44 protein-coding genes (2 of these 44 cut by a window edge) are annotated in these 57,671 nt (G+C 54.0%); 36 read left to right on the top strand and 8 right to left on the bottom strand.

Going from position 1 to position 57,671, the window contains the following annotated elements; all coding sequences use genetic code 11:
- The 5 genes in view from FE784_RS07285 to FE784_RS07265 are tightly spaced (at most 54 nt apart) and all read left to right on the top strand, a layout consistent with a single transcriptional unit that may run on beyond the window.
- Positions 1-749, top strand: the 3' portion of a protein-coding gene (locus tag FE784_RS07285) for a hydroxypyruvate isomerase family protein (RefSeq protein ID WP_139601481.1). 40 nt of this gene lie to the left of the window's left edge; only the last 749 of its 789 coding nucleotides appear in the window; the start codon falls outside the window, past its left edge; the stop codon is at positions 747-749.
- A gap of 46 nt (positions 750-795) precedes the next feature.
- Positions 796-1,533 carry a sugar phosphate isomerase/epimerase family protein gene (locus FE784_RS07280; RefSeq protein WP_139601480.1) on the top strand — a complete coding sequence of 246 codons (738 nt, stop codon included), beginning with the start codon at positions 796-798 and terminating at the stop codon, positions 1,531-1,533.
- 35 nt (positions 1,534-1,568) lie between these two features.
- Positions 1,569-2,921 carry an LLM class flavin-dependent oxidoreductase gene (locus FE784_RS07275; RefSeq protein WP_139601479.1) on the top strand — a complete coding sequence of 451 codons (1,353 nt, stop codon included), beginning with the start codon at positions 1,569-1,571 and terminating at the stop codon, positions 2,919-2,921.
- Between the two features lie 54 nt (positions 2,922-2,975).
- The gene (locus FE784_RS07270; RefSeq protein ID WP_139601478.1) at positions 2,976-4,007 is read left to right on the top strand and encodes a Gfo/Idh/MocA family protein; all 1,032 of its coding nucleotides are present in this window, start codon (positions 2,976-2,978) and stop codon (positions 4,005-4,007) included.
- 24 nt (positions 4,008-4,031) lie between these two features.
- Positions 4,032-5,060, top strand: a complete 1,029-nt coding sequence (locus FE784_RS07265) for a Gfo/Idh/MocA family protein (protein ID WP_139601477.1) — start codon at positions 4,032-4,034, stop codon at positions 5,058-5,060.
- 213 nt (positions 5,061-5,273) lie between these two features.
- Here the strand turns inward: FE784_RS07265 and FE784_RS07260 are convergent, their stop codons facing one another.
- Together FE784_RS07260 and FE784_RS40700 are read right to left on the bottom strand one after the other, a co-directional pair.
- Positions 5,274-5,882, bottom strand: a complete 609-nt coding sequence (locus tag FE784_RS07260; RefSeq protein WP_139601476.1) for a TetR/AcrR family transcriptional regulator — start codon at positions 5,880-5,882, stop codon at positions 5,274-5,276.
- 41 nt (positions 5,883-5,923) lie between these two features.
- The gene (locus FE784_RS40700; protein WP_176706019.1) at positions 5,924-7,402 is read right to left on the bottom strand and encodes an NAD(P)/FAD-dependent oxidoreductase; all 1,479 of its coding nucleotides are present in this window, start codon (positions 7,400-7,402) and stop codon (positions 5,924-5,926) included.
- A 473-nt stretch (positions 7,403-7,875) separates the two neighbouring features.
- On the opposite strand from FE784_RS40700, the gene ggt reads away from it, so the two are divergent.
- The 3 genes from ggt (at position 7,876) to FE784_RS07240 (ending at position 12,642) form a co-directional block, all read left to right on the top strand.
- Positions 7,876-9,468 (top strand): gamma-glutamyltransferase, encoded by a 1,593-nt coding sequence (gene ggt, locus FE784_RS07250; protein WP_176706018.1) that lies wholly within the window; start codon positions 7,876-7,878, stop codon positions 9,466-9,468.
- 296 nt (positions 9,469-9,764) lie between these two features.
- The gene (locus FE784_RS07245; RefSeq protein WP_139601474.1) at positions 9,765-11,618 is read left to right on the top strand and encodes a cache domain-containing sensor histidine kinase; all 1,854 of its coding nucleotides are present in this window, start codon (positions 9,765-9,767) and stop codon (positions 11,616-11,618) included.
- Positions 11,590-12,642, top strand: a complete 1,053-nt coding sequence (locus FE784_RS07240; protein ID WP_176706017.1) for a response regulator — start codon at positions 11,590-11,592, stop codon at positions 12,640-12,642. Before FE784_RS07245 ends, FE784_RS07240 begins: the two co-directional genes overlap by 29 nt.
- Here FE784_RS07240 and FE784_RS07235 read toward each other — a convergent pair.
- Entirely contained in the window at positions 12,635-12,943 is a 309-nt protein-coding gene (locus tag FE784_RS07235; RefSeq protein ID WP_139601472.1) for a hypothetical protein, read from the bottom strand. The two genes, FE784_RS07240 and FE784_RS07235, sit on opposite strands and share 8 nt — an antisense overlap.
- An 82-nt stretch (positions 12,944-13,025) precedes the next feature.
- Here FE784_RS07235 and FE784_RS07230 point away from each other — a divergent pair, with 82 nt between their 5' ends.
- The 19 genes from FE784_RS07230 to FE784_RS07140 all read left to right on the top strand — a co-directional run bounded on the left by FE784_RS07230 (position 13,026) and on the right by FE784_RS07140 (position 37,661).
- Positions 13,026-14,606, top strand: coding sequence for an extracellular solute-binding protein (locus tag FE784_RS07230; RefSeq protein ID WP_176706016.1), 1,581 nt, complete (start codon positions 13,026-13,028; stop codon positions 14,604-14,606).
- Between the two features lie 87 nt (positions 14,607-14,693).
- The gene (locus tag FE784_RS07225; protein ID WP_139601470.1) at positions 14,694-15,593 is read left to right on the top strand and encodes an ABC transporter permease; all 900 of its coding nucleotides are present in this window, start codon (positions 14,694-14,696) and stop codon (positions 15,591-15,593) included.
- 104 nt (positions 15,594-15,697) lie between these two features.
- Positions 15,698-16,561 carry a carbohydrate ABC transporter permease gene (locus FE784_RS07220; protein WP_139601469.1) on the top strand — a complete coding sequence of 288 codons (864 nt, stop codon included), beginning with the start codon at positions 15,698-15,700 and terminating at the stop codon, positions 16,559-16,561.
- Between the two features lie 138 nt (positions 16,562-16,699).
- Positions 16,700-17,533 carry a hypothetical protein gene (locus FE784_RS07215; RefSeq protein WP_139601468.1) on the top strand — a complete coding sequence of 278 codons (834 nt, stop codon included), beginning with the start codon at positions 16,700-16,702 and terminating at the stop codon, positions 17,531-17,533.
- Positions 17,451-18,905, top strand: a complete 1,455-nt coding sequence (locus FE784_RS07210; RefSeq protein ID WP_139601467.1) for a sulfatase family protein — start codon at positions 17,451-17,453, stop codon at positions 18,903-18,905. Before FE784_RS07215 ends, FE784_RS07210 begins: the two co-directional genes overlap by 83 nt.
- Before the next feature lie 30 nt (positions 18,906-18,935).
- On the top strand, positions 18,936-20,246 hold the full coding sequence (locus FE784_RS07205; protein ID WP_139601466.1) for an ABC transporter substrate-binding protein: 1,311 nt from the start codon (positions 18,936-18,938) through the stop codon (positions 20,244-20,246).
- A gap of 62 nt (positions 20,247-20,308) precedes the next feature.
- The gene (locus tag FE784_RS07200) at positions 20,309-24,124 is read left to right on the top strand and encodes a hypothetical protein (protein ID WP_139601465.1); all 3,816 of its coding nucleotides are present in this window, start codon (positions 20,309-20,311) and stop codon (positions 24,122-24,124) included.
- 46 nt (positions 24,125-24,170) lie between these two features.
- Positions 24,171-25,259, top strand: coding sequence for a Gfo/Idh/MocA family protein (locus tag FE784_RS07195; protein WP_176706015.1), 1,089 nt, complete (start codon positions 24,171-24,173; stop codon positions 25,257-25,259).
- Positions 25,260-25,517: 258 nt separating this feature from the next.
- Positions 25,518-26,972: a CoA-acylating methylmalonate-semialdehyde dehydrogenase gene (locus FE784_RS07190; protein WP_139601464.1), complete on the top strand. Its 1,455-nt coding sequence runs from the start codon at positions 25,518-25,520 to the stop codon at positions 26,970-26,972.
- 47 nt (positions 26,973-27,019) lie between these two features.
- The gene (locus FE784_RS07185; RefSeq protein ID WP_139601463.1) at positions 27,020-28,084 is read left to right on the top strand and encodes an LLM class flavin-dependent oxidoreductase; all 1,065 of its coding nucleotides are present in this window, start codon (positions 27,020-27,022) and stop codon (positions 28,082-28,084) included.
- Between the two features lie 307 nt (positions 28,085-28,391).
- A complete protein-coding gene (locus tag FE784_RS07180; RefSeq protein WP_176706014.1) occupies positions 28,392-28,883 on the top strand; it encodes a MarR family winged helix-turn-helix transcriptional regulator in 492 nt (163 codons plus the stop codon).
- 181 nt (positions 28,884-29,064) lie between these two features.
- On the top strand, positions 29,065-30,048 hold the full coding sequence (locus FE784_RS07175) for an MBL fold metallo-hydrolase (protein ID WP_139601461.1): 984 nt from the start codon (positions 29,065-29,067) through the stop codon (positions 30,046-30,048).
- A gap of 24 nt (positions 30,049-30,072) precedes the next feature.
- The gene (locus tag FE784_RS07170) at positions 30,073-31,713 is read left to right on the top strand and encodes an ABC transporter substrate-binding protein (protein ID WP_139601460.1); all 1,641 of its coding nucleotides are present in this window, start codon (positions 30,073-30,075) and stop codon (positions 31,711-31,713) included.
- A gap of 22 nt (positions 31,714-31,735) precedes the next feature.
- The gene (locus FE784_RS07165; protein WP_139601459.1) at positions 31,736-33,055 is read left to right on the top strand and encodes an LLM class flavin-dependent oxidoreductase; all 1,320 of its coding nucleotides are present in this window, start codon (positions 31,736-31,738) and stop codon (positions 33,053-33,055) included.
- 38 nt (positions 33,056-33,093) lie between these two features.
- On the top strand, positions 33,094-33,714 hold the full coding sequence (locus tag FE784_RS07160; protein ID WP_139601458.1) for a thioredoxin family protein: 621 nt from the start codon (positions 33,094-33,096) through the stop codon (positions 33,712-33,714).
- A gap of 6 nt (positions 33,715-33,720) precedes the next feature.
- Positions 33,721-34,722, top strand: a complete 1,002-nt coding sequence (locus FE784_RS07155) for an ABC transporter ATP-binding protein (protein WP_139601457.1) — start codon at positions 33,721-33,723, stop codon at positions 34,720-34,722.
- Positions 34,719-35,708 carry an ABC transporter ATP-binding protein gene (locus tag FE784_RS07150; protein WP_139601456.1) on the top strand — a complete coding sequence of 330 codons (990 nt, stop codon included), beginning with the start codon at positions 34,719-34,721 and terminating at the stop codon, positions 35,706-35,708. Before FE784_RS07155 ends, FE784_RS07150 begins: the two co-directional genes overlap by 4 nt.
- Positions 35,709-35,726: 18 nt before the next feature.
- Complete coding sequence (locus tag FE784_RS07145) at positions 35,727-36,677, top strand: ABC transporter permease (RefSeq protein WP_176706013.1); 951 nt, start codon at positions 35,727-35,729, stop codon at positions 36,675-36,677.
- Positions 36,678-36,689: 12 nt separating this feature from the next.
- On the top strand, positions 36,690-37,661 hold the full coding sequence (locus FE784_RS07140; protein ID WP_139601455.1) for an ABC transporter permease: 972 nt from the start codon (positions 36,690-36,692) through the stop codon (positions 37,659-37,661).
- Positions 37,662-38,098: 437 nt separating this feature from the next.
- On the opposite strand, the gene FE784_RS07135 is transcribed toward FE784_RS07140, so the two are convergent.
- From FE784_RS07135 to FE784_RS07125, 3 genes are all read right to left on the bottom strand, one after another.
- Complete coding sequence (locus tag FE784_RS07135) at positions 38,099-39,442, bottom strand: LLM class flavin-dependent oxidoreductase (protein WP_139601454.1); 1,344 nt, start codon at positions 39,440-39,442, stop codon at positions 38,099-38,101.
- A 33-nt stretch (positions 39,443-39,475) separates the two neighbouring features.
- Entirely contained in the window at positions 39,476-40,825 is a 1,350-nt protein-coding gene (locus tag FE784_RS07130; protein ID WP_246131935.1) for an ABC transporter substrate-binding protein, read from the bottom strand.
- 295 nt (positions 40,826-41,120) lie between these two features.
- Positions 41,121-42,431 carry an LLM class flavin-dependent oxidoreductase gene (locus FE784_RS07125; protein WP_139601452.1) on the bottom strand — a complete coding sequence of 437 codons (1,311 nt, stop codon included), beginning with the start codon at positions 42,429-42,431 and terminating at the stop codon, positions 41,121-41,123.
- A 374-nt stretch (positions 42,432-42,805) separates the two neighbouring features.
- Here FE784_RS07125 and FE784_RS07120 point away from each other — a divergent pair, with 374 nt between their 5' ends.
- The 5 genes from FE784_RS07120 to FE784_RS07100 all read left to right on the top strand — a co-directional run bounded on the left by FE784_RS07120 (position 42,806) and on the right by FE784_RS07100 (position 48,182).
- The gene (locus FE784_RS07120) at positions 42,806-43,711 is read left to right on the top strand and encodes an amidohydrolase family protein (RefSeq protein WP_139601451.1); all 906 of its coding nucleotides are present in this window, start codon (positions 42,806-42,808) and stop codon (positions 43,709-43,711) included.
- 69 nt (positions 43,712-43,780) lie between these two features.
- The gene (locus tag FE784_RS07115; protein ID WP_139601450.1) at positions 43,781-44,746 is read left to right on the top strand and encodes an ABC transporter permease; all 966 of its coding nucleotides are present in this window, start codon (positions 43,781-43,783) and stop codon (positions 44,744-44,746) included.
- Positions 44,747-44,763: 17 nt separating this feature from the next.
- Positions 44,764-45,648 carry a carbohydrate ABC transporter permease gene (locus tag FE784_RS07110; RefSeq protein ID WP_246131934.1) on the top strand — a complete coding sequence of 295 codons (885 nt, stop codon included), beginning with the start codon at positions 44,764-44,766 and terminating at the stop codon, positions 45,646-45,648.
- Between the two features lie 26 nt (positions 45,649-45,674).
- Positions 45,675-47,306: an extracellular solute-binding protein gene (locus FE784_RS07105; protein ID WP_139601448.1), complete on the top strand. Its 1,632-nt coding sequence runs from the start codon at positions 45,675-45,677 to the stop codon at positions 47,304-47,306.
- Between the two features lie 42 nt (positions 47,307-47,348).
- Positions 47,349-48,182, top strand: coding sequence for a sulfurtransferase (locus FE784_RS07100; protein ID WP_139601447.1), 834 nt, complete (start codon positions 47,349-47,351; stop codon positions 48,180-48,182).
- A 1,217-nt stretch (positions 48,183-49,399) separates the two neighbouring features.
- Here the strand turns inward: FE784_RS07100 and FE784_RS07095 are convergent.
- Positions 49,400-50,959 carry a response regulator gene (locus FE784_RS07095; protein WP_139601446.1) on the bottom strand — a complete coding sequence of 520 codons (1,560 nt, stop codon included), beginning with the start codon at positions 50,957-50,959 and terminating at the stop codon, positions 49,400-49,402.
- Entirely contained in the window at positions 50,940-52,700 is a 1,761-nt protein-coding gene (locus FE784_RS07090; RefSeq protein ID WP_139601445.1) for a sensor histidine kinase, read from the bottom strand. The genes FE784_RS07095 and FE784_RS07090 overlap by 20 nt, the downstream gene beginning before the upstream one ends.
- A gap of 176 nt (positions 52,701-52,876) precedes the next feature.
- Here FE784_RS07090 and FE784_RS07085 point away from each other — a divergent pair, with 176 nt between their 5' ends.
- The 4 genes from FE784_RS07085 to FE784_RS07070 form a co-directional block, all read left to right on the top strand.
- Positions 52,877-54,214, top strand: a complete 1,338-nt coding sequence (locus FE784_RS07085) for an extracellular solute-binding protein (RefSeq protein WP_139601444.1) — start codon at positions 52,877-52,879, stop codon at positions 54,212-54,214.
- 83 nt (positions 54,215-54,297) lie between these two features.
- The gene (locus tag FE784_RS07080; protein ID WP_176706012.1) at positions 54,298-55,173 is read left to right on the top strand and encodes a carbohydrate ABC transporter permease; all 876 of its coding nucleotides are present in this window, start codon (positions 54,298-54,300) and stop codon (positions 55,171-55,173) included.
- Positions 55,173-57,005: a hypothetical protein gene (locus FE784_RS07075; RefSeq protein WP_139601442.1), complete on the top strand. Its 1,833-nt coding sequence runs from the start codon at positions 55,173-55,175 to the stop codon at positions 57,003-57,005. Before FE784_RS07080 ends, FE784_RS07075 begins: the two co-directional genes overlap by 1 nt.
- Before the next feature lie 26 nt (positions 57,006-57,031).
- Positions 57,032-57,671, top strand: partial view of a carbohydrate ABC transporter permease gene (locus tag FE784_RS07070; RefSeq protein ID WP_139601441.1) — the 5' portion only. 188 nt of this gene lie beyond the right edge of the window; the window shows 640 of its 828 coding nt (coding positions 1-640); it begins with the start codon at positions 57,032-57,034; its stop codon lies beyond the right edge, outside the window.

The raw sequence follows: 57,671 nt of genomic DNA, 5'->3' as shown, positions 1-57,671 counted from the left end.
AGGGCGTTTCCTTCGGCGAACGCTGGAAAGCCGCGAAGCGCGGCGGCTTCCGGGGCTGCGAATTCGTATGGAGAAATGCGGATCTGTCCGAAGCCGTCGAGCTGCAAAAAACGGCTCCGCTCGCGGTGAGCTGCCTGGGTGGAACGACCGGAGGCGTCGCCGGCGCGCGTCCGGTGCTGGTTCTTCCCGAAGATCGGGAGCGGCTGGCCAAAGATGCGGAGGCGGCGGTCGCCTATGCCGGGACGCTGTCCTGCAGCAACTTGATCATGGTGGCGGGGAGCAGCATCCCCGGCTGGAGCCTCGAGAAGCATAGGCAGGAGGCGGTCGCTTCGCTGCGATATATCGCGCCGATTTTGGAGGCGGCCGGAGTAACCGCCCTGATCGAGCCGCTAAACAGCAAAGTCGACCATAAAGGCGCCTACTGCGATACGGCCGCGGAAGGGCTTCGGATCGTACAGCTTGCGGAAAGCCCGAATGTGAAGCTGCTGTACGATGCTTACCATATGCAAATCATGGGCGAGGACCACAGCGGGGTCATCCGCGCCAACCATGCGCTGATCGGTTATTACCATCTGGCGAAAGTGCCGGGAAGAACCGAACCGATCGGCGGGGAAATCGATTATGACGCTTTGCTGGAAGTAATCGGAGAGACGGGGTACGACGGATTTATCGGTCTGGAGTATAAGCCTTCGGGAGAGTACTCGACAGCTTTCGAACGACTCGGGAGCACGTATCCCGCCTACATGTAGCCGGCATTTGGAGAAGAGCAACGAAAAAGGAGCGCAGCAAACAACCATGACAACGCCGCAAATCGCCATTCAGGCCAGAATATGGGGATTGGCCAACCTCCATCAAACGTATCCGGATATTTTCACTAAAGCGTTGCAATGCGGCTATGCGGGAGTAGAGAGCCGGTGGTCGCTACTCGACGATATGGAGGGGCTGCGGACGTACATGTCGACCGTGCCGCTGAAGCTTGTCGGGCTGCACGCCAATCTGAAAGATTTCGATCCGCTTGCGGATAAGCGCATCGGGTTGCAGGAACTGCTCGACAAAATGAACGTACTCGGCACGTCCTACTTGCTTGTCAGCTTCGGCAAGCAGAAGGAGTACGGTCGTTGGTTCGAGCTTGCCGGCAAGCTCGCGGAGACGTGCGCCGCAAGCCAAGTAACCTTTTGCTACCACAACCATGCTGGCGAATTCGAGTACCCCTCGTTTTTCGACGAGTTGACCGGACAATACGGGGTTCCTCTTGCCGCCGATTTGGCCTGGGTATGGAGAGCCGGACGCGATCCCGTCGAGTTTATCGACCGTTACGCTCCGTATATTCGCTATGTGCACGTCAAAGATTCGACGTCAGGCGGGGCATGGAAGGAGCTCGGACAAGGGGATATCGATCTGCCGCAAGCGCTTCGGCGCGTGTCGGCCTTGAATTTGCCATGGTGGACGGTGGAGCAGGACGATACCGACAAAGACCCTACCGAGAGCGCGACCATCAGCAGAGCTTATTTGCGCAATCATTTCGGCTTCTGATTTACTGCCGGATCGTTGCCCAGGGGAGGTAAACCATGAGTCACGCGAGTCCAGATCGTACGCGACGGCTTCATCTTGGCGTTTTTCTCGACGGCGCGGGTCACTACTCGAGCGCTTGGCGTCATCCCGCGTCGCCCACCGACCGTTTTTTTCAGTTGGACTACTACAAGCAATTGGCAAGTACGGCCGAACGCGGAAAATTCGATATGGTGTTTTTTTCGGACCGGTACGGCATTCCTGACCGATACGGCGACCACTTTCGCGCAACCGTACGATCGCTGCACTCGGCGCATCTCGATCCCTTTACGCTGATCGCCGCTTTGGCCGGCGTGACGGAAAAGGTGGGCTTGGCCGCCACCGTGTCGACAAGCTTCAGCGAACCGTTTCATGTGGCGCGCCAGTTCGCTTCGTTGGATTGGCTGAGCGGCGGTCGGACGGCCTGGAACATCGTAACGTCGACAAGCGACAACGAGGCGCGCAATTTTGGCGAAGATCACATACCGGATCACGATGTCCGTTACGAACGAGCGAAGGAATATGTCACAGTCGCGAACGGGCTATGGGACAGTTGGGAAGCGGATGCTTTCGTATTCGATAAAGAAGCAGGTATATACGCGAATGCGGATAAAATCCGGTACCTGCATCATCGCGGCCGTCACTTCGCGGTACGCGGACCGTTGGACGTACCCCGTTCGCCGCAAGGGAGGCCGGTTCTCGTGCAAGCCGGATCGTCGGACACGGGGCGGGATTTTGCCGCGCACGCAGCCGAGGTCATCTTTACCGCCCAACCCTCGTTGGAAGGGGCCCGCACGTTTTATGCGGATATGAAAACCCGTGCAGCCGCTTACGACCGCTCCGCCGATTCGATCAAGGTGATGCCGGGACTAATGCCGATCGTCGGTGAGACCGAAGCCGAGGCCCGGGACACGGAAGCGCTTCTCGCGGAATATGCCGACCCGATTGCCGGCCTCGCCATTTTGTCCGACCAAATCAATTACGATCTGTCCGTACATCCGCTGGACGGCCCGGTTCCCGAGCTTCACGACGTGACGGGCATGCAGAGCCGGCTTAAACTGATCGCCAAGCTGGTAAAGTCGGATGCGCTCACCCTCAGACAGCTGGGCAAATTTTACGGAGGAAGCCGTCTGCATCGAAAAGTCGTCGGATCGCCGACGCAAATTGCCGACTTTATGCAGGATTGGTTTGCGGCGGGGGCTTGCGACGGATTTAACCTCATGCCGCCATACTTGCCGGACGGTCTGGACAAATTTGTCGAGCTCGTCGTGCCCGAGCTGCAAAACCGGGGGCTGATCCGAACGGAATACGAAGGCTGTACATTGCGGGAACATCTGGGTTTGCCATGGCCTGCCGGGCGGCCACGCTTTTGAGCGTGCAGGCCGGTTCGACAATAACAAGATTCATCCATCGGGAGGTGCCATCGAGTGACGGTACGGTATGGCCTTATCGGATATGGCGCATGGGGCAGCCATCATGCAAGGACGATTCAATCGACGCCGTCGGCGCGACTAGTCGCTGTCGCGGCTTCATCGGAAGCATCGGCGAATAAAGCAAAGGCCGAGCTAGGGACGGACGTCTATACGAATTATACGAAGCTGCTGGAGCGGGACGATATCGATGTCGTCGACATCGCGGTGCCGAATTACAAGCACCACGAAATCGCGCTGGCGACGCTGAAGGCCGGGAAGCACATTTTGCTCGAGAAGCCGATGGCGTTGACGGTAGAGGAATGTCAAGATTTGATCGACGAGGCGGCCAAACGGGGACGGATGATCCAAATTGGCTTCGAGCAACGCTTCTCCCCGTTGTGGGGACGAGTAAAAGCCCTTATCGGGGAGGGGAAAATCGGCACGCTGAAAACGGCCCATGTGCATTTGTCCCGTTTTCCTTACCGGAACGGCTCCGAAGGATGGCGCATGGATGCGAGCCGGGTCGGAAACTGGATTTTGGAGGAGCCGGTTCATTTTTACGATTTGGTCCGCTGGTATTTCGCTGACCGGGAACACCCGGTTACCCTGTACGCGCTTGGCAATTCCCGGGATGCGGGCACGGAAGCCGATCAATTGTACGAAAATATCGCCACCGGCATCGCGTTTTCAAAAGGCGGATTTGCCACGGTAAACCAAACGTTGGCCGCATACGGCCACTACTTGACGGGCGAGTTTATCGGAACGGAAGGCGTGTTGAAAGCGAAATGGCTGGGCTCGTCCGACCGAATTCGCGACCCGCAGTTCCAGCTTGAATACTACGACGGAGAGCGGCGTCACGAGCTGGAAGTTTCCGAAATGCCGGGCGAATTGTTCGAGCTGGAATACCAGATCGCCAACTTCACGGAAATTGTCGGAAAAGGCGAGAAACCGAGCGTCAGCGGGGAAGACGGTCTTTGGGCCGTCAAGCTGAGCTTGGCTGCTCAGCAGTCTATCATAGGCAAAAAGGTCGTTTATGTTGGACCCTAATCCGGAGGCATTGGAGGGAAAGGTATGAGTAAAATTTGGAAGGTTGCCGTTATCGGCACGGGAGATATGGGGAAGCAGCATATCAAAGGCTGGCAATTGGCCGGGCACGAGGTTGTATCCGTTACGGATATCGATCTGCAGCGGGCCCGGGAGTTGGCCACGCAGTTCAATGTGAAGCAAGTGTACCAGGACTATAAGGAGGCGATCGTCGATCGTGACGTAGAGATCGTATCGGTTTGCCTGCCGCTCGCGCTTCACGCGCCGGTCACAATCTTTGCCGCCGAACAAGGCAAGCATATATTTTGCGAAAAGCCTTTGGCCCGAAATTTTCGGGAAGTCGCCGATATGGAAGAGGCCGTACGCAAGGCCGGCGTTCAGTTTGGACTCGGCCTCCAGCGGAATTTGTCCGTTGGAGTCCAGACGGCCAGGCAATACGTGCAGGAAGGCAGATTGGGAAGGCCCGTCATTTTTCACAACGATTCGCTTGCGCAAATACGCCCGAAGCGGGTGATGCACGATGCCGACGGCAACGGCGGGCCACTTATGGACCTGGGCTGTCACTATTACATCATGTGGCAAACCGTGTTCGCTTCCCGACCGAAAACGGTGTACGCCCGCGGCCAACTATTGGCGAAAGACCGCGAAGAACTCGCCCACATCGCGAAGCTCGCCTATGATACGGCTCAAGTGACGATCGAGTACGAAACAGGCGATGTCGGAATATTTACCGTTTCATGGGGATTGCCTCCCGGGGTCAAATTGAAAGCTCATGTCGACCGTCTGTACGGACCAAAGGGAGGGCTGGAGGGAGGCTTCAATAACAACGCCGCCAAGCTGACGTTTTACGACGGAGACCAGGTTTCCGAATTGCATCTGGAGTCGTACGCCTCCCTACATAACGAGCAGTTCCGGCTGTTCGTCGACGCGCTGAACGAAGGAAAGCCCGCTCCTGTCGGCTTCGAGGCGGGCAAAGATGTGCTGGCGCTCACGCTAGCCATCTTCCGGTCGATCGAAACGGGGGAAGTGATAGATTTCGGATCAACCATCGAATGAAATTCCAGCATTTCTTCGCTAATATGAAATAAGACGAGGCTGCCAAATCGATTTGGCGGCCTTATTTGGTATCGGCAGCCATGGGCAAAAAACTGGTAAGTACCGTTTTTTCTTACTCTAAGCCCAATCGTCCAGGTGGTATAGCCCGGACGACAAGAAAATACCTTTGAGAACGGTGTTAAAGGTGTGTCCTCTCTCTCTGTAGCGTTCCGATTAGCGATCTTGGAAGCGCGGACCCGCTACAATCCGCATGAGCATATCCGCATCCGGCAGTTGATGATCGTCATCGATTGGCATGTTGAGTGTGATCAATGCGGACAACATGGTCAAAAAAGCGGAGATGAGCTTGCGGGCATTGCCTTGTGCAAAATCCCCAATCTGCTGCCCTTCCTCGAACAAAGGAAGCAACTGCTCAATATAGCGCTTCACGGAAAAATGTTGCAGCAGTTGTTTAGCTTCATCCGGCACATCTTCAGCATTATTCGCGTGCTGAATCAGCTTGAAGGGATATTGCGCGCTTTCCTCCTTCAAAATGCTTGCGGTAAAGCTGCGAAGTTTGTCAAAAGGGGAACCAGGGAGATCGTTGATCCTCTCCATCGTAGTTTCCTTGGCAACTTGCCGGATCAGGGTGATGAACAGCTCTTCCTTCGATTCGAAAAAGCGGTAGAGCTGGCCCGCACTCAATTCGGCTTCTTCGGCGATCATGCTCATCTTGGCTCCATGTAAGCCGCGGACGGCAAATACCTTTAAGGCTGCCTCTACGATTCGCTGTCTTTGAGTTTCTCGCCGTTTAATCAACTGTTCTTCAGATAATGGCGACACCGGTTAGGCACTCCTTTCTAATAGTTATTTGCGAAATATAATCATGATGTTGACATAAGTTGATCCATGGTTGCGAAGGTTGCTCCCTTAAATGAAGGGATCGTTTCTGACAGTCGTTCATCCAGCGGGCGATCCGACTCCTCAATCCATCGGTCTAACCATTGCTTAGCTTCGCCGGAACCGCCTGCAGCCAGCAAGGATGTAACCATATTCGCACTAAACAAATCTCGCGGGGATAAGAACAAGGAGTTAACAAGCCAATATAATCCGAATATGTCGTAATTGGCATGTTCCGTAGACCATTTGAGGACATGATCGAAATAGTTCTGCGCAAACGTCAAGCCTTGAATCGGCTGTTTACCGATATGCTCCACGCCTCGCCACCGCAGATCAGATACAACATTTAACCACCAGGCCGTCTCGATGCTCTCCTGCATCCGCTGAAGGACATCGAGCTCGAATTGAGGTTTGGGGTGTTTCAACTGATGGTGAAAGCATGCTTCAAGGATTTCCGCCTCAATCGCCGCGAGTGTCATTCCTTGACCATAAACAGGATCAAGTTGGCAGAAGGCGTCTCCCATGACCAGTAGACCGGACGGCCATCGCTGCATCTGTTCGAAATGCTGCCTGAACAGTTCCGATACCCGAAAACCACGCGGTTGCCCGATCGGTTCCAGTCCTTTCAGTGCTTCATTCAATAATGGGTTCCCTAATTGGCGAATTTCTTGTTCGTATAACGCCGGATCGGTGGAGGGATACCGACCATTTAAGTTCCAGAGTACCATTTCTGCTATATCGTTTTCAATGATTGAAAACGCGCCTGCGTGTGTCGTTGCGAGAGGATCTCCTTCCATGCGAATCACATCCAACTCTTTCTTGCGCCCAGCAGGGATGTGATAACGTCGAGTGCTGTAACCCAGAGATATCTTTAATCGCTCAGGCTGCGGCACTTCGTAACCGAGCTCGGAGAGCCATTGAACGGTTTTGGAGAATCGGCCGCTGGTGTCGATGATAAGGTCTGCCGTCATCGTGAATTGCTGACGTTCACCTGAAATACGCTCCCTGATTACAACGCCGGTTACCCGCGAACGATCCTCGGACGTTTGAAGGTGAGTCACTTCATTTAATCCAAGCAAACGAACATTTTCTATACCCCTTATATAGCTGCGCATGACCCATTCGAACAAGGCTCTGCTGAACGAAGCATCGTGTTTTTGTTCGACTGCAATCATTCGGCCGTAAGGGTTGGAGAGATGTGTGGTTTTCCCACGAGTGGGGTGAGCTCCGTTTTTGATTAACTCATCAATAATTCCAGGGAATAAACGGTTTAGAATCAAACTGCTGCGAGGCGTAAAACGGTGAGGCTGGAAGGCCTGAGGTGTTCCGGGACGGTTTTCAGGCTCCTGAGGAAAAGCGTCTCGGTCCACGATCACAACCTCACCATAAAATCCAGAAAGCACCTTCGCTGCAAGCAGTCCGGCGATACCCCCGCCAATAATAATAGCGCGTTCCATGTTCATAAAGTTATTCCTCCTTAATTTAATTACGGCTCGTATTTCTAAGTTCCAAAAACGTTAAGAATGAACCATTCATTCATAAGATAATCCATTTATTTCGTACTGTCAATCCTTTTGAAAATTTCTGGCCACGGGGAGTAGTCCCGAGGTGCAATAGCTCCTTCCTCGTTCAATGAACTGCCGTTGCATGCCGTAATCGCCCTTTAGGATCGAAAGGAATAATAATTTTGTTGACACGATTATGTGCGAAGTGGTAGTATCCTTTTAAATCCAAGTAATTCAATATGATAAGTCGATGTCAACTAGATAACTAGAGACAAGACGGACTTCGGTTCGTTTTGTCTTTTTTTGTTTTTTTAAATTCAGGGAACATAAGCGAAACACGTACCGAACGACCAGTAATAAAATAATGCGCGGTCAGCGTTGACAGCCGAAGAGCCGACTTACCGGCTGCGTTGAAAAAAGGAGAGTCTGAATTGACTATTGCATCTGTTTCATACGGGATCGTTGCATCGCCCCACCCGCTCGCAGCCGATGCGGGGCTTGCCGTATTGGAAGCCGGCGGTTCCGCCATTGACGCCGCCGTTGCCGCCGCTTTTGCCCATACCGTGGTAACCCCGAGCAGTTGTGGGATCGCGGGCTATGCCGGCACTATGATTTTTTATTGCGCCGAACGAAACCAAGTGTTGGCGGTCGACTTCAACAGCCGCGCACCTGCCGCCGCCCGGGAAAATATGTTTGCGGTGGAGCAAGATGCGGATGGCCGTACCCGAGTGCCGGGCCAGGCCAACTCGCGAGGCGCTTTATCCGTCGACATACCGGGCACGGTGTCCGGGCTGGTACTGGCTCAGGAAAAGTTTGGCTCCTTGCCGTTGAACGCGGTTCTGCAGCCGGCGATTCGGGCTGCCCGGGAAGGCTTCCCTGTTAGCTCGGCATTGGCCAATACGGTTACCGGCTTGCTTGCCGCAAAGGTTGATGATTTTCCCGAGATCTATCGGCTCTACTCCATAGACGGACGACCTCCTCGGGAAGGGGAGATTCTCCGTTGTCCGGAGTTAGCTGATACCTTGGAGCGAATCGCCGAAGCCGGAGCTTCCGCATTTTATGAAGGCGAAATAGCACGGCGCATTGTCGATACTGTCCAAAGTCACGGCGGGATCGTTACCCTTGACGACTTGGCAGCTTATCGAGCCAAGGTGGTACAGCCGATACATACCGGGTATCGGGATTACGAGGTGTTCACACCGCCGCTAGGGGCCGGGGGGCTGACGGTGCTTCAAGCGCTGCGCGTATTGGAAGGGTTCGATGTAGCCGGGACCCAGGGCGGGGCAAAGCTGCTTCACTTGCTGACCGAGACGGCCAAGGCGGTTTTCCGGGAACGGCTGACAAAGTATGGCGACCCCGAAATAACCGGCAGTCTGACGGAATATGAGTTGGGAGAAGAGCTGATCCAAAAGCTGCGGAACGAAGTGGCGGAAGGGTTGAAAAAGCCCTCGAAGGGTCGGATTATCGCTCCGCATCCGTCAGGCGGCACTATACACCTCGTAACCGCAGACCGGCATAGAAACGTCGTTTCCTTGACTCTCACTCACGGGGAAGCATTCGGCTCTTTATTGGCGGTTCCGGGTACCGGCATCGTTTTGCCCCATGGGATGTCCCGCTTCGATCCGCGACCTGGCTGGCCCAACTCTGTCGGTCCGTCCAAGCAGCCCTTGCACAATATGTCGCCCGTACTTGCCATGAAAAATGGGCATCCGGCGCTGGCGCTCGGAGCCGCGGGAGGCCGGACGATCGTCAATTCGGTCTATACCGTGCTAACACGGGTGATCGACTTGGGCTTGAGCTTGCCGGATGCATTGAAGGAACCTCGGTTTCATGTGGAAACGAGGGAGCCGGTCTGGGTAGAAGAGGGCGATGAGGAATTGGCGGCAGCGCTTACCCGGTTGGGACACGAAGTGGAAATCAAGCCGTCAATCGGCATTTTACAGGGCATCGAGTTTAACCTGGAGACCGGATCGGCGCACGGGGCAAGCGATACACGCAGTCCCGGGAAGGTAGCATGGCGATAACGGCATAGGACTGAAGTTGACGGCCTCATAAGTGAGAAACCGAGATCATATGGAAGAGTCGAACGTTCTCCAAGGAGGGGGAGGATAGGCTTATTCTCTAAAAACGGTATTGCAAATTTTGTTGACGGCCCAGGCGCCTATACCATGATGGATAGACGAGAGGGAAAGTTGGAAATCCCTCTCGTTTTGCATTTTCTAGGAGTAGCGGACCGTTAGCATGCGATCCGGAATCGTCTTTTGTTACTTGTTCCGCGCCAAAGAAATGCAAGTATAAGAACCCGGGCGGTGTAACGACAATGGACAGCAATAAGAAGCCTGAACGAGACAGTGGGCGTCAAGGCAAATCATACTCGATTTACAAGCGAATGATTGTGCTGATCGTTTGCTTTTTCTGCATTCCGTTCCTTATTTCCGGCGTGTATTGGTACAATCAAGCGAGCCGCATGATCGAAACGAAAGCGGTGGAGCACGGCCGGCAGCTCGTCGATTTCATGAACGGGCATCTGGCCTCCTACTTCGAGCAGTTGGAGGTTACCACATCTTCGGTGCTGTCTTCGCAACTGCTCAAAACGTACTTGTCGAAACAGACGTACGACGAATACGACCAATACGATTTTACGCAACGCGCCTCGAACGATATTTTTTTGCATCTCCTGTCCAATCGGGCCGATATCTTCAATGTTTCCATCGTGGGGAACAACGGGCTCGTGGCGAGCAGCTTCAGCTATAAAAGCGCGCTGGAGGCGTATAACCGATACTCGAAAAGCAATGAGATCGGGGCCAAATTTTCGATCAAAGGGATTCGTTGGATCGACGGAACGCCGGTTTTGACGATTGTCCGCAATCTCATCAACAACGCGAGCTACCGTTCGGAAGGCATGCTCATCGTCGATATCAAGTACGGGATCATAGCCGATCTGATTCAACGAATGTCACTGGGCCAATCGGGGCAGCTGTGGGTGTACGACGATGAAGGAGAAATCATTTATAGCGCCGATCCGGATACGTGGGGCAAGCCGATGGAAGAAAATTTTCCTTCGATACCGCTTATTTCCGGCCGGGATTCGCGAATCGACCAGTCCGCGGACGGTAAAACGTTAACGGTATACAACAGGCTGGACGTCGCCGACTGGGAAGTTGCCAACCGGGTATCGGTGGACGAGCTGGTAGGCAACCTGAACAATTTGAGCACGATGACCGTTCTAATCGGCGCTCTCCTGGTCTTACTGGCGTTGGCCGTCATGTGTACCATTTTGTTCGTCCTGACCCGTTCCATCCGATCGTTGCAATTTCTTATGAAAAAAGCCGAGAGCGGCGACTTGGAAGTCCGCGCTCCGGTCCATCATCCCACTCTGGAAATCGCGAATCTATACCGCAGCTTCAACAGTATGGTCGACGAGATCAATCGGCTCGTCCGAGTCGTCCATTTGGCCAAACTGAAGGAGAAGGAGATGGAGCTCAGACAGATGGAGTCACGGCTTATGCTGATGCAGTCCCAAATCAATCCCCATTTTTTGTACAATACGCTGGAAGTGGTTAACTCCTACGCTATAGAGGCGGGGGTCGATCAGGTCAGCCGGATGATCGTCGCCATTTCCAAAATGTTCCGCTACAACCTGCACGATCTGAAAAGCAAAGTGTCGCTTGCGGAAGAGCTGGAGCATTTGGAAACGTATTTGAGCATACAACGGGAGCGGTTCCCCGGACTCGTTGTCGAAACACAATTCGACGGGCAAACGGTCGATAAAGTGCCGGCAGTTCGTCTCGTGCTGCAGCCGATCGTCGAGAACTGCTTCAAACACGGCTTCGAAAACAGGGAGAGCAATACGATGTGGATTCGGATCGAGGGCCATGCGGAGGAAAACCGTTATCAATTAAAAGTAATCGATCGCGGCGCAGGAATAGACCCGCAAACGGCGGAATGGCTGAACGCCCGCTTTGCCGCTGACGATAAGGGATTGCCGGAAAACTCGCTCCGTCACGGGGAAGAACCTCATATCGGCATGTGGAATGTGCATAGCCGGATCCGTTTGGCTTTCGGGCCTTCATACGGGCTGCGCGTCGCCTGCCCGGACGGAGCCGGTACCGAAATCGAACTCACTCTTCCATTGGAGGAAACCGATGATGAACATCCTGATCGTAGACGATGAAGCTCCGATTAAACGCAGTCTTATGAAAATCATCGAGAAAGAGCTTCGACAGCTCCGGGTCGTGAGCATGGCCGACAACGGATTGGAAGCGCTTGGAAAGATCGAAGAGTTGATGCCGGATCTGGTCATTACCGACGTCCGCATGCCCGTCATGGACGGAATGCAATTATCCCGGGCAATTCGCGCACGCGGTTATCAGACGGAAATCGTCATGGTATCGGGATATTATGATTACGCCTATCTTCGGGAAGCGCTGCAGCAAGGGGTTACCGATTATTTGCTGAAGCCTGTCGACCCCCATGAAGTGGCGCTTACTTTGCGACGCGTCTATCAGAAGCACGAGAATAAGCTGAAAGAGAGGGTGGAGATGCAAACGTGGCTGGCCGACCGCAAATCGTCGATTCGAAAGCTGGCCGAGTCCGTTTGGTTTTTGCATGAGGATCACGTATGGGAGCATGTGGACGCTTTGGAAGATTCGCTCGGCCGGGAGCCGGATACCGCGAGGTCGTCCGAGTATGCGATGCAGTGGCTGACGCTCGTCAATGCCGAATTTAAACAATTAAGCGACGGGAAGCTCGGCATGGAGCAATACCCCGAATTCCAGGAGATGGCCAAATCGGCAAACTTCGGTCAGCATATTCGCAAGCTTCTGAGCGAATCGATGGAAGATATTAGAAAAGTGCGCAACTGGGGCTCTCATCGTTCGATTCGCAACGCACTCGACTATATTCAGGACCATTATGGAAACGAAACGCTTTCGTTGGGCGAAATCGCCGACGCCGTCGGGATGTCCGCAACTTACTTCAGCAAATGCTTCCGTCAAGAAATGGGGATAAGCTGCATCCAATACATCACGCGCCTTCGGATGGAAAAGACGGTGGAGCTGCTGGCAAACCCTTCATTTAAAGTATACGAGGTCGCCCATGCAACCGGCTTCAGCGAATACGCCCACTTCGCCAAAGTATTCAAAAAGACGTTCGGCTTTTCCCCCAGCGAGTACCGGAGCAACCTGGGAATTACGTAAAGCGTGCAAAAGTCGGTTCGCTTCGCATGTCGGAATTATCCATAATCTTATTAATAAAACCATACCGGCCCGCCGCAAAAGGTAGTATGAAATGGAATGAACTCCGAAGGGCGGTTGGTTCTTTTTGAAAATGGCAAAAATCGGCGTGCTGTTCGACCGAAAAGCGGCCGAAGCAAAATGGAAGTCTGGATAACACGAAGCTATCCGCATGGTTATAGCTGTACGGCGAGAGCTCCCGGTCGATAGCCCGGAGCTCTTTTTGATGGAGCAAAAAATGAAATAATATTGCAAAATCGGCCATATTTATCGTTCCTGCGATTCGTTACGATGAAGACGAGTAGATGAATAGAAACGCTTAAAACCCGATGAGAGGGGGAATTGCAATGCGATCGAAAAAGCATGGCTGGGTACCCGCAGTCCTGGTAGGCGCAGCCGCTATCATGACGGCATGCGGGGATAGCGGGAACGCCAAAGCGGGCGATGCCCCGACGGATTCGGGCGAATCCGCCTCGTTCACGATCCTCAACAACGATGGCGGCGAGTCTTATGCGAAACAGGCGATGAAGGATGACATCTTCTACAAGGAAATGTCCAGATTGTTCAGCGAGCATAGCGGCAAACCTACGCAAATCGCTTACGAGTTTTTGCCGGCGGCCGATTTTTCACAGCAGGTAACCGTCCGGTTCGCCTCCAAAGCCGTGACGGAAGTAATCGCGACGACGTCCATTACCGACAAAGGGCATCCGACGGCGGTGGAAAACGGCGTTTTTACGGATTTGACCGCCCTGATCGATCAATACGGTCCGAATTTGAAAAAGAACATTCCCGAGTACATATGGAAAAATCCGCGGGTCAGCAAGGACGGCAAAATTTACGGCATACCGAAAATGCTTACACCGCTCGACCCTCGCGCCTTCCTCGTGCGCAAAGACTGGCTGGACAAACTGGGCATGAAGCAGCCGGAAACGCTGGACGATTATTTGGCTTTCTTCGAGAGGGTCAAGCGCGAGGATGTGAACGGTAACGGCGACCCTAACGACGAGGTAGGCTTTATCGCCCGTTCCGATTTAGGCCAGAGCCAAATCTTTTTCGCGGCCTTCGATCTGTTTCCCGGCGTTTGGCATGTCGTCAACGGCCAATTCATTCCGGACATTATCAATCCGAAGATGAAGGACGCGATCCGATTTTACAAGCTGCTTTACGACAAAGGGTATATGAACAAGGACTGGATTACGACCAAGCAGGCGGATTGGTCAAACGAAATATTGAATGACAAAGTGGCGACTTGGCAAACCGACTTGCGCCAACTGGCGGGGTTCAGCAAAGACAGCTTCGCGAGCAAAAAAGGCGTCGTCGACGTGCTTCCCGGTTTCCGGGACGAATCGGGCACATTCAACCTTGGTTACAGAGGGCTGGGCATCGCAAAAGTGCACGTGGTCTTGTCCACGACGAAGCATCCCGAGCGATTCGTGCAGTTTATGGACTGGACGTACTCGAACGATCAGAAGAAAACCGACTTTTTCGCGTTCGGAATCAAAGGGCGCAACTACACGGAAGAGAATGGCGCAATCAACTGGGAAGGCAACAATGAAATGAACAAAAAAGAGAAGACGTTCGTGGAAACGATGATCAACCCGTCCGGAGACTCCCGGATGGACATCCGGGTGATCGAAAAAGCCGGAATCGTCGATCCGAGCGTGCTCAAGCGGGGAACCGATTATACGGCGAAAAACATGTACGACGACCCGAGCATCAACATGGAACTGCCCGAGGTGTTGCAAACGAAGCCGGAGCTCGGTTATGCCGGAGGAAGCCTGTTCATGGACATGTTCTCCAGAGTCGTTACCGGCAAAGAACAACCGGACGCCGCGTTCGACAAGTTTGTCGCCGATTGGAAAAAACGCGGCGGTGACGAAGCCGTCAAGCAAGCGACGGAATGGTACAACAAGAACGGCAAGAAATAAGCGCAATAGTCGGGGCTCCTGAAGTGAATCGCTTAATTGGCACAAACGGATGCATTGGGGTTCCCAGGTGCGGCAGAGGTGGTTCCCATGCTGAAAAAATGGATGTCCGACCCGCGAACGGCACTCCTGATCATAGCGCTTCCGGGCATTTTGCACTTTCTGGTTTTCAAATATATCCCGCTGCTGGGAAACGTGATCGTCTTCCAGGACTACGACATGTTCCGGGGCATATCCGGCAGCCGGTGGGTCGGCTTCAAACATTTCGTCACGATGTTCGAGTACGAGGATTTCGCGAACATTTTATGGAATACGGTCGTTCTCAGCTTATACCGTCTCTTGTTCGGATTTCCCGCTCCGCTCGTTCTCGCCCTTCTACTGAACGAAATACGTCACGCCGTTTTCAAGCGGTCGGTGCAAACCGTCCTGTATTTCCCGCATTTTTTGTCGTGGGTCATCGTCGGCGGCATTTTCATCAGACTGCTCGACACGGAAGGCATTTTGAACGACATCTTAACCTGGTTCGGCGTCGAACGGATTCCGTTTCTCGAGGAATCCGTCTATTTTCGCAGCGTCATCGTCTGGTCGGCCATCTGGAAAGAAGTCGGTTGGGGAATGATCATATATTTGGCCGCCATGGCCGGCATCAACCCGAACTTGTACGAGGCCGCCGTGATGGACGGGGCGAACCGATGGAGACAAATAGCGCATATTACGCTGCCCGCCTTGGTGCCGGCCATCGTGGTGCTGTTTCTGCTGCGGATCGGAAACTTGCTCGACACCGGAGTCGAAGAAGTGCTCATGTTCCTGAACCCGCTCGTCCGGGACGTCGGAGAAGTGATCGATACATACGTATACCGGGTCGGGCTGCTGGAGTCGCATTTCAGCTATACGACCGCAATCGGCTTTTTCAAATCGATCGTCGGCTTGATTCTCGTTGTCGGCTTGAACCGATTGTCGAAAAAGATGACCGGCGAAAGCATTTACTGAAGACCAAGCAAAGGGAAGGCATGCTTCGATTCGGCTTGCGGGGGCGCGAAGGTTAACCCATTTAGTAAAGTCCGGATTCAACCGTACGATCGGGGTGAAAGGCAATGCCCATCTACAAATCGGAACGAATATTTCACGTCATTAACAATTTGTTTTTTATCGCGACCGGCGCTCTGATGCTGGCTCCCATGATCCACGTACTGGCACTGTCGCTCAGCGGTACGGAATTCGTGAATGCGAATCGGGTGTATTTATGGCCGAAAGGCTGGAATTTGAACGTATATAAAGAAATTTTCGGCCAAGCGAGCCTTTGGCGCGCGATGGGCGTTAGCGTCTACATTACGGTGACGGGGACCTTATTCTCGCTGTTTTTCACGTCCACCATGGCGTACGCGCTCTCCCGGCCCAACATGCCCGGACGCCGTCTCATTTTGAAGGTCGTCGTCGTCACCTTCATCTTTTCCGCGCCGCTCATTCCGCATTTCATGATCGTCGACTTCCTGCGCATGACGGACACGTTGTGGGCGCTCATCATTCCCGGAGCGATCGGGGCGTTCGGCGTCATTATCATGAAGACATTTTTTCAAGGCATCTCTTCGGAACTATTCGACGCCGGGTCCATCGACGGCTGCAGCGAATTCGGCATATACGGCAAAATCGCCGTCCCGCTGTCGCTGCCGGTATTTGCAACGATCGGTCTGTTTCATGCCGTCGGCCAGTGGAACGCGTATTTCGGGGCGCTCATCTTCATCCGCTCCAAAGAGCTGTATCCGATCCAGATCGTGCTGCGGGGTCTCATCGTTCGCGAAGATTCGGCGGAGTTCAGCCATATGAACGAGCTGAACATTACGCCCGAGACGATGAAGGCGGGCATCATCGTTTTCGCGACGCTGCCGATCGTCCTCTTGTATCCGTTTTTGCAAAAATATTTCGTCAAGGGCGCCATGGTCGGGTCGTTAAAAGAATAGCGCATCGAAGGGGGGATTCGCCCGCGACCCGCGGAAGCCTCTTGAAAGGAACGATCATGATGAAGGAGGGAAACGACCTATGTCGGCAATTGTTTACAAGAAGATGTTCTGGTTACCGCTTTATCGGCCGTTATTCTCATGATTTCGCTCGCGGGCGGCGCCAATGCGGCTCCGAACGAAACGGGCGCCGCCCTTGAAAGGGAGAAGGATTTTACCCTCGAAGTCCATTCGCTGCGTGAAGGTCATCGTTCGAAGCTGTATATCGCCGTCGAGCCCGCGAACGATCGGGTGACTGCGCCGAGCGTATTGAAAAAAGTTCAAGTGAAGCTGTTCGGCAAGGACGGACAGTTACAGACCGTGACCAACTACAATGATGTACCCGCGCCAGGCGGCAAGGCGTTTATCGAGCTCGGAGACATACCGCTGCCAACCGGCGTTCACGTACAAGTGCTCGTTCAGACCGCGCAAAGCGTCAGCACGGGAGTGCTCGAGGGAGAAACCGCAGTAACCGAGTTTGCGGTAAAACCGGACGAAACGGCGGTGTCCGACTTCCAAGGATACGGAAATCAGTTCAACATGCATCTGTATACCGCGCTGAACGACCCGGCAAGGGGATTTACCGGCAACGAGCCTCCGAAAGAAGCGGCGAACGTCGAAGCGAAAGTTAAAGCGCTGAAGCCGGGGCTGAGCCGCATCTTTTTATCTCCGGTCAACTTTGACCCGGGCAACGAAAACCGGATGGGATCGTTTATCAAGACAGTCGAGCTCGCCCAGCAAGCAGGCGCCATCGTTAACGTCACATGGTGGTTTATCGAACGCGCTCCCGGCGACGATCCGGTCAAGCAAAAGGTCCTGAAAGCGGACCGGGAGGAGAAGGGAGACGGGCACGATGCAGCAAACGGACAAACCGAATCTGATTCTCATTATGACGGATCAGCAGCGGGCGGACACGATACGGGCTCACGGCTATAGCCATATGCATACGCCCAACCTGGACCGTTTGGCGGAGCGCGCAATCAGCTTCACGCGCTCCTTCTGCTCCGGCGTTACCTGCGTCGCGTCGCGCTCGGCGCTGTTTACGGGCATGTACGCGCACAATACCGGGGTATACGGCTTTAATGACTGGTCCCATCAGCGATCGTGGGTGCACGATTTGGCCGATGCGGGTTATCACTGCGTCAATATCGGCAAAATGCATGTTTGCCCTCGCGACGAACGATTGGGATTTCACGAACGGGTTATCGTGGAAAATCCGACCTCTAGGTTCGCGGAACTCGGAAAAAGCGACGACGAGTGGGGGCGCCATCTTTCCTTGAACAAGCAGAACAGGCCGCAGGACAGACATTTGACCGATCCGGACTGGCATGCCAAACATCAAGGTGTGCCTTGGCATTTGGACGAACATTTGCATTCCGACGTATTTATCGGCAATTCCGCGCTAGCCTGGATTCAAAGGCATCGGCCGAAGCAGCCCGTGTTTTTGCAAATCGGCTTTACCGGGCCCCACGAGCCGTATGATCCGTTGCCCCGGCACTACGAGCTGTACAAAAATCGGAACGTTCCGACCGCGGTTTGGAAAGATGGGGAATTGGACGGAAAGCCGCCGCAGCATCTGGCGCATCAAGGGCTGCATTACCGGATCAAGCACGAAAGCACGATCGACATGGCCGGAGCTTCCGATGACGAGATGACGGAGATGAGGCGGCACTATTATGCCAAAGTGACGACCATCGACGAAAAGATCGGCGAGATCATGAACGCCTTGGAGGAGAACGGATATTTGCAGCATGCGATCGTCATTTTCACTTCCGATCACGGCGATATGCTCGGAGATCACCGTCTGCCGTACAAGTGGCTGATGTACGATTCGGTCGTCAACGTGCCACTTATCGTCTGGGATAGCTCCTCACAGGATGGGACCCGAGTCGACGATCTCGTTTCCTTAATGGATATCGGCCCGACTTTGCTGGAGGCGGCGGGCGTGCCGGTTCCCCCGTATATGGAAGGAAAGTCGTTGCTCGGGTATACGCAAGGCAGGCCGCCTGAACCGGAGCGTTACGTGTTCTGCGAAGACAATTACTTGACGATGGTGCGAAGCAGCCGATACAAGCTCGTCCATTATACCGGCCAGGAGGAGAACGGGGAGCTGTACGATTTGCAGCACGACCCGCATGAATTGAACAACTTATTTCATCGAAGCGAGTTCGTCGCCGTCAAGCAAGAGTTGAAGGAAGCGCTGCTCCGCTGGATTTTGCGAAGCACGTATCGGACGACGGGATACAAAACGAAAAGCATGCGAGGCCCGAGATGGTGGCCGATCCAGCCTCCTTACCGGCTGCATTAACGAAAAAACGATCGATTTGGAGATGACACGATGAATACGAACAAAAAATGGATACCTTTGCTGCTCGGATCGATCATCCTGACGAGCGCAGGCTGCAGCGCCGACGGCGGCGACAAAGCGCCGTCAACTTCGGCCGCCGCGACGGAAACCAAGCCGGAGCCGGTCACCGTTTCGGTGTTTCAGCAAGGCGCCAACATTACCGACGAGGAGTTTCAAGCTATCGTTGCCGAGCCGGTCAAGAAGAAATACCCCCATATTACGGTAGAGCTCGTTCGCGCCGACAAAGACAAAACGCCGCAAAATTTGGTGGCGAGCGGCGCATTGCCGGACCTTGTGTTTACGGAATCGCTCGGTTTGAACACGTTCAAAGATTTGAAGGCGATTCAAGATTTGACGAGCCTCCTGAAGGAGAACAACTTCGATTTGAACCGTCTGGAACCGTTCGCGGTCGAAACGATCAAAGCATTCGGCGAAAAAGGCGAATTTTATGCGATTCCGCTATCGGTCAACTTTTCCGCGACGTTTTACAACAAAGACCTGTTCGACAAATTCGGCGTACCTTACCCGAAGGACGGCCAAACATGGGAAGAAATGACGGAATTGGGCAAAAGGTTGACCCGGGTCGAAAACGGACAACAATATTACGGCTTTTACCCGGGCGGCTTAAACCTGATGGCCGGCGAGGCGTCATTGCCGTATTACGACCCGAAAACGCAAAAAGCGACTTTGACGGGGGACGGATGGGCGCGGGTATTTCAAACGTATAAAGCCGTTTGGGATATTCCGGGCAATCAGGTGACGGGCAACAACATTACGACGTTCAATCGGGACCGGACAATCGCGATGATGGCCGACTTCGGGGCCCGGTTAGGCGAATTGGAGACGCTGCATAATCAAGGAAATCCGATGAATTGGGATTTGACCACCTTCCCGGTATTCAAGGATAACCCGAAAACGGTCGCGGAAACGCAGCTGCACATGCTGTTGCTCTCGTCCGCCAGCAAAAACAAAAATGCGGCCATGAAAGTTTTGGAGGTCGTCACCTCCGACGAAACGCAATTGGAGATGAACAAGCGCGGACGGAAGACGGTTTTGAAAGATCCGAAGATGAAAGAAAGCTTCGGCGCCAACCTGAACTCGTTGAAGGGCAAAAACGTAAACGCCATTTTTTACGGCACACCGGCCGTTCTTCGCTATACCGACAAGTACGCGGTTATCGCCCGCGGTCAGCTTCTTCCGTCCATTACGAAAATCACCCAAGAGGGGCGGGACATCAACACCGTGCTGCGTGAAACGGAGGAGCTGGCGAACAAAAAAATCGAAGAGGCGCTGCGGCAATAAAGGCGAGGACATATGCGAATTCGGATCGTCGCAAGCAAGTAAAGGAAGGGGCGGAGACAAGTATGCATACCGGACAGGAAAAGAAGGCGCCGCGGACAAACGGGCATTTGTATCCGGTCTATTTGGCTCACGAGAAGGACAGCGGACGGCATGCACAGCCCTCCGCTCCTTTTTTGGAGGCGGACGTGCAGTTCCGTAAAAAAAAGACGGCGCTCGAACCGACGAACCACCGGATCGGCTTTATCGCCTATACGGAACGGGACGATTTGGTCGTCCGCGTGGAATACGAGCCGATGGCCGCCGGCGGCGGCGGACAAGGCGAAGTCATCTTGTATTTCGACCGGGGAAGCACGCGCCGCAAGCGGCACAATCTATTCGGGCTTCGCGTGAAGCCGGACGGGAGTCTCGTTTACGAGGAGCATAATTACGAAATCGAAACGTTGGAGCTCCCTCCGGCGATCCGCTATCGGCTCGGCTCGGACGGTAAGCTGCAGCATGCGGAATTCCGGTTCTCGTTATCCCATCTTCGCATCCGCTCGGAGGATGATCGCGTCATCGGCTTCAACGTCGTCCGCATCTTGAATGGGCCCGATTCGGCCAATAATTTGAGCGGCGAATTCGTTTCGTGGTCGGGCATTCCCGGCGACCGGCCGGCGGGAGGGGTCGGAAACGGGGATTTGCTTCTGACGCGGGGACTGGACGACGAACAGATCATCGACTGGAAGGAAAAGGTTCAAGCATACGGCAGCACGCATTTCCTGCAATGGGAGAAACGGGATATTCCGGATGAAATATACGAGCTGACGGCACGCAAACGGCGGGGGTTTACCGGAAGACTCAGTCGCGACGACGTCGCGAACGCTCGAATGAAAGCCGATTCGACCGAATGGGGACGCGCCATGAAGCGGGAAATCGTCGAAATCGCCGATTTTTGGGCGGCCAAAAACGACGACGAGCTGTTCGATCTCGTTCCGGTCGGCAACCCGCGCGCCTTGTCCGTCGGACAGTTTTTCGGCGATCCGCTGCACGGAGGCAAGCGTACCGCTTACCAGGTATGCTTGGAGAGGCCGTATCACTATTACAGTCCGGTTACGAAGACGTGGTGGCATAACGGAATGACATTGACGAACCCGACGACCGGCGAACGAATCGTGCTGGAAGACGACGGAGGCGGCTTCGTCGCGCCGGAAGGATTTCCGAATCCGGGGGTGCGGTATATGTTCACCGCCTCTTACCGGCTGTTCCTGATCTCGATGCTTCTCGGAAAGCCGTATTGCTCCGTGCTCGAGGACAAAACCGTTTGGCCGGAAACGACCGGCGAGAAGTACGCGGCCGCCATCCCGAATCTGGCGTTCGCTTACCAGCTGACGCAAAACCGGAATTATGCGTACAAGGCGCTGCTGCTGGCCGGTCGTCTGGCCGAGCTCGTCCCGTACATGAACGGCAATTACGGCTCCGGGTACTACGACACGGTTCAGATCGCGGAACCGACGACGACCGAGTGTCACTGGCTGGCGGCTTATTTCGACGCGCTGGATCTGCTGTTCGATGCGATCGCGGACGTGGACGGCGATTTGAAGACGCTTTTCGCGGGAAAGCCCGACGCCGAAGGAAAGACGCGGACGAAGCCGTTTTGCGTAAAGACGGCCGTAGACGACATGATCCCGTTCGTACTGTACAGCTGCGAAATCGAGCGGACACGCAATGCGGACTGGTCGCTTCGATATATCAATCTGGAGCTGCTGCTGGCGGGCTATATGGAAAGCGGCAAACTGATGCGCCGCGTGCTGAATGAAGGGCCGTACAGCTTGAAAGCGAAAGTGCGCAACAATTTTTTCCGAGACGGCCGCTACAGCTACGATTCGTTCGGTTATATCGTGCAAATATGCGACCAAGTGACGATGATGGCGAACAACAATTACGGGTTCCGCGACGATGTTTATTTTCCCGAAGCCATCGATATGTTCGAAAATCCGGAATACGGCATCAGCCAAGTTGTCCGGTATTATTCGCGGCTGTACTGCGGCAATTTGACGCCGATGTTCGGCGATACGATAGCCGACAACAAAGAACCGATATCGGACGACCGACGCAAAGGAAAGCTCGTGTACAGTCAGGCCTTCGAAATCGCCTTCGCCCGGATGAAGTCGCTGCGGGGCGTGCTCGGACCGGTCCTGGCGCAATACGATGCGGAGGAGCTGCTGTCGTACCGGGTGCGCAGCCTGTTCCGGACGAACGTGAAACATTCGATGCTCGTGCTGGCGCTGGCGGCCGAATGGGACGAATACCAAGCGTACAAGGGCGGAGGGTCGAACATTCAGCCGTCCTTCTTGGTCGAAGATTCCGAGACGAGCGTCCTGCGGGCGGGTACCGACGCGCGGAACTGCAAACATGTCGTGCTGTACGGACAGCCTTCGGCGGGACATAAACACGGAGATAAACTCGGGTTATGGATCGGCGCTTACGGCTATCATCTGATGTCGGCGGTCGGCGGCTACCCGTTCACATGGCTCAGTCCGAAGTTCGACGCCTGGGAAATTCATTCGGCGGCTTGCACGGTCGCGCTGATCGACGGCAAAAACCAGGAGCCGTCTTATTCGAAGCTGCGTTGCCATTACGAAGGGGAATGGCTGCAAGTATCGGGAATGGAAAACTCGACCGCCTACCCGGGGTCCCATTACGAGCGGTGGTGCATGCTCGTTCAAGCCCCCGACCTCGAAAACGCCTATGTCGTCGACCTTGTCTATTTGTCGGGCGGCGGTTCGTTCGACTACAATACGATGGGTTTGGACACGTCCCTCGATCAAGTGCGCTTCGAGGGAATCGCGGATGCGGATTGGATTCCGATGAAAGGGACATTGGCCGGCGAGGACGTGCCTCTATACGGCGAGCCGGGATACGGCTGGATGAAGGCGCTGCGCAAAGCGAGAACCGACCGTCCCGTCTCGTGGACGTACCGTTATGCGGGAGCGGGATTGAAAGTCCGCACCGTACCGGACGGGGAGGCAAGGGAAATCATTTGCTGTCTCGGCGAACGGGGCGGAGAGGAGATGGGCAAATCCCGTTGGGAACCGTTCGTCCTGTGGAGGGATGCCGGGGAGGAAGCGGACCGGAGGTCGGTGTTTGCCGCCGTACTCGAGCCTTTCGAGCGAAAGGGCGGAGGCGCGGGAGGCAAAGACGGGGACGGCGAATTTCTCGCCTCCGTTCGACCGTTGACGCTTCGCGGCCATGAGTCCCGATCGGCGCGCTACAAGCCGGTAGGGATGGAAATCCGATATCGGGACGGACGGCATAAGGACATCGTAATCGCCGTGCACGAAGAGGGAGGCAAAGCGGCTTTCGTCGACTCCGACGGCTCCGAATACACGACGGACGCCAAAGCTCTGCTTGTCCGCTATCGGGATGGAGTTCCGATAGCGCTGGAAGCGGTCGGATGCTCTGTCGTCGCGGGCGATACGTTCGACATCGCCCGCAACGGGCAAACGGTATACGGCACCGTCGTGGCCACAGACCTTGATCGACGCGAGATCCAGGTGGAGCTGTCCGGATCATTGGAAGAAGAATGCATGCGCTGGCTTCCGGGACAAGTGGCGTTGATCGATTCGCCGGACTACGACAAACCGTCGTCCTATGTCCTGCGGGATGTCAGCAGACAAGGCAACCGGCTGACGTTCCGTTCGGGCATATCGTTGATCAACTTGGACTCCGATTGGAAGCAGCCATACAAACGGATGGGTCTCGGCACGAAGCGGTCGGTGTCATATGAAGGCAAGCCGGTTGTGGTCGACGTGAAACCCGGGGATTCGTTCCGCGTTTGGAATTCGCTGCGCCAGACGTTCCGAAGCCATGATGGACTTGGAGAGGAAGGCTCCGAATGAATCCCGATACGTTAGGAGAGAGGGGCCGGTACGAGGAGGCGAATCCATGAAAATCGGAATCATCGGCTGTGGAAACATTAGCGGCGTTTATTTGAAAAACTTGCCGGCCTTTCCGAACTTAAAAGTGGCCGCTTGCGCGGATCTGGATCTGGAACGCGCCGTGAAGAAGGCGGACCAATTCGGCGTGCCGAAGGCGTGCTCCGTACAAGAGCTGCTCGCCGATCCGGAGGTCGGGATCGTGCTCAATTTGACGATTCCGAAGGCGCACGCGGAAGTAAGCTTGGCAGCTCTGGGGGCCGGTAAGCACGTATACGCGGAAAAACCTCTTGCCGTCACGCCGGAGGATGGCGCACGCGTACTGGAACTGGCTAATCGGAAGGGACTTCGCGTCGGCTGTGCGCCGGATACGTTTCTCGGCGCGGGTATCCAAACGTGCCGCAAGTTGATCGACGACGGTGCGATCGGAACCCCGGTCGCCGCCACCGCTTTCATGATGGGAGCGGGACCGGAGCGGTGGCACCCGGATCCGGCGTTCTTCTTCGAGGAAGGCGCCGGTCCTCTGTTCGATATGGGGCCGTACTATTTGAGCGCGTACATCCATTTATTGGGCCCGATTCGCAGAGTGACGGGATCGGCAGCCGTCAGCTTCCCGGAGCGGACCGTAACGAGCGCGCCCAAGTACGGCACCGTCATCCGGGTGCGGACGCCGACGCATATTGCGGGCGTATTGGACTTCCGGAGCGGGGCCGTCGGTACGCTGATCACCAGCTTCGACATCAAGGGAGGCTCCGATCTCCCGCGTATCGAAATATACGGGAGCGAAGGAACGCTTCGGGTGCCGGACCCGAACCGATTCGGAGGTCCGGTGCTTTTGCGAAAACCGGGCGCTGACGAATGGGAGGAAATGCCGCTGACGCACGATCACGCCGACAACGGGAGGGGGTTGGGGCTCGCCGATATGGTCGACGCGATAAGCGGCGGCACGATGCACCGGGCGAGCGGAGAACTCGGTTACCACGTACTGGAAGCGATGCACGGCATCCTTGAGGCTTCCTCGACAGGCGCCCACCATGAGATGCGCAGCGACTGCCCGAACGTAAAGCCTTTGCCCGCCTGCAAAAGCCCCTGGAAATAAGGGGTTTTTGCTGCGGGATATATGACTATCCGCCCGGTTAACCGTATGTCCGAGTGCGATGATAGTAGAACATATGGCTATTTCTTCTATTTTTCGCGGAGCTCATATTAGAACAAAAAATGATATATTTGTGCTGAATCGGCCATAGTTATCGTTTCCGGGATTCGTTATTCTTAGAAAGAATGCCTTGTCACGGATGGTTTGTCGACAATCGTCGATGGCGACAAATCTTATGGAAACCGAAGGGAATGATTTTGTATGGCGATCGAAGCGGACCTCTTGCATAATTGGATCGGCGGAACGTGGCAACCCGCCTCGTCGGAGAACGTGCAGGCGGTGGAAAACCCGGCGACCGGCGAGACGATCGCTTACGTACCTATCTCCGAAAAATATGACGTCGACCGCGCAGTACGAGCGGCAAGCGAAGCCTATTCGGAGTGGCGCAGCGTTCCGGTGCCGAAGCGAGCCCGGTTCATGTTCCGTTACCAGCAGCTGCTGGTTGAAAACTGGGAGGAACTGGCGCGGCTGATCACCCGGGAAAACGGAAAAAGTTATGCGGAAGCGTACGGCGAAGTGCAGCGGGGGATCGAATGCGTCGAATTCGCCTCGGGCGCGCCTACGCATATGATGGGAAGCGTCCTTCCGGACATTGCGTCGGGACTGGAATCGGCCATGTACCGGTATCCGCTTGGCGTAGTCGCAGGGATTACGCCGTTCAACTTTCCGATGATGGTACCGTGCTGGATGTTCCCGCTCGCTCTCGTATGCGGCAATACGTTCGTGCTCAAACCTTCGGAACGGACGCCGTTGCTCGCTTGCCGGTTGGCGGAACTTTTGCAGCAGGCCGGCGTGCCCGACGGCGTATTCAATATCGTACATGGCGGGGCGGATGCCGTGAACGCGCTTCTGGAAAACGCCGGCGTAAAGGCCGTTTCGTTCGTCGGTTCCCAGCCCGTTGCCGAATACGTATACCGAACCGCGGCTGCGCACGGGAAACGCGTCCAAGCGCTCGGCGGCGCCAAAAACCACTCTATCGTTTTGCCGGATGCGGATATGGAGCTCGCCATTAAAGAAATTACGAACGCCGCGTTCGGATCGGCCGGCGAAAGATGCATGGCGTGCTCGGTCGTCATCGCGGTCGGAGATTCGGCCGATGCGCTGGTCGAACGGTTGACGTCGACGGCGAAGCGTCTGTCCGTCGGAAACGGGGCAGATCCTTCCACGTTTCTGGGACCCGTCATACGCGACTCGCATAAACAACGAACCGTCGATTATATAGCCGAAGGGAAACTGGAAGGGGCCGAGCTGCTGCTGGACGGCCGCGACCATCCTGCCGCGCGATCGGAAGGGCATTTTCTCGGGCCTACAATCTTCGATCATGTAAAGCCGGGACAAAAAATAGGGAATGAAGAACTGTTTGCGCCCGTATTGTCCGTCGTGCGTGCCAACGATCTGAACGAGGCGATCGGCATCGCCAACCGTTCGGAATTTGCCAACGGGGCATGTCTGTATACGAACAGCGCAAAAGCGATTCGGGAGTTTCGGGAAACGATCGATGCCGGCATGATCGGCATTAATGTCGGGGTACCGGCGCCGATGGCCTTTTTTCCGTTTTCGGGATACAAAAAATCGTTTTACGGCGACTTGCATGCAAACGGAAAAGACGGAATCGAATTTTATACGCGCAAGAAAATGATCGTCGCTCGGTATTGAGTTCCAGGCGGAAAGTTGCGTTTATCCCAATTAAGGAGGAATCAACGATGGATGTCCATTTTTCCTGGTTTACGCCCACTAATGGCGACGGCTCGTTTATCGGTCTTAAGAAGCCGGAGCGAGAGCCGAATCTCGACTATTTGATCCGCATCGCCCAAACGGCCGAAAAAGCCGGATTCTGCGGCATACTCGTGCCGGTCGGCACGCCCTATCTCGATTCGTGGATGGTCGGATCGGCGCTCATTCATCATACGAAGCATATACGTCCCTTGATCGCGATTCGACCCGGCTTTATCGCTCCTTCCTTGTCCGCCAAAATGGCATCGACGCTCGACCAGTTCAGCGACGGCCGAATCGACATCAATATCGTGACCGGAGGATCGCCGCATGAGCTCGGGCAAGACGGCGATTTCATTCCGCACGACGAGCGGTATGAACGGGCGCGAGACTTTTTGCAAGTGATGAACAAGCTTTGGGAGCAACGCGGCATCGACTACGAAGGCACCCATTACTCGATCAAGGACGGTACGCTCGTGCCGCCGAACCGGCAAAGCAAAATACCGATTTATTTCGGAGGATCTTCGGATGCCGCGAAAGACATCACGGCCCGGTTCGGCAACGTATATTTGCAATGGGGGGAACCGATCGAGCAGGTACGCGCCCAAATCGAGGATGTGCGCCGCCGGGCCGCCTCCTACGGACGGACGCTCGAATTCGGGATCCGCATCCATGTTATCGTTCGCGATACGGAACACGAAGCATGGGAAGCCGCGGAAAAGCTCGTATCCATGATCGATCCGGAAGTGGAGTCGCGCATGAAGAACTACTACCGGGAAACCGACTCCGAGGCGCAAAGAAGGATGAACGGGCTGCTGCACGGCGACTTCCGATTCGGCAAATACAAATGGGCTGGCATCGGGAGAGTTCGCAAAGGAGCGGGAACGGCAGTTGTCGGTACCCCGGAGCAAGTGAAACAAGGTCTGGAGGAATATATGGACGCGGGCGTCAATCATTTCATCCTTTCGGGATTTCCACATCTGGAGGAGGCTGAACGGGTCGGAGAGCTTTTGCTGCCATTGTTCCGTATAGATATGCCTCGAGCTTCCATCTAGGATCATTTCCTAGACTACGTGGAGAGAAGGGACGGAGCATTTTTTTCTTTTCGCGAAATATCCGCGGGGGTCACGATTAAAGCGTCTGCACTATAAGCGGAATTCAGGAATTATACAGCGATAGAGCGAAGTGAATCTATTGCAGTAGCCGCCCGATGGAAAGGGCAACTGGTCAAATAGCATCGTCCCGGTCCGACCACTTTCATTGACCGTGGCATCAGAGGCGCGAACGTACAAACAATTCGTGCTTTTAGTGCCATCTGTCGCTATAATGAGAGAAGCTTTTGGAAGAAAGGATGGGAGATTTGTGCGAAGAGACGTATTGCCCGGGCGGTTTCCTTGGGAAGAGGAAGAAGATTCAGCGCTCCTGATCAAGCTGGCCAACAAATCGATCCGCAGGGAAATCGAGGTAAACTTGCGGCCGCTGCAGATGACGCCGCAACAGGCACAGGCGCTGCGGGCGTTGTCGGTTCAGGAGGGACTAACCAATTCCGAATTGGAGCTGCAGTTATTTATTGACAAGTCGAGCGTAACCAGCCTAATCAACGGCATGGTCGCGCGGGAATGGGTAATTCGACGAGAAGATCGGACCGATGGGCGCCGCAAACGAATTTTTTTAACGGATTTGGGACGGACGCTTGTATCGTGCTCTGCCGAAATCGCCGATCAGGTGAAACGCCGCGCCAGCCAAAATTTGAACGAGAAGGAGTCCGTATTATTAAGAGAACTGCTTCGGAAGGTCATTCAAGTTTACGAACCGGCAAGCGGGGGGCTTGACAAGAAAGAAAAACCGGAGTAATATCTCAATATCCACTATATCCTTCTTAATCTATCGGAATTAACGGTGATGGATTGAAACGACCCAATCAAATCGAAATAACCGGAGCAAAACGACTCCCGCACATCATGCGGTTGGCGATCATTCGGTTATGTTTTTACACTCAATTAGTTGGAATTCAAACTAAATAGGAGGTGGCGCAATGACTTTATGGACGGAGTATCCGGATGGCATTATTCAGGTCCGCCTTCCGTTGGGACAACCGCTGCCCTGGATCAACAGCTATTTGATCCAGGGCAAAGAAGGGCTTACCGTAATCGATCCCGGCCCCCGTTCGGAAGCGGCCATTGCCATTTGGCATCAGGTATGCGAACGGTTTGGCTATCAGTATACGGATATTGGTCAAATTGTGCTGACGCATCATCATCCCGATCATTATGGACTTGCGGGGTGGCTGCAGCAGCATTCTGGAGCACCGGTACGTATGACCCGCGCCGGCAACGAACAGGCGGACGGATTGTGGGGACCGGGCCGCCCGCTGGCCGCCCGTATCGCGGCGCTGTTCGGCGAGCACGGTTTGCCGCAATCGCGACTGCATGAGGTGCTGGACCATTTTGCAGCGGGTACTGCAGGCGTCGAGCCGCGACCGACGGTTACCGAACTGTCGCTCGGCGAGCGACTGCGGATCGGTGACCGTTCTTTCGAAGCAATAGACACACCGGGGCATGCGGCCGGACATGTCAGTTTGTACGGAGAGGAGTCGGGGGTATTGTTGTGCGGCGACCTGGTGCTGCCGGAATCGTTGCCCAACGTCAGCTATGTGCCAGGATACGATGTTGATCCGATCGCCAGTTTCACGGCTAGTTTGGAGCAGGTGGAAAGTTTGCCGGTACGGCTCGCCTTGCCTGGCCATCAAAATCCGTTCAGCGCATTTTCCGAGAGATTGGTCGCACTGCGTAAGCTCCATAGCGAGCGGCAGGAGAAGATCGAGCAGTCGCTCGGCACCGAGGCAGTCGATGCATACGAGTTGTCCCAGCGCGTATTCGGACAGGCGGTCTCTGTGCTGCAGCTGCGGTTTTACTTGGGCGAGACGATCGCCAGATTGCATCACGCCGTACAGAGAGGGAAGGTAAAGTCGATTCGAAGCGAAGGCGGAACGGGATACGTCCGCATATATCCCAATTAGACATCAGGAGGCGAAAGAAAAGGCATGAAACGAGCTTATGCATGGTGGAGGTTGGCCGCGGCGCTGCTGGCGCTGCTGGTTCTTGGGGCTTGCGGAGGGAACGAATCGCCAACCGGTTCGGCGGAAGCGCCGGCAGACTCGGGAGCCGCGTCGGGCGGCACGAAGGACAAAGTCCTTTTTATCGGTACGGTCAGCGAGCCAGGCACGGTCAACCCGATCAATCCGATCGGCGGCAATGTCGCTTATGTGATCAACGGCATTTTTAACGATGCGCTGTTCGACATGGATGACAGCTATTCGTTTTCGCCCAAGCTGGCTGAGTCGATGGAGACGACGGACAATCAGACGTTCGTGTTCAAGCTGAATCCGAAGGCGGCCTGGAATGACGGAACTCCGTTTACGACCGAGGATGTTGCATTCACGCTGCAAACGGCATTGCACGCGAAGGTGGATACATACCACAACTTCAATTTTTTAGAGGGCGTCAACCAGGCAGGCAAGCTAGAGGAGGGACAGACGGAAATAAGCGGGTTGAAGATCATTGACGCCCGCACGTTCTCGATCCGCACGAAGCAGCCGATAAACCGAATCGTGATCCAGGACCGGTTCGCCGCCAGGCTGCACTTTATTCCGAAGCATGTGCTGAAAGATGTCGCGCCGGAGCAAATGAATGTCCATCCTTACTTTCAGAACCCGAATGTGACGACTGGCGCCTTCCGATTCGTGGCGTTCAAAAAAGGGGCTTACCTGGAATTTGCGCGCAATGAGCATTATTACCGCGGCATCCCCAAGGTGGACAAGGTGTTTGTGAAAATCGTGCCTGCGGCCAATCTGGTCGGTCAACTGGAAACCGGCGAACTGCATATGAATTCAAATGGGGGCGTCATTCCGATCGCCGACTTTGACCGGCTGAAAAGCTTGAACGGCCTAGCGGTGGACGTCGGGGAGCCGTCGAATGCCAATCAGCTCATTTTTAACGTCAAGGCGGTGCCGTTGAAAGTCAGACAGGCGATTCCTTACGCGCTTAACAGGAAAATGATTGTGGACAAGCTGTTCCAGGGCCAGGCGGAAATCGTCGACGGAGTCGTACCTTCCAACCACCCCAACTACAACAGCTCGCAACCGACATTCGAATACAATCCGGAGAAAGCGAAACAGCTGCTGGCAGAGTCGGGTTGGGATATGAACCGGCCGTTGTCGTTTTACGTGCCGACCAATGACAAGGGGCGCGAGCTAGCCGCCGAAATCGTAGCCCAAAACTTGCAGGCGGTCGGTCTGAAAGTCAACCTGCAGAAGTTCGACTTCGCCACCATGCTGCAAAAGATCAAAAAAGTGGACTATGAGATGGCGATATTCAGCCGTTCCACGACAGTCGATCCCAGCTTTTATTTCTCTAACTGGTACAACACCGGGGGAGGCAACAACTGGTTCAACTATTCGAATCCGGAGATGGACCAACTGATCGCCGAAGGAGAACGGGAGGTCGATCCGATCAAGCAAAAAGCGATTTACAACAAGGTGCAGGAACTGCTGCTGCGGGATTTGCCGACGCTGGGCGTATATTCGGCCAAAGATTTCATGCCCGTATCCAAGAAAGTAAAGGTAGGAAAGCCTAAATCGTTTGGCATGTACAACAATATCTACGAATGGGATTTGTCGAACTGATCAGCACGGGAGGGACACATCGATGAGCAAGCAGCGAAAACTTCGACTTGGCGCTCGGGTGTTTGGAGTCGGCCATTATCGTACGGCATGGAGGCAGCCTGAAGTCGCTCCGGACGGCAATATTGACTTGCCGAACCATGTTCGGCAAGTACAACTGGCGGAAGCTGCCAAATTTGATTTTGTGTTTTTCGCCGACGGCGTCTATGTAAACGAAAAATCGACGCCGAAAGCGCTGAATTCCTTTGAACCGCTGACGCTGCTTTCCGCTCTGGCTGCCGTTACGAAACGGATCGGTCTGGTCGGCACGATCTCAACCTCGTACACAGAGCCGTACAACGTCGCCCGGCAGTTGGCTTCGCTCGACCTGCTGAGCGGCGGACGCGCCGGCTGGAACGTCGTTACGACCGGACAGGAAGGGGCATCGCAAAACTTCGGCAGGGAAAGCCATTACGAGCATGCGGTGCGCTACCGCAGAGCGCGGGAGCATCTGGAGGTCGTGCAGGGATTGTGGAGCTCATGGGAAGAAGACGCCTTTGTGTACGATAAGGAGCGCGGCGTGTTTTTTGATCCGCGGAAGCTGCATGAGCTGAACTATCGCGGCGAGTTTTTCTCTGTGAAAGGACCATTGAACATTTCCCGTTCCAAGCAGGGGGAGCCGGTTATTTTCCAAGCGGGCGGGTCCGAGACGGGCAAAGCGTTTGCTGCGGAGAGTGCCGATGCGGTCTACACGACGCCGGAATCCCTGGAGGAAGCCCGATTGTTTTATCGCGATTTGAAAGGGCGTATGGCCGCGTATGGCCGCGAACCCGATCAATTGTTGATTTTCCCTGGACTGCACCCGTTTGTCGGTAGGACCGAGGAAGAGGCATGGCAAAAATATGAACAGGTCGTCTCCTATATCTCTTTGGCCGATGCGCTGCAGGAACTGAAACTGTTCTTCCCAGCCATCGATTTTACGCAGTATGACCCGGACGGCCCGTTCCCGGAGTTGGGCGATGAAGGCGGCAATCGCTACCGGTATATGTCCGACCGGATCAAGCGGGTGGCGCGCGAGGAAAAGCTGACTTTGCGCCAGACGGCTTTCCGGTACGGAGCGCCCAGCAAAGAGTTTGTCGGCACCGGAGAGCAGTTGGCCGACCGGATAGAAGCGTGGCTGGAAGGGGAAGGCGCCGACGGATTTTTTATTTGGCCGCCGTATCCGACCGGATTGGACGATTTTATCGAGCATGTGGTGCCGGTGCTGCAGCGGCGCGGACTATACCGGGAGGAATACGAGGCCGACACGCTGCGCGGGCAGTTGGGGCTTGACATACCCGCAAGCCGTCACTTTGTGAGGCAGTAACGAGAGCAAGATAGACTGATAGGAGAGGAAGATGGCCAATGAGCTCCGTGCATCAGCCGGCAATCAGCAAGGAACGCCGTGAACGCGCCTTCCGCGAAGGCGTCGATTTTCACACATTTGTGGAGCGTGCGGAATTGAATCGGGATTTGTTGCACTCCAACTATAACGGCTATACGCTTACGGAGGAGGAAAAAGCGTTTTTTGGTTCCCTGAAACAGCCGATTGATGTTCTTGTGCTCGCGCAGGACTGGTGCGGGGATGCCGTATCCAATCTGCCGCTTTTCGGGAAAATCGCCGACGAGACGGGCAATCTGAGGCTGCATATCGTCAATCGGGACCCGGACAATCTGGATATCGCTGCAGCTTATCCGCATGCGGACGGAAAAAGCCGCATTCCGACTTATATTTTCTTTGCCGATTCCGGCGACCAGTTGGGTGTATTCATCGAACGGCCGGAAGTCATTACATCCTACAATCGCAAATGGTCGGAGCAGTTTTGGGACGAGCATCCGGAGTACGAAGGCCGCGGGATTCCCCCTCAGCAGTTGGATACCCCCGTACGCAAAGCTTACTTTGCCTATCTGAAGCATCAGCGCCCGTCCACGCTGGATGAAGAGAAGGCAGGGATTCTGGACATTCTGCGAGCCTTTCTTCGTTAAGGCGACATGGGAGCGATTTTGGAGGTTCGCGAACTTCAGACCGTATTCGGATCGGGCAAGCGCGAGGTTGTGGCGGTCGACCGGATTTCGCTGGATTTGGCGCAGGGGGAAATTGTCGCTCTGGTCGGGGAATCCGGCTGCGGCAAAAGCGCGGCCAGCCTGTCCATCATGCAGTTGCTCAGCGGCAGTGGCCGGATTCGCCAAGGCGAGGTGCGGCTCGGGGGAACCGATCTGACCAAGCTCCCCGAGCGGGAGCTGCGCAAACGGCGCGGGAACGAGCTAGCAATGGTGTTTCAGGAGCCGCTGCATGCGCTGAATCCGGTGCTCAGCATCGGGGCCCAGTTTACGGAAGGTTTGCGTCGGCACCTGGGGCAGGGACGCAAGGAGGCGGCGCGTTATGCGGAGGAACTGCTGAAACGGGTCAACATCGCCCGCGCCCGTGAGATCATGCGCTCGTATCCGCATATGCTGTCTGGCGGAATGAGGCAGCGGGTCATGATTGCGATGGCTATGGCTTGCGAGCCGCAGGTGCTGATCGCCGACGAGCCGACAACCGCGCTGGATGTGACGATACAGGAACAAATATTGCTGCTGTTGCGCGAGCTGCAGCACAAGGGTACGGCGATTATGCTCATTACCCATGATTTGGGCGTCGTCGCCGATATGGCGGACCGGGTGCTAGTTATGTACGCCGGCCAAATCGTGGAACAGGCCGATGTGTTCGAGTTGTTTCGAGCGCCTCTGCATCCGTATACGCAAGGATTGCTGCGATCCGTCCCCGAGGTGATCCCGGGGCGTGATTCCAGCCAACTCGAGGCGATTCCGGGAGCGGTTCCGGCGTTGAGCCATCTGCCGACCGGCTGCCGGTTCCATCCCCGTTGCCCATTGGCCAGCGAACGGTGCCGTATCGAGGAGCCGGAGCTGCAGCGGGGGACGGACGGTCACGCCGTGCGCTGCCATGCGGTCGATATGGCAGGGTATGCCGCATTGAAGGGGGAGCAACGATGAGCGAGTCGGAAGCCGCGGTCGAACCGCTGCTGAAGCTGGAGCAGATTACCGCCGCATACCCGGTAAAGGGCAAAAGGCTGCTTGGCAAAAAAACGTTGCTGCGGGCGGTCGACCGCGTCAGCCTGAATGTCTATACCGGCGAGACGCTCGGTTTGGTGGGGGAGTCCGGCTGCGGGAAGTCGACGCTGGGCCGGACCATCGTACGTCTGGAGCGTCCGCATACCGGCCGATTGATCTTCGAGGGTCGGGACATTACGACGTTGGGGCAACGCGAAATGAGGCCGTTTCGCACCCGATTGCAAATGATTTTCCAAGATCCTTATACATCGCTTAATCCGCGCCGAACGGTACTGGATACGTTGGCGGAGCCATACGTGGTTCACCGGCTTGCGCCGAGGACGGACATCCCCGGAAAAGTCGCGAAGCTGCTCGATATGGTCGGCCTCCCCAGAGCAAGTATGCAGCGATTGCCGCACGAGTTTTCCGGCGGACAGCGGCAGCGGCTGGGCATCGCGCGGGCAATCGCCTTTGAGCCGAAGCTAATCGTGTGCGATGAGCCGGTATCCGCGCTCGACGTGTCGATTCAGGCTCAGGTGCTGAATTTGATGGCCGATTTGCAGCGGGAACTGAAGCTGACTTACCTGTTCATTTCGCACGGCATCGGCGCGGTCAACTATATCAGCACGCGAGTGGCGGTGATGTACTTGGGCCGGCTGGTGGAGGTCGGCGACCGCAAGGAACTATTCCTTCGTCCCAAACATCCGTATACTCGTATTTTGCTGCGGGCGCATCCGCCCGCCGATCCGCTGCTGCGCGAACGTCCCCGTACGCCGATTGCCGGAGAAGTCCCCAATTTGCTGAATCCGCCGTCGGGGTGCCGGTTTCACACCCGCTGCCCGTTCGCTCAGGAACGATGCCGCGCGGAAGAACCGCAACTGCCGGAAGGGCAGCCGCACGCAGCGGCATGCCATTATCCGCTTGCCTGATTCGAGAGGATGATCGACTTGGTCCGTTATTCGCTCCGCCGGCTTGGCATCGCCCTTGCGGTCCTGTTGGGCGTGACGATTTTGAATTTTGCCATTATGCATCTTGCCCCCGGCAATCCGGTCGATATGCTCGTTGATCCATCCGCTCCCCAGGAAACGGTGGAGTACAAGAAGGAACAGCTTGGCTTAAACGACCCGGCTCCGGTCCAGTACGCCAAATGGCTATCCGGTCTCCTGCAGGGGGAGCTCGGCTATTCGCTGAGCACGAGCGCACCTGTCTCGGAAATGATTGCCGAACGGTTAAAGCCTACTTTGCTGCTGTCGGGCCTGTCGCTTCTGTTGGGCTTGCTGCTCGCCATCCCGGCGGGAATCTGGTGCGCGCTTCGTCCCGGCAGCCGGCTGGATCATGTCTTGACCGGACTCGCTTTTGCCAACACTTCGATTCCCCGTTTTTTTCTGGCGCTCGCCTTGATCTATCTGTTTGCCAACGTGCTGGACTGGCTTCCGAGCGGCGGCATGTATTCCCTTGGCGGCGACCGCGGTTGGACAGACAGTCTGAAGCATCTTATCCTTCCGGTCGTCGTGCTAGGGACGTTGATTGCGGGCAAACTACTGCTGTATATCCGCTCCGCCGTTTTGGATGTGCTCGCCCAGGACTATATGCGCACCGCTCGTTCGAAAGGGCTGCATCCCTGGAGGGTGCTGAACTGGTATTTGCTGCGTAATGCGCTGATCCCGCTTATTACGGTTGTGAGCGCGGAGGTTCCTCATCTGCTCGGAGGCAGCATCATTATCGAACAAATTTTTCAATGGCCGGGCGTCGGTCAACTGACGATACAGGCGCTTATGGCGCGCGACTATCCGACGTTGATGGGGCTAAATCTGGTTGCCGCCGCCATTGTGCTGGCCGCCAATCTGCTTGCCGATCTGGCATATACGGCGGCTGACCCCAGAATTAAATTGGAATAAAGGAGCGATACCATGTTGGGGAATAAGCCGAATGGACTTGGTGGCGAGGCATTCGAAGCCGCCCCGCAAGAGCGGCTCGCGCCGGAAAATCCGGCAACGTCCGAGACCGGCGCGCCTCCGTCTACGGCCGAACAGGTCGACGAGCATGCCGGTTCCGTGCCGCTGTGGCGCAAGCTGCTGCAGCGGCGGCTTGCCGTTGCTGGTCTGGCAACAGTCGCGTTATTGATCGCAATCGCGCTGTTGGCTCCATGGCTCGCTCCGTACAGTCCCGAGGAGATGACGGGGAGCTTCAACGCTGCGCCCGACGGAGAGCATTGGCTCGGGACCGATCAACTGGGAAGAGATGTGCTGAGTCGGATTATTTACGCAGCCCGGGTGTCGTTGGCGGTCGGGTTTGTCACCATGGCGATTTCGGTTGTTCTCGGTACGCTGATCGGTTTGGTGAGCGCCTATTACGGGGGCTGGCTGGATATGCTGATGATGCGTGTGACCGATGTGTTCATTGCGTTTCCTACGCTTCTCGTTGTGCTCGTGGTCATTGCGACGATGGGCTCCGGCTTGACGACCGTCATTTTAGTGTTGGCGTTTTTTTCCTGGCCCGATCTGGCGCGGCTCGTTCGCGGGCAAGTGCTGGTGATCAAGCAGCAGGAATATATGAAGGCCGGTGTTGTGCTTGGCTTGTCCGCGCCTAGATTGTTGTTTGTGCACGCGCTGCCCAATGCGATCGGCCCGATTGTCGTCAACGCGACTTACGGCGTATCCGCCGCCATACTCAGTGAGGCGAGCCTCAGCTTTCTGGGCATGGGCATCGGGCCCCCACATGTCAGTTGGGGAGGCATGCTGTCGGATGCGCAGTCATTGTCCGTACTGACGGAACGGCCCTGGCTCTGGTTGCCGCCCGGTATCGTCATTATGGTGACCGTGCTTGCGATCAACTATATCGGCAGCGGTCTGCGCGACTCGCTGGCCCGCCATAACGGGTAGGAAACGGAAAGGGACCACCCGGGAGCTCGGATGCTGCCCGGACCTGTCCAATGACACCAAATCGAATGGAAAGCTTGTTCCGAAAAAGCTTGAGGAATCAGGCTTTTTTATTGATTCAGAAATTTCATCGTTGTCGTGGAGTAACAAAAGATACACTCCACTTCATCGCTTTAGCGGTGGCAAGTATTATTAGAAAGTAGTCAAGGATAAACACTACTTCGACTTAGATAAGACCAAAAAAAGCCCCGGGAGGGGCACGGATTGTTGAGAAAATCAAAAGAGAACAGAACCGATTAAAAGGAGTGGGGGGAAATTTACGTTTACTTTCTCAACAGTCTATGAGCAATCTCGAGGAGACAATAAGACAGAATGACCGAGTTTTTCTGGATCCGCTGCTGCGAATATATTGCGAGAACAAGCAGGATCGAAAGCAAGCTTTATACGACGGCGGGACCGGAACGGGAAGCAGTGGCGACTCGCGCGTTGACTGGTCTTGCCAGCCCGAGATTTTCGCGTAAAGTCGTTCCTTCGTAACGTTCGCGGAACAGGCCTCTGTTTTGCAGCTCCGGAACCACTTTCTCGACGAACGCTTGCAGGCCGCTCGGATACAGTTGCGGCATCAGATTGAACCCGTCCGCTCCGTGGCTGGCGATCCACCGTTCGATCAGGTCGGCCAATTGCAGGGGCGTCCCCGTAAATGTCACATGCCCGCGTGCCCCGGCCAGCCTTCGGGTAATTTGACGTATCGTCAAGCTTTCCCTTTGAGCCAAGTCGACGACGAGCTGGTAACGCCCTTTACGGCCATTGACCGCATCGATGCCGGGTAACTTGTCATACGGGATCGGGCCATCCGGATCGTAATCGGTCAGATCGACGCCCAGTCTTCCGGACAGGCTACTGATCGCCCGCTTCTCGTTGATCAGCCCATTCAGCTCCTCTTCGATGTCTCTCGCTTCGGCTTCGGTATCCGCAAGGATCGGGCTGAGGCCGGGCAATATGAGCAGATGCTCGCTGTTTCTCCCGTACTTGGGCAGTCTGGACTTTACATCGGCATAGAAGCTTTGCGATTCTTGAATCGTCTGATGAGCCGTAAAGACAACCTCGGCGGTTTTGGCCGCCAGCTCCCGACCGCTTTCCGACGATCCGGCCTGCACCAGTACCGGGTAGCCCTGCGGCGGCCTCGGGATGTTTAGAGGCCCTTGAATCGAATAGGTGCTGCCTTTGAAATGAATCTCAACGACTTTCTCGGGGATGATGCTGACACCCGAGCTTTTGTCGTAAATGGCCGCGTCGTCTTCCCAACTGTCCCATAATTGTTTCGCCGCTTCGACGAATTCCTCGGCGATTTCGTAGCGAAGCCGATGCTCGGGATGCTTGACGTAGCCGAAATTGCCGGCCGTTTCTTCCGTTCCGGTCGTCACGATATTCCATCCGGCCCGTCCCGCGCTGATATAATCGAGCGAAGCGAATTTGCGGGCGATATGGAACGGATCGTTGTAGGTTGTACCGACGGTGGCGATCAAGCCGATATGTTCCGTCACCATGGCCAGAGCCGACAGCAATGTAAACGGCTCCAGCTTGTTGGCGGTGCGTCCGTAATAGCCGTCGGCCAGAAACAGCGAGTCGAACAGCCCTTTCTCTGCCAATTGGGCGAGCTTCTTGTAATAGCGGACGTCAAGACCGAGCCGAGGCTCGGAATCCGGATGTCTCCACGACGCTTCGTGGTGGCCGGTGGCCGAAATAAACGCATTAATATGGACCTGGCGCTGTTGCTTGGACATTGTTTGTTCACCGTTCCTTTTTCGGATTTTACATTAATTGAGGTTTTTAAGCGTTTCCACAGCTTTATCGACTTTTTCCGATGCTTTGCGGAGCGCGGAACGGACATCGGCGCCGTTCAGAGCGATATCGTCCGACGCTTCCGTCAAAATGGAGGTCACCTTGTCCTCGTATTCGTGAATGCGATGGTTTTTCAACTGCTGGCCGACGAAAGTGTCTTCAATCCGTTTTCCTTTCAGGACCGGTATTTCCGCACCGAATTGCTTCTCCAGATCCGGGTTGAGGACGGCCGGAACTCTGGCGTTGCGGGACAGAAGCAGTTGCACCTCGTCGGTCAATATTTCCTTGATGCCGAGAAACGCTTCTTCCTTGTGCTTGCTCGTCTTCGTAATGACAAAGGAATGTACCTGAGCCTCGCGCGCTTTCGGAAGCTGGTCCGCGAAATTCGGGCTTGGCGCGATATCCCAGTTGAATTCGACGCCTCCCTGCCGCAGCTCCTCCAGCGGACCGACCATGTTGGCCAGATTCGCGACGCGCAGCGCGACCCTTTGGTCCTTCATGAAGGCATCCCGGCCGTGGTTGTATACCCGGTTGGCGCCGATAAAGCCGGGAGTTTCGTACACCTTTTGCAGAAATTCGTATATTTTCGTCCATTCGGGACGTTCCAGCAGCAAAGATTTTCCCGTATCCGGTTCCAGCAGCGGGAGCTGCAGCAGTCGCATCAGATCGGAAGCGCCATTCGGCTCGAAGCCAATATAGTTCGTGCCGCCGACCGTCCGGGTCAGCTTGCGGCCCAGCTCCAGCAGCTGCTCGTAGGAAAGCTGCTTGCCTGCAGGAGGGTATTCGATGCCGAATTTATCGAAGATATCCTTGTTGTAGTATAGGACGGCCTGATTCGAATTGAACGGAATGGCGACAATTTCCCCATTTTTGCTGAATTCTTTAATATGATCGTACAAAATCGGCTTCAGCCGGCTTTCGTCAAAGCCGTATTTTTGAATATACGGCCGCAAATCCTCGGCGGCATTCAGCCGGATGAGCGGATGTGGGTTAATGATCAGCGACAAATCGGGCGTCGTTGTTGTAAAGACGTCCTCGATCGTAACTCCCGCCTTGGGCTGGATGCGCTCGAGCGTAATGTGCGGATACTTTTTGTTGATCGGCCCGGCTATGAGCAGGTTGAATTCCGTATCGGTCAGCGTAGGGCCATTCACGTAAAAATAAAGCTTGACCGGCTCGCGGGGAACGGACGGATTCCCGGCGGCATTCGGCGAAGCGGATGCGCCAGCGGCAGACGGGATTTCCCCGGATTTTGCCGAGCAGGCCGACAGCAGCAGGGTTAAGCACACAAGAAGAAGCAGGACGGGTAATAGGCGGAGCTTCACGGACATTCCTCCCTGAACAATTAAAAGTTTTGAAGTCGACTGCGGATTTGCTTCACAGCCACGCGGCTGGAAGGAAAAAAAGAAGATATGACCGAATGCGAGTTCGGTCATATCTTTTCCGGCTGTCCGGTCAAAACTGTTGCTGCCCGGGTTAAATAATAGTAATCCAATGAGATAACTTGGATAAAACGTTATGGTTAATGCTATCACGATATTGAGCTGTTGTCAACGGGACAAGACGAAGAATGGGACAAGACGAAGAAGCAAGAGCATGCAAGAGGAGCAAGCAAGGACTTCAAATGGGTTCCAAGCCGAGATTCTCACGCAGCGTCTGTCCGGTATAGGTTTCGGGGAACAGGCCTCTTCGCTGGAGCTCGGGGACGACAAGGTCCAGAAACAGGTCCGTGTCCCCGAAGGTCAGCTGTGGCATGACATTGAAGCCATCGGCGGCGCTATTTCGGAACCAGTATTCCATGACATCTGCGACCTGTTCGGGTGTACCCGCTATATTGAGTTCTCCGGTTCCGACCCAGTATTTCTCCAGAACCTCACGGATGGTTACCGGCTGGCGATCCACAACCGCTTTGATCATTCTGTGAAAGGTTTGATAGGCATTGGCTTCGCCCGGTTCGGGCAGCTGGGGGAACGGGGCGTCCAGCGGGAAGGCGGAGAAATCGATGCCGAGCATATTGGACATCGACATGAGCGAGCGCTCAACGGATGTGAGCTCGCGCAATTGGTCCGCCTTCTTCTTCGCCTCTTCTTCCGTAGCTCCGACGATGACATGCAGTCCGGGAAGTACTTTGAGGCTGTCCGGCGACCGGCCTGCCTGTACCGTTCTGGACTTGATATCGTCGTAGAATTGCCTGCCCTCCTCGAACGTCCTCTGAATCGTAAAGATCAATTCCGCATATTGCGCGGCCAAAGCTTTGCCTTCCTCCGAGGAGCCGGCCTGAACTAGCAGTGGCCGTCCCTGCGGAGAGCGCATAATATTCAGAGCGCCGCGTACGGAGAAGTATTTTCCTTCGTGGCGAATGTCGTGAACTTTATCCGCATCGGCGTAGACGCCGGAAGCACGGTCCTGTACGAGCGAGTCCTTCTCCCAACTGTTCCACAATTTCAGCACGACCTCGGCGAATTCGCGGGCTTTCTCGTACCGTTCGGTATGAGAAGGCAGATGCTCCAGTCCGAAGTTGGCGGCCGTGCGATCTACCCCGGTCGTTACCATATTCCATCCAGCGCGTCCTCCGCTGATATGATCGAGAGAAGCGAAGCTCCGGGCCAGGTTGTATGGCTCGGTGAAGCTGGTGGAGACGGTGGCGATCAAGCCGATCCTCTCGGTTACGGCGGCAATGGAGGAAAGCAGAGTCAGAGGCTCGAAGCCGAAGATCGGTCCGTGCTGGACAGCCTTGACTTCGATCGACAAACCGTCCGCAATAAACAGAGAGTCCAGTCGGGCTGCTTCTGCCTTGCGGGCCAGACGCAGGAAATGCTTCAGATCATGAATGCAGTCCAATTCGGTATCCGGATGGCGCCAGGCTCCTCGGTGAGAGCCCGCGTTGCTTAAAACTAGATTCAATATCATTCTTCGGTTCGCTTCGCTCATCGTCATCACCTTTACATACGATCTTGTCTTCGCGACAGACCGGGCAACCGGTCCCTGCCGCATTTTGTATATTGTAATGACTAATCGGAATTTTGTAAACTGTTCATATTGGATTAGTGGGAATTGAAAAACGTGATTGACAGCAATTCGAACCAGGTGTAAGATCGTAAAAACAAAGTAAAACAATTGGATTACAAGGTAATGGATTGTCGGATAAACCGGACTACCGGACACGGACTTTTCTGACATTGGACCTGTTGATACAGGTGCAGTGACTTGAAGTTGGTGTCTTTTTATTTGGGAATTCATACGTCGGTGAAACGGCCATCGGAACGGGAGCGACAATTCAGAGACAGGACAGGAGGATATTCCCTATGTTCACCAGCGGCTTTAAAGTGTTTGATATTCATGGTCATTTGCCATATGCGCAGCCGTTCTTGTCGACAAACGAGATTCATGTGAAGAAGAACAGGGAACGCGCGGAAACCATGAGATTGACCTGGGATTTTCCCAAGGAAGGCTCCGACCCCGAGGGCGAGGGCAAGCCGCTCATGGAACGCTGGATCGAGACGCTGGATCGCCACAATATCGGAGGAATTAACTTTTTGACTGCCGCGAACAATGACGATCTGGCATCAAAAATTTCGGCTAATCCGGACCGATTTACCGGCTTCGCCCATCATTCCATAGAAGCTCCGAATGCGAGAGAGGAACTGGAGCGCGCGGTGGATGTGCTTGGTCTGAGAGGATATAAGCTGTTCGGCCCAATGGTGCAAATCCCGTTTCACGATCGCTCGCTCAAGCCGGTCTGGGAGTTTTTGGCCGAAAGACAGCTGCCGGTATTAATCCATTTCGGCTTGTTGGGGCACACGGGCGGTATTGTGCAGCATTTGAACATAAACCCGCTGTCGATCTTCAATGTGGCATCCGAATACCCAACCATTCCATTCCTCATTCCTCACTTCGGCGCGGGATATTTCCAGGAGCTGCTGCATCTGTGCTGGGGGTGCCCGAATATTTATGTGGATACGTCAGGCTCCAACCAATGGGTCCGGTGGACCCTTTACGAATTGACGCTGGAGCAGTTGTTCCGCAAAACCTACGAGTTGATCGGACCGGAACGGATAGTGTTCGGGACGGATTCGAACGGCTTCCCGCGCGGTTTTATCAATCGTTATTTGCAAGACCAAGTTCGGATCGCCAGGGAACTGCGTTTCAGAGAGGAAGAGATCGAGGGCATATTCGGAAATAACGCTCGCAAGCTGTTGAAATTGCAGTAGGGAACGGACTCGCTGCAAAGCATCGGAAGGGCTTCTTCGGCCAATTCACTATCAGTAAGGGGTTAATGTATGCAAAGCTCGACGGGGGAAATACGGTTGCGCGCAAAAAAGACCGGTAAATCTTATGTGCGGTCCAAGTTATGGAGAAGCATAAAAGCGAACTGGGATTTATATGCAATGATTTTGCCGGTTATCGTCTACTTTATCGTATTCGAATATACGCCCATGTATGGCGTGCTGATCGCTTTTAAAGATTTTGTGGCCAACAAGGGAATATGGGGAAGTCCCTGGGTCGGCTTCCAGCATTTCGAACGCTTTTTGAAAGGCTATTATTTCGGGAGGCTGCTTAAAAATACGCTTGGCATAAGCTTCTATCAGCTCGTGGTCGGCTTTCCGGTCCCGATCATTCTGGCACTTTGCATCAACGAGGTAAAAAACAAGTATTTCAAAAGCTTTGTGCAAACCGTGACATACGCCCCACACTTCTTGTCCACGGTCGTCCTCGTCGGGATGATTATGATCTTCCTGTCGCCCCAAAACGGGGTGGTCAATATTTTACTGCAATATGTGGGAGTCGGTCCGATTTCGTTCATGACCGAATCTGCCTGGTTTAAAACGATATACGTCTTCTCGGGCGTATGGCAGAACATGGGATGGAGTTCCATTATTTATTTGGCTGCCCTGGCCGGAATCGATCCTCAGCTCCATGAAGCCGCCCGAATAGACGGAGCGACCCGTCTGCAGCGCATCCGGCATGTCAATTTGCCGGGAATTATGCCGACCATTGTCGTCCTGCTGATGCTGCAAATCGGCACGATTATGGGCATCGGGTTCGAGAAGGCCTTTCTGATGCAAAATCCATTGAATATGGAAGCGTCTGATATCATTTCTACTTATGTATACAGGACCGGCATTGTGGAAGGGCAATTCAGCTTTTCAACCGCCGTCGGGTTGTTCAATTCCTTCATTAACTTGTTTCTGCTGGTTGTTGCCAATTCGGCTGTAAGAAGACTGAATCATACGGGTTTATGGTAAGAAAGGGAGGATATACTTTGTACGGCATCTGGCGAGAAGACAAGCTTTTCAACCTGTCCATTACGATCGTACTCAGTTTTGTTGCATTGATCGTGTTATACCCTTTGTTTTTTATCATCATCGCTTCCATAAGCAACCCGCAGTCCGTAGTGACGGGAGAGGTATTGCTGATGCCCAAGGGCGTCCATTTTGCAGGCTATGAAAAGATATTGAAAAATACGGAACTGCAGCGGGGCTTTATCAATACGGTCTTCTATACCGTAACCGGTACCGCGATCAACTTGGTGTTAACCATATGCGCGGCTTATCCGTTGTCGCGAAAAGATTTCAAGGGTCGGCAGACCATAACCGCATTCCTGTTGTTCACCATGTTTTTTAGCGGAGGCATGATTCCGACTTATTTGCTGATCCGGGATCTCGGCATGATTAATACGATCTGGGCGATGCTTCTCCCTAACGCCGTTTCGGTTGTCAATGTGATCATTATGAGAACTTATTTTCAAACAACCATACCCGCCGAGGTGCAGGAAGCCGCTTCCATTGACGGGTGCAGCAATCTCAAGCTGCTGTGGAGAGTCGTACTGCCTCTGTCCATGCCCATTGTTGCCGTCATGATTCTTTTTTACAGCGTAGCGCATTGGAATGCTTATTTTAATGCGATGCTTTATTTGAATAACCGCACGATGTATCCTTTGCAGCTTTTATTGAGGGAAATACTGGTTCAAAACGATTTGCAGGATATGGTGTCGCTTGGGGACGATTCCTTGATGAAGCAACTTCTGAACGCGGAATCGGTCAAATACGCCGCAGTCATCGCTGCCAATTTGCCTGTGCTCCTTTTATACCCCTTTTTGCAAAAATATTTCGTTAAAGGGATTTTTATAGGCGCTATAAAGGGATAACTACAACATCTGGAGGTAAGTCACTTATGAAAAAAAGGAAAATGTTCACCGGTATGCTGTCCTTGACTTTGGCGACCGGTCTTGTCGGCTGCAATGCGACTCCGAACAATAAGAGCGGACAGAACGAGCAACCGAAAACGACGGATACTCCCGTTCAGAATCTGAATGCGACCGGTTTTCCGATTACGAAGGAACCGATTTCGTTGAAAATTTTTGCCGGAAAATCGGCTGCAACCGCGCCCAACTGGAATGAAGTCATGCTATGGAAAGAATACGCGAAGATGACCGACATCCAGGTAAGCTTTGAAATGGTTCCGTTCGAGATTGTCGCGGAGAAACGTAATCTCGTCCTCACCAGCAACCAATTGCCGGATGCCTTTCATACGGCACAGTTTCCTTCCACGGATCTATTGAAATACGGAGGTCAGGGCGTATTTATTAAGCTTAACGATTTAATTGACAAGCATGCGCCGAATTTCAAAAAACTATTGGAGAAATATCCTGAAATCAAAAGAGCGGTTACCATGACGGATGGCAATATTTACTCGTTCCCGACTTCGGTCGATCCTGATTTCACGACGGCCATCACCAACAACAAAATGTGGCTGAATAAAGAGTGGCTGGACAAATTGAAGCTGCCCGAGCCCAAAACGACGGACGAGTTTTACCAATATTTGAAGGCCGTCAAGACGACCGATCTGAACGGCAATGGCAAACTGGATGAAGTTCCTTTCGGCAGCGCCGGAATCACTCCTATTGTGCAGTATTTGAGAGGATCGTGGGGACTTGGCAACAGGGGAGCCGCTCATAACCTCGTGGATGTGGATACAAAAACGAATAACATCCGGTTTATCCCGACGGACCCCCGGTATAAAGAATTGCTGCAATTTATCCATAAGCTTTATCAGGAAGGCTTGATCGATAAGGACATCTTCACGATCAAGAGCACCGAATTTGTTTCGAAAGGCTCGCAAGGACTTTATGGAGCCATAATCACCACCAATCCGCAAACCGTGATGAATCAAAACTCGTATATCGGAGGCCTGGCGTATACGGGGCCTCACGGGGATCATTTATTCTCGTTGACCAGACCGCGAGTGTCTTATCCCGGTTCGTTCGTAATAACCAACCAAAACAAGCATCCGGAAGCGACGGTCCGCTGGATCGACCACTTCTATGGCGAAGAAGGCATCAAGATGTTCCTGATGGGTTTCAAGGACGTCACCTATAAAGAACTGCCGGACGGTTCCGTGGATTATGTCGATGAGATCAAAAACAATCCGAAGGGACTAACGTTGGAACAGGCGTTGATTCAATATTTGACATGGCCTGGAGGTCGGTATCCTTCGCTTGTCATGCAAAAGTTTTTTAAAGGCGCAGAGAGCCTGCCGTCGGCAACCGCAGCTACCGATAAAGTGAAAGCGGACATTTTGAAGGAAGTTTGGCCTGTCTTTAACTATACGCCTGAGGAAAATACAAGAATACAAGTGCTGGATAAAGATCTGAACACCTACGTGACCGAAATGGAAGCCAAATTTATTTTTGGGGATCTTCCTTTCTCGGAGTGGGACAAATTTATCGACAACTTCAAAAAGTTAGGCTTGGACGAATATATGAAATTGTACAACTCGGCTTATCAACGCAATTTGAAAAGCTGAATCCATTTCCGAAATTCCAGACGAAAAAGGAGCAACGCAAAGATGGTTGAATCGCAAAACGCTTACCCGAACTACGAACTGCTTGCCGACATCGAATGGTTGGAGGAGCGCCTCCAGCAACCGGATTTGCTGCTGCTCGATGTTCGCAATGAAGGCTATGAACAGGAGCATATCCCCGGAGCGCGTCATCTGCAGTCCGATTTGCTGAAACATCCCGGTGCGATCGAGATCGTACCGCTTGAGACGGCCCGTGTTGCGTTGGAACGTGTCGGGCTGCGTGGAGACAGCACGGTTGTCCTCTATGACGACGGTAAAAGTGCACTTGCCGCCCGCGTATTCTACGATCTGGAATATTATGGACTGCGTGACCGAGTTAAGCTGTTGGATGGCGGCTTCACCGCTTGGAAGGCGGCGGGAAAACAGGTAACCGAAGAAGTGCCGCCCGCGAAACGCGGCGACTGGAGTGAAGCAGTCGCGCATCCCGCACGAATTACGACGAAGCAGAACATTCAGGAGGGACTGACGAACAGTCTGCTTCTGGATGTACGGTCCGCCGAGGAGTATTCGGGCGCGAACAAGTGGAACAATCGCAAAGGTGGCCATATTCCGGGAGCGGCTTGGCTAGAATGGAAATCGGCGCTTGCCTTGAACGAGCCGGACGGCGTGCCCCGCTTCAAACCGGCTGCCGTGCTGGAGAAACAGCTGGCCCAGGTCGGCGTCCGTAGAGAGCTGACAATTGTACCGTATTGCCAGCTCAACTCTCGGGGAGCCCATACTTATTTCGTACTCCGATTGCTCGATTTTCCAGATGTAAGGCCGTACGAGGGAGCCTGGGAGGAGTGGGGCAATGACGAGGATACTGAAGTGTCGGTTTAGCTTCGGTTCGCAGCTTCGCAACTTGCCGTCCCGTTGATCGGACTCCCTGCATCCCAATTGGCCGTACTCCCTCCCACAACGCATCTCACGGTACTGGAGAAGACCGAATTGTTGCTCTCGATCGTCGTCCCGTTCCTAGATACGCAAAAGGATGCTTCCAGTCCACTTATTAAGTGATCAGGAGGCAGGTTACCGGGGCGCGGGCGAATTAGAGGTGGGACTTAATCACTGGGCTGAGCGAGCTGTTACGCTCAGCTGTTGGAAGCTAACGATGGGGAAGGGTGGGGGGGCCGGCCGGGTGTCTATAGAGTTTAAGCGCTCTACAGCGCCGATCCCTTATCTTATGCCACTGAAGATAAGGGATCGAGGATCACAATGTATAAAAACCGCAATGGGACAAGCACAAGCGTTTATGTTCAAACGATAACAAACTCTGTACAACATACCACGTACGGTATAGTCGGTAGCGGCGGGGTAGGTATTGATCAAAGTGTTAGGGAATTCGTGCAATAATTCAGCCTATTGCCACTGTACAGGCTTTCACGAAATATCGATACGGTTGCTTATTCGTACACAGCTGCCAAGGCCGAATTAACTACTGCCGCGGATCGTTGAATGTCCCTGCTGGCGTATAAAAATAAAGAAGCCCCTTTCTGGGGCTTCTTTATTTTTATACGGTTATTGTTAAACGAATCATCGAAACCATTCTGCTTTTGTCGGGGGACAAGAACTTCAGCGAAATCTATGCTTGTGGGCAAGTGCTTTTCACATACGGGTAACTATAACAACAGACTATGGTCACTACGGTGCGAACTGAGTGATTAGTTGTCGACTCGGGATGTCTTGGCGAGCGTCCGCAAATCGTTCAGAACTACCTGAACAAAAGTAGCTCGCCAGTCGGCACATGTCTCTTTGCCGGTCTTTGCAACAATGCTTTATGCAACCTGGCAGCAGCATGGCATGCATACGTGAACCTCTTTGTCGTCCATCCGGTTGGCCCATTTTCCCGGATACGTTTGCCACTGATCCTATCCGAAAATTTGATAGGAGGACACAGTGTTTTGTGTAAGCGATTGCGAATGGCCGTGCCAAGATGGGTTTAGAGGAACCGGCTAATGAGCAGCACGCGAAGCTCAAAGAATTAGAAGCAGAATATGAGAAACTAAAAAAGCGATCGAGGACGATGATGATCAACTTGAGCAACAAAAGATTAAGAGCTACCGGGAGAGACTGGCCCGATAATCGGTGGGGGATACGCCTGCGACCGATTTGAATACTCTGCTGAAGTAATTTTGATCCGGATAACCGACCAGTTCGGCAATTTCCTTGTTCAGCATCTTGGGATAAGCTCGCATAAATTCCTGTGCCCGTTCTACGCGAAGCGCGGTGACGTATTCGACGAACGACTTGCCGCTGTAATCCCGAAACAGATTGCACAAAGTGGATACGGATACATAAAACTTATCGGCCAGTTCATTTAAGGTTAACGGCCGGCCAAGATGGTTATTAATATAACTCTCGATCCGGTCGAAGATAAGCCGAAGTTCATCCCGGTCTTTCTCCTGGGCTTCCTCCATAACAAATCCTTTCTTCAGGATCGTCCAGAAGGCTTCCGTCAATTCTTCATGGGACTGAACAACATCGATAATTTCTTCCACCCGGCTATCGAGGATCAAGCGTTCGCCGGTCTGCGCAAGTTTCTGCTGCGTCAGAAGCCGAACGATATGCTTCAGACTGATTTCGACTTTTACGGCAGGCGCTTGCCGGGCTTCCCAGCCGTTTATCCATTCGTCGATTAATGCCTTTAAGTCTTTCCAATTTCTGCGCTGGTACAGAGAAGTCAGGCGTATTTCGTCTATCTGGTTCAATTCGGATTGAAAGGTTTCGTCAGGAATCGCTTCTTGCCAATCGGGGTGAAAAATAAGCCGGGACCGCCCGATGACCGTATGCTCATACAAATACTTGATCAGTTCGGGAATATGGGCGGACAGCAGGGACCAATCGCGCAGGAGCCGGGAACAGACCAGAGAAGGCGCAATGCGGCTCGAATGCCGGAAGAAACGCTGAATATGCCGCAATATCTCCTGCCATCTTAACGGATCGTCATGACGAACCTTCATGATGATAATAAAATATTTGTTGTGATCCGAAGAGAAGCGCCACGCCTCTTCGTTCGTTTGCAGCAAGTGCCGGAGCGAGGAGCGGAAAGCGGTATCTTCATAATCGTAAGGCGATCCCGACAAGAAGGGATTTGATTGCGACATCAAATTTTTGACGATTACGGCGCGAAAACTTGGAATCGCTTCGGACAATTCGCGAATCGCCGCCGCAGGCGGCTCCTTAGATGATCGGATCAAAAGCTGCATCATTTTCCCAAGCTGGTCGACCTTTTCGTTTTCGACCTTTCTCAGCAGTTTGCCGAGCACGTTCTTAAGCGCCGCGGAATCGATCGGCTTCAGCAAGTAATCCACGACGTTGCTGCGCATCGCTTCCCTGGCGTAATCGAAAGAGGGATACCCGCTAATAATGACAACGGGTAGATTGGGCCACCGTTCCTGTATCGTTCTTGCCAATTCGATGCCGTCCATGGCCGACATGCGGATATCCGAAATCACGGCGTCGGGCAGCGTCTCCGAAATTCGTCTCAGCGCTTCCCTGCCGTTGTAGCATTCGTCTATGACCTCAATCGGAACGCCTTCCTCCCGGGCGTAGGCGCCGATAATTTGTTTCAGTTGCTCCAGAAAGAACGGCTCGTCATCAACTACCATAATTTTCATCTGCTGTCCCTCCGCGCTTTAACGTTCCCTGAATTTGAATGACGGCCCCGCCGTCTTCTCCGTTCATGACGGAGAAATGGATTTGTTCCCGAAAAAGGAAGCGAAGACGCGCGAATGAACTCACGACGCCCATTCCGCCAAGCGTCAGCTTCTCGCCGGGCACTCCGTCATCGAGCGATTGCAAATAATCGCTGATTCTGGTACGAATCCGCTCCAATTCGGCCTGCGGGAATCCACATCCGTTGTCGCGAATAACGAGCGTCCACGATTTTTCTGTCATGTTGCCGATAATCGCGATTTCAAGACTTTCCCCGCTTTCCCTGAAGCCGTGTTGAATGCAATTTTCGACCAAGGGCTGAAGGATCAGCTTCGGAACGACGATGCCCTCCATACTTTCGTCCGTTTCTATCCGATATTGCAGCCGGTGCAAATAGCGGCTTTGCATCAGCTCCAAATATTTGACGGTAAATGCCAACTCTTTGTCCAGCGTCGTGACAGGCGAAGTGGTCGCAATCGAATAGCTCAGGAAGCTGGCCAGATTGCTGCAGAGATGCACGACCCGGGCATTGTGCCCGTTCTCGGCCGAGGCTTGGATTACGCCCAGCATATTGAACAGAAAATGAGGATTGATCTGGGATTGCAGCGCGTCGAAATGGGATTGAAGCTGCTGCGTCCGAAACCTGATCGTCTCCTCCAAGGAATGATGCAACCGGTCGGTCATTCGCCGGAAGGAGCGGTTGATGGATTCGATTTCATCCATATGGAACATATTATCGATGTCGGGCTGGCCGTCGTGAAGATCGATCGAGTCAATCGCCTTTTTCAGCTTTTTCAACGGCAGGGTAAGCACGCGAGAGAGCAAATAAAACACGAGCATGGAGAAAACGATCAGCGCGGCCACGGACAGGATGGTCACGTCTCTGAATACGTTAAGCGGCCTAAACGCCTCATGCTTGGGTGCGATGATCTGGATCGTCAGACCTGATTTGGACAATTTCTGTTCATATTGATAGTTCGCCGCGTACGGAGTCAAGTTGCTGTCGCCACTCGAATACAAAATCTGCCGGTCGCGGTCCAACACATTGAGAACGGCGCCTTGAATATGCGCCAGTTTATCAGCGGGCATAATTTCGTTAACCGTATACTGGGCTTCCAATATCGCAAACCGGTTCTCGAACGGCGCCAGCAAGCGAATGAAGCTGAAGACGGGCACGGCTTCTTTCGCAAAGACGGGATCGGAATCGGCAAATCGAATGATGAGCTCCCCTTCGGAGGAAGCGGTTTCATGAAAGCGGGCACGGCCAACGGCCGCAAGTGACGGTTCATCCACATCGAAGCGATTGGAAAGCGCGCTGCCGTTATCCGTATACAAACTGATTCTGTCGATATCGGAATAGATCGTCGAAGTAAGGAAGAGGAAGCCTTCCACGGCGCGCCTCGATTGGTGAAATTCGAAAGAAAACGGATTCTCGGACATTTGCCGCAAATACTGCAGCACCGTTTTCCCGTCGGCGTCCTTATCCAAATACAGCTGGTTGCTTATATTCTCGAACTGCATGCGGCTATTTTCCAGCCGTTCGGCTGTCGTCGTAACCGTCTCGTTAATGGAGATGATCAAATTTCGCTCGATGTTTCGATGCAGATACAGATACATCGGAACGCTGACGCACACGGCGATCAATAATAAGACAAGCGAATAGGAGATAAAGAAACGGTTTTGTAGGTTCCTGCCGAGCTTCATTCGAGTCCCCCCTTTCCACTATAACACGATTGGCGGCCGACTTACCCGTTTCCGGGAAACTGCGAAGATTATCCAGATGATGAAAAGAAGATTTTCTATTTCACTTGCTTCCGCAGCTGTTTAAGATAAACATGTAACCGGTTCACACAAATCATACACCGAAGGGGAATGGGGACATGATGAGCAGATCAAAAAAAAGATTCGCATGGGTTCTGATGCTCGTACTTGCACTGTTGGTCTCGGCATGCGGCAAAAACGCGTCCGACACGGCGACCGGAGGCGGACAGGGAAAAAAGGAGGGCGGTAATGAAAGCGCTTCAGGCACTAAAAAACCGGTCGAAATGCGCCTGCTTGTCAACAACGATTGGGGCAAATCGGAAGGTTTGGCGGAAATTATTAAGAAGTACGAGGCGGAGACCGGCAATAAAATCACGATAGATATGGTTCCGCCGGAGCAGGCGCTTAACATCATAACGACCAAGATTTCCACGGGCGACGCGCCGGATCTTATCATGACCAACGCCGGATCGCAGTATATTCCTTACAATTTTCTGGAGCCGTTAAGCGGTCCGTGGACCAATCTGATGGAACCGAGCGTCAAGAAAGTCATCTCTGAGAACGATAAGGTGTATCAGGCTTACGCGGCTCCGATCGGCTATTACGGCGCCATTTACAATAAAGAAGTGCTGGAGAAAGCGGGAGTCAAGCTTCCCCTGATGAACTATCGGCAGCTTGTCGATGCGCTGAAGGCGATCCAGGCAACGGGCGTCGAACCGATTGTAATCCCCGGCAAAGATTCGTGGACCCATGAAATGATTCCGGCGCTCGGCGGCGTTCATGTCATGCAGAAAGACCCGAGTCTTGCCCAGAAAATCAGAACGAACCAAACGAAGGCGTCTCAAGAACCGGCCTTTATCGAACTCGCGGAGCGTGTCTTGGCGTTAAAGCCTTATACGAACAAAGACGCCCTATCGCTTCCGTACGGAGATGCGGCTTGGAAAAAAGTGTTGGAAGGCAAGTCCGGGATGGTGATGGTGGGCGACTGGCTGTATACCGATTTCGAGAGAATCGGGGGAGACGCGGTCAACAACGTTAGCATGATGCCTTTTACCTTGTCGAATGATTATATTAGCGGAGTCGTCGGTCTGACGCTCCGGGCGTTCGCCATTCCGAGAAATTCTCCGCATAAAGAGACGGCGCAGCAATTTATCAACTACGTGATGACAGCGGAGAACTTCGCCATATCCGTAAAGCCGTTTAAAGGCGCCAGTCCTTACAAAGGGTTTCCGACGAAAAAATCCGCCTGGCAGATCGACTATGAAAAAAAATTGGCGGACAATCAAATTCCGGTTACGAACTCTTATTTGAATGAATTCCTGACCGGGTTCCAGTACGGGGATTCGGGCGTGCTATGGCAGTCGATGTTCTCGGGCAAAGACATTAAAGCGGCTTACGACGACTGGTATAAAGAATACGAGAAGCTGAACAGAGTCGCCAAAACCCCAGGATTTTAACAGCGGATGAACACACCTTATGCGCCGGAACATGTACGCCCTGAGACAAGATCAGGATATGCATGTTAAGGAGGGAGTTTGCAATGCAGAAAGCCAGAAGCTATCCCCTTTATCTTGCTCTGCCCGCCTTTCTCTTATTTATGCTTTTCTTTGTTCTGCCTAATATAGCCGGATTATTCATGTCCTTTACCGATTGGTCCGCCTTTTATCCGCTTAATCCGATGTTTAACGGGCTGGAAAATTTCAAGGATTTGTTCGAGTCGTCCGTGTTCAAAAAATCGATCTTCAATACCGTATATTTCTCGGTTGTCACGACGGCGGCCAAAATCGTGCTTGGCTTTTTGTTCGCAATCCTGCTCCACAATCAGCTTCGGCTGAAGACGTTTTACCGTACGCTTGTTTTTGCGCCCGTCGTCATTAATCCGATCGTCATTGCAGTGATTTTCAAGGCGCTGTACGAAGATGTCAACGGTCCCATTAACGCCGGCCTCCGCTTCATAGGCCTTGATGTTCTGGCGATGCCCTGGCTGTCGGATCCGCGCATCGCCATGCTCTCGGTATCCGCCATGGATATTTGGATGGGCGTCGGCGTGACCATGATCGTCTTCCTTGCCGGCCTGCAGTCTGTTCCGGAGGAATTTTACGAAGCGGCTACGATCGACGGAGCCGGCGCTTGGCAAAAATTTATGCGCGTTACCTTGCCGCTGACAAGCTACGCGCTGATGATCAATACGATGCTTTCCCTCATCAACGGCACCAAAGTCTTTGCCCAAGTATACGGCTTGACGAACGGCGGGCCTGCCGATGCTACCCAAGTGTACGGCACGTTCATCTTTAAAAGTTTTGGAGCGGGCTTGTTCGGATATTCGGCTGCGGCCGGATTGCTGTTTACGATCGTAATTTCCGCAATCAGCTTCCTGTTGCTCAGGCTGTTCAAAAGGATGGAGGTAGAATACTGATGGTTCAAGCGCAAGCGCGAATCGCGCTTATGGATCGGGAAGGCCCGATAGCTCCTGCGACTTTGCTGGGGGCGAATTTGGATATGACCATGTATACCCATGAAGGACTCGTGTCGGAACGGTTGAAAAATCCGAAGTTCTGTTATCCGTTCCATGCTCAGACCGGCCTTGCCCACGGATGGAGTCCTTCGATTCACAATATGGGCGGGATGCATTGCCGGCTCGTCCGCGGCGTCAGTCTATCCGGCGACGAATCGCAAATGGTGCACGTTTACGGAGGAGGGCCGGGAACGAGGGCCATTCTTCAGAAGGGAGTCGTGCTGAGAGCCGGCGAACGGCTAGAGGCGGAACTATGGGCAAGGGTGAGGCACGCTCCCGTCACGCTGGAAATTTCCATCCATTCCGTATCGCGAAAACCGCGATTTGACACAGGCCGGATCGTGGTCGATACGGCGCACTGGAAGCGGTTTACGGTGCCATTGCAGACGGATAGCGGCGATGACAACGCCGTGTTCTCCATCGATTTCATCACGGACGGCGAAGTTTACTTCGATCAGGTGCACTTGCGGCCTGCCGACGCCTCTTCTCATCTGAATCGGCATATGGACAAGTTCATGGGCGAGATGCGGCTTCCGACGATGCGCTTTGCCGGCGGCAGTCTGTCCGGCGTATACGATTGGAAGAAGGGCACGGGTCCGGTTCACTTGCGTCCGTCGCTCCCCGATCCGGTGTTCAAATGGAGAATCGATTACGACTACGGCATCGAGGAGTACCTGGATCAATGTCTGCGTCAAAACATGTTTCCGTTCCTGAACGTGCACATCGGCGGCAGCACGCCCGAGGCTGCGGGAGAGATGGCGGCCTATTGCGACAATTGGTATCGGGAACGGGGGCTCGAGCCCCCGACCGTCTATTTTATGATCGGAAACGAAGAGTACGGCTTCTGGGAGCCAGGACACATGAATGCGGCCATGTACGTGGAGGCGCTGAAAACGTATGTACCGGTCATTCGTCGTCACTATTCGTCTCCGCGCATCATTGCGATCGGCGTAGAGGAGAGCGAGGGGGCGCCCAATCAGGCGGCCGAGCCGCTGAGAGAGCGTGTGTTGAAGGAGGCGCAGGGGCTGTTCGACGTGTTGACCATTCACAGGTATTGCACGGGCTGGTCGGACCGGCCGGCGGAACAGATCGGGTTTTCCGTTGCGGGCGTTGAGTCGATCCGCCGCGATTTGACCGCGCTGATCGCGGATTGCCGGGCGGCAGGCTCTGCGGCTACCGCCGCAATGACGGAATGGAACATTTGGCTGCAGGCGGCACATTGGGACGATCAACGTTTCTTCGAGTCTGACGATGCCAGACACGGCATTTTTTATTCCGGAGTTATTCATGCGATGGCCGCATTGGCGCCGGATATGGAGATGGCCACCTACTATAATTGGGTTAATGTGATGGGCATGGTTCATACGCACGGAGGCGCCGTGCAAGAAACGGGAATTTCTGAGCTTTACAAGCTGTACAGGCCTGCTTTTCCCGGGAAGGTGCTCCCCGTAAATCTGGAAACGCCAATGCTGGAAGACGGGCATGCGCAAGTCGATGCGTTGGCGATTCGAAGCGATGAAGCCTGTTATGTATTCTTATGCAACCGCTCGGCGGAGCATAGCTGCGCCGTCCAGGTGGTCGGCAGCGGAGCCGATTCGGAGCTTCGGCTGCTGCATGCCGAATCGATGTTGGAACCGATGATCGAGAGGACATTTGCCTGGGCCGATCCGAATCGGGAAGTGCTTGAATTGCCGCCCCTGTCGGTCGCCCGAATTCGCTACGCTTGCGAGTAAGACGACCGGGCAGGGAGGTAAATAGGATGGTTCAAACAAAGCGTTATAAAATTTGGAGTTTTCTGATCGAGCTTATTTTTCTATGCATTGCCGCTATTTATATCGTCCCGATCTGGATGGTGCTCGTTAACTCCTTCAAATCGCAAAACGAGGCCAACCTGTTCCGGCTAACGTGGCCCGCCGAAATGATCTGGGACAACTATCAAATCGTCATGAAAGAAGCGAACATTCTGCTCGGCCTTTTTAACGGCCTTTATATCGGGGGAGTCGTCGTGCTGGTCACGCTGCTTTTCGCCTCCCTCGCTGCGTTTTATTTGGCGCGCTCGCAGACCCGGCTTTCGAATTATTTGTATACGCTGTTCGTTGCGGGGTTGATCATTCCGATTGCGATTCTTCCCACTTATTTTCTGTTTCTTCTACTGGGATTAAATAAAACTTACCTCGGTCTGATCGCCATTTTCGCCACCTATTCCTTGCCTTTGAGCATATTTCTTTTTACCAGCTTCATCAAAACGATTCCGGTTTCTCTCGACGAGGCTGCGACCATCGACGGCTGCGGACCGACTCGCGTATTCGCGTACGCGATCTTCCCGCTCTTGAAACCGGTCGGCATGACGACGGCCGTATTTACCTTTCTCCTCGTATGGAACGAGTCCGGCATATATT

Source organism: Paenibacillus hemerocallicola (genome assembly GCF_006265175.1).
Taxonomy (GTDB): Bacteria; Bacillota; Bacilli; order Paenibacillales; family NBRC-103111; genus Paenibacillus_AB; species Paenibacillus_AB hemerocallicola.
This window is presented reverse-complemented; position numbering and strand designations above follow the sequence as displayed.

Excerpts from the sequence above, each read along its gene's own strand:
- FE784_RS07280 (WP_139601480.1), top strand. The coding sequence starts at position 796 with ATGACAACGCCGCAAATCGCCATTCAGGCCAGAATATGGGGATTGGCC.
- FE784_RS07275 (WP_139601479.1), top strand. The coding sequence starts at position 1,569 with ATGAGTCACGCGAGTCCAGATCGTACGCGACGGCTTCATCTTGGCGTT.
- FE784_RS07265 (WP_139601477.1), top strand. The coding sequence starts at position 4,032 with ATGAGTAAAATTTGGAAGGTTGCCGTTATCGGCACGGGAGATATGGGG.
- FE784_RS40700 (WP_176706019.1), bottom strand. The coding sequence starts at position 7,402 with ATGAACATGGAACGCGCTATTATTATTGGCGGGGGTATCGCCGGACTG.
- FE784_RS07245 (WP_139601474.1), top strand. The coding sequence starts at position 9,765 with ATGGACAGCAATAAGAAGCCTGAACGAGACAGTGGGCGTCAAGGCAAA.
- FE784_RS07240 (WP_176706017.1), top strand. The coding sequence starts at position 11,590 with ATGATGAACATCCTGATCGTAGACGATGAAGCTCCGATTAAACGCAGT.
- FE784_RS07235 (WP_139601472.1), bottom strand. The coding sequence starts at position 12,943 with ATGGCCGATTTTGCAATATTATTTCATTTTTTGCTCCATCAAAAAGAG.
- FE784_RS07230 (WP_176706016.1), top strand. The coding sequence starts at position 13,026 with ATGCGATCGAAAAAGCATGGCTGGGTACCCGCAGTCCTGGTAGGCGCA.
- FE784_RS07225 (WP_139601470.1), top strand. The coding sequence starts at position 14,694 with ATGCTGAAAAAATGGATGTCCGACCCGCGAACGGCACTCCTGATCATA.
- FE784_RS07220 (WP_139601469.1), top strand. The coding sequence starts at position 15,698 with ATGCCCATCTACAAATCGGAACGAATATTTCACGTCATTAACAATTTG.
- FE784_RS07215 (WP_139601468.1), top strand. The coding sequence starts at position 16,700 with ATGATTTCGCTCGCGGGCGGCGCCAATGCGGCTCCGAACGAAACGGGC.
- FE784_RS07210 (WP_139601467.1), top strand. The coding sequence starts at position 17,451 with ATGCAGCAAACGGACAAACCGAATCTGATTCTCATTATGACGGATCAG.
- FE784_RS07205 (WP_139601466.1), top strand. The coding sequence starts at position 18,936 with ATGAATACGAACAAAAAATGGATACCTTTGCTGCTCGGATCGATCATC.
- FE784_RS07200 (WP_139601465.1), top strand. The coding sequence starts at position 20,309 with ATGCATACCGGACAGGAAAAGAAGGCGCCGCGGACAAACGGGCATTTG.
- FE784_RS07195 (WP_176706015.1), top strand. The coding sequence starts at position 24,171 with ATGAAAATCGGAATCATCGGCTGTGGAAACATTAGCGGCGTTTATTTG.
- FE784_RS07190 (WP_139601464.1), top strand. The coding sequence starts at position 25,518 with ATGGCGATCGAAGCGGACCTCTTGCATAATTGGATCGGCGGAACGTGG.
- FE784_RS07185 (WP_139601463.1), top strand. The coding sequence starts at position 27,020 with ATGGATGTCCATTTTTCCTGGTTTACGCCCACTAATGGCGACGGCTCG.
- FE784_RS07175 (WP_139601461.1), top strand. The coding sequence starts at position 29,065 with ATGACTTTATGGACGGAGTATCCGGATGGCATTATTCAGGTCCGCCTT.
- FE784_RS07170 (WP_139601460.1), top strand. The coding sequence starts at position 30,073 with ATGAAACGAGCTTATGCATGGTGGAGGTTGGCCGCGGCGCTGCTGGCG.
- FE784_RS07165 (WP_139601459.1), top strand. The coding sequence starts at position 31,736 with ATGAGCAAGCAGCGAAAACTTCGACTTGGCGCTCGGGTGTTTGGAGTC.
- FE784_RS07160 (WP_139601458.1), top strand. The coding sequence starts at position 33,094 with ATGAGCTCCGTGCATCAGCCGGCAATCAGCAAGGAACGCCGTGAACGC.
- FE784_RS07155 (WP_139601457.1), top strand. The coding sequence starts at position 33,721 with ATGGGAGCGATTTTGGAGGTTCGCGAACTTCAGACCGTATTCGGATCG.
- FE784_RS07150 (WP_139601456.1), top strand. The coding sequence starts at position 34,719 with ATGAGCGAGTCGGAAGCCGCGGTCGAACCGCTGCTGAAGCTGGAGCAG.
- FE784_RS07140 (WP_139601455.1), top strand. The coding sequence starts at position 36,690 with ATGTTGGGGAATAAGCCGAATGGACTTGGTGGCGAGGCATTCGAAGCC.
- FE784_RS07135 (WP_139601454.1), bottom strand. The coding sequence starts at position 39,442 with ATGTCCAAGCAACAGCGCCAGGTCCATATTAATGCGTTTATTTCGGCC.
- FE784_RS07125 (WP_139601452.1), bottom strand. The coding sequence starts at position 42,431 with ATGAGCGAAGCGAACCGAAGAATGATATTGAATCTAGTTTTAAGCAAC.
- FE784_RS07120 (WP_139601451.1), top strand. The coding sequence starts at position 42,806 with ATGTTCACCAGCGGCTTTAAAGTGTTTGATATTCATGGTCATTTGCCA.
- FE784_RS07115 (WP_139601450.1), top strand. The coding sequence starts at position 43,781 with ATGCAAAGCTCGACGGGGGAAATACGGTTGCGCGCAAAAAAGACCGGT.
- FE784_RS07105 (WP_139601448.1), top strand. The coding sequence starts at position 45,675 with ATGAAAAAAAGGAAAATGTTCACCGGTATGCTGTCCTTGACTTTGGCG.
- FE784_RS07100 (WP_139601447.1), top strand. The coding sequence starts at position 47,349 with ATGGTTGAATCGCAAAACGCTTACCCGAACTACGAACTGCTTGCCGAC.
- FE784_RS07095 (WP_139601446.1), bottom strand. The coding sequence starts at position 50,959 with ATGAAAATTATGGTAGTTGATGACGAGCCGTTCTTTCTGGAGCAACTG.
- FE784_RS07090 (WP_139601445.1), bottom strand. The coding sequence starts at position 52,700 with ATGAAGCTCGGCAGGAACCTACAAAACCGTTTCTTTATCTCCTATTCG.
- FE784_RS07085 (WP_139601444.1), top strand. The coding sequence starts at position 52,877 with ATGATGAGCAGATCAAAAAAAAGATTCGCATGGGTTCTGATGCTCGTA.
- FE784_RS07080 (WP_176706012.1), top strand. The coding sequence starts at position 54,298 with ATGCAGAAAGCCAGAAGCTATCCCCTTTATCTTGCTCTGCCCGCCTTT.
- FE784_RS07075 (WP_139601442.1), top strand. The coding sequence starts at position 55,173 with ATGGTTCAAGCGCAAGCGCGAATCGCGCTTATGGATCGGGAAGGCCCG.